Raw genomic sequence first — 56,574 nt, 5'->3', positions numbered from 1 at the left:
GTCGCCCGACCGCAACTGGCTGGTGGCGCCGCACCAGGACTTGGCCGTGCCGGTGGCCGAGCGCGTCGAGCACGTCGGGCTGAGCGGCTTGTCCGTCAAGGGCGGGCGCCAGTTCGTGCTGGCACCGGCCGCGGTGCTGGCGCAGATGGTGGCGCTTCGGCTGCATCTGGACGACGCGACCGAAGCCGATGGCGGGCTGCGCTTCGTGCCGGGTTCGCACCGGGCGGGCGTGCTGGACGACGCGGGTGTCCGGGCCTCGCGCGAGCGGCACGGCGAGGTGGCCGTCGATGCGCGCGCCGGTGACGCGCTGCTGATGCGGCCGCTGGTGCTGCACGCGTCGTCCAAGGCGACCGCGCCGACCGGGCGGCGGCGCGTGCTGCACCTGCTGTTCGGGCCGCGCGAGCTGCCGCTGGGGCTGCGCTGGCATCAGGCCGTCTGACGCGTCACAGCGTCGTGCTGCGCTTCCTCGCCATCGGCGGGTTTTTCGCAAAGTACTTCGCGATGCCGGACGCCAGCGCGTCGACCAGCTGGTCCTGGTAGTCGGGGTCGCGCAGTTTCTTCTCCTCCTCGGGGTTGGAGATGAAGGCCGTCTCGACCAGGATGCTGGGGATGTCCGGCGCCTTCAGCACCGCGAAGCCGGCCTGTTCCACGCGCGGCTTGTGCAGCTTGCCGATGCGCCCGATCTGGCCCAGCACCTCGCCGCCGAGCTTGAGGCTGTCCTTGATCTGCGCCGTGGTGCTCATGTCCAGCAGGGCGCGCAGCACGTTGGCGTCCTTGGTGGCCGCGCCGACGTTGACGCCGCCCACCATGTCGGCCGCGTTCTCCTTGTTGGCCATCCAGCGCGCGGCCGCGCTCGTGGCGGCACCGTCCGACAGGACGAACACCGACGCGCCACGCGCCTGCGGCGTGATGAAGGCATCGGCGTGGATGGAGACGAACAGGTCGGCCTGCACGCGCCGGGCCTTGCGCACCCGGTCCTGCAGCGGCACGAAGAAGTCGGCGTCGCGCGTCATCAGCACGCGGATGTTGGGATTGCTCTGGAGCCGCTCGCGCAACTTCAGCCCCACGGACAGCACGACGTCCTTCTCCTTCAGGCCGGACGGGCCGACGGCGCCGGGGTCCTCGCCGCCATGGCCGGGGTCCAGCGCGATGACGATGAGGCTGTCCACCGTGGCGGCGGCGGGAGGCTTGGGCTCGGGTATCGGCGCCGGGGCGGGCTTGGACGCCGCGGCGACGACCGGTGGCGGCGGCGCCTTGGGCGGCGGTGGTGCCGGGCGCTCGATCTTCTGGATCAGCTCCTCCAGCGCGTCGTTGACGGCGCTGGCCGCGGCCTCGGCCCGGTGCGCGGCGGCGGGCGGCTTGTCGTGCGCCTGCACCAGCGCGGCCAGCGGGTCGGCCTCCACGGTGGGGTGCAGGTCCAGCACCAGCCGGTGCTTGTAGGCGGCTACCGGCGCCAGCGTGAACACCTGCGGCGCGGCGGGCTGCTTCAGGTCCAGCACGATGCGCACGACGGTGGGCGTGTTCTGGCCTACGCGCACGCCGGCGATGTAGGGGTCGTCGGCCTTGACCTTGCCGATCAGCTCGCGCAGCCCCGGGCTCAGCGTCAGGCCGTCCACATCGATGACGAGGCGGTGCGGCGCCTCGACGAGGAAGTGCTTGGCGGCCAGCGGGCGGTCGGACTCGATGGTGACCCGCGTGTAGTCGGCCGCCGGCCACACGCGCACGGCGACGATGCTGGCCTGGCTGTCTGCCGCCAGCGTGTGCGGCGCCTGCAGCAGCAGCGCGAGGAAACCCAGCGAATCGCGGCGTTTCACGACAAGGCCTCCACCAGCCGGCGCGCACCCACCGCGCGCACGCGTCGGCTGTCGTCGGGCAGCAGCTCGATGAACAGCTGCAGGTCGGGCGGCGGCAACTGGCCGGCGGCCTTCTCGGGCCACTCGCAGACCTTCAGGCCCGGCGCGGCGAAGACGTCCCGGAAGCCGGCGTCCTCCCACTCGCGCGGGTCGCCGAAGCGGTAGAAGTCGAAGTGGCTGGCCACGCCACCGCCGGGCAGCTCATAGCTCTCCATGACGGCGTAGCTGGGGCTCTTGATGCGGCCCTGCACACCCAGCGCGCGCAGCAGCAGCCGCGTGAACGTCGTCTTGCCGGCGCCCAGCGGCCCGTGCAGTTCGATGAGCGCATTGGGGGAGGGGAGCAGCGCCGCCGCGAGTTTCTCGGCGGAGGACTGGGCCGCAGCCTCATCAGGCCAGGGCAGTTCGGTTTCTAGAATCGCAGCCAAATGCAAGAGGTCCCGTCCACTGTCGATGCCGCCGCGCTGCTGGAGCGTTTGCGCGGCTGGGCGCGTGAGCTGGGATTCTCACAGATCGCCGTGGCCGATGTGGACCTCAGCAGCGCCGAGCCGGGCCTGCAGGCCTGGCTGGACGCGGGCCACCATGGCCGCATGCACTACATGGCCGCGCACGGCATGAAGCGCGCGCGGCCGGCGGAGCTGGTGCCGGGCACGCTGCGCGTCGTCACCGCGCGCATGGACTACCTGCCGCGAAGCACCGAGCCCGGCTGGCAGGCCGTCGAATGGGCGGGCCTGGGGCGGCCGGAGCAGGCGCAGATTTCCCTCTACGCCCGTGGCCGGGACTATCACAAGGTGCTGCGCAACCGGCTGCAGAAGCTGGCCGAGAAGCTGGAGGCGGACGTCGGCCCGCTGGGCTACCGCGTGTTCACCGACTCGGCCCCCGTGCTGGAGGTGGAGCTGGCCGCGCGCTCGGGCCTGGGCTGGCGCGGCAAGCACACGTTGACGCTGCACCGCGACGCCGGCTCGATGTTCTTCCTCGGCGAGCTGTTCATCGACCTGGCGCTGCCGCTGACCGACGCCGTCACGGCGCACTGCGGCGAGTGCCGCGCCTGCCTGGACGTCTGCCCCACGGCGGCCATCACCGCGCCGTATCGCGTCGATGCGCGGCGCTGCATTTCCTACCTCACCATCGAGCACGACGGACCCATCCCGGTCGAACTGCGGCCGGCACTGGGCAACCGCGTCTACGGCTGCGACGACTGCCAGCTGGCCTGCCCGTGGAACAAGTTCGCGCAGCCGGCCGTGCTGGCCGACTTCGACGCGCGCCCGGGCCTGGCGGGCACGTCGATTGCCGAGCTGCTGGCGTGGGACGAGGCCGAGTTCCTGCGCCGCACCGAGGGCTCGGCCATCCGCCGCATCGGCTTCCAGCGCTGGCGCCGCAACCTGGCCGTGGCCGCCGGCAACGCGCTGCGCCAGTGCGACGACGCCGCGCTGCGCGCCGCCTTGCTGCGCGCAGGGCAGGGCGCCGATGCGCTGGTGGCCGAGCACCTTGGCTGGGCCTTGTCCGCCCCGGCGGCGTCCGCCGCGTTATCTTCCGCACCGCCTACCGTTGGAGCCCCTGCATGAGTTTGTCGATCCGCCGCTGTGCCGCTGTTCTCGCCCTGGCCGTGGCTGCGTCCTCACCCGCGCTGGCCGTTCGCTTTGAAGGCCAGGACTTCGCCGACACCCTGCAGCTGGGTGGCAGCACGCTGCACCTGAACGGCGTCGGCGCCAAGGTGTTCGTCATGCGCTACTCGGCCTATCTCGCCGCGCTGTACCTGCCGCAGAAGGCCACGACGCCGGAGGCGATCTTTGCGCAGAGCGGGCCGAAGCGCGTGGAGCTGCGCATCGTCATCCCGCTGGTGAAGGACGTGTCCACGCAGGAGTTCGTGAAGGCCATCAACAAGGGCGTCAACCGCAACTCCACCGATGCCGAGAAGGCCGCGGTGGACGAGCGCGTGAAGCAGTTCAATGCCGCGATCTCGGAGGTGGGCCGCGTGAAGAAGGGCGACCTGCTGGTCATCGACTACCTGCCCGCGCAGGGCGGCACGGTGCTGACCGTGAACGGCAAGGTGTGGGGCAAGCCCATCGAGGGGCAGGATTTCTACAACGCCTTCCTGAAGGTCTTCATCGGCGACCACAACAGCGATGCGAAGTTGCGCGCCGGCCTGCTGGGCCAGCCGGGCTAGCATCGCGCCACCCCAACCCGAGGAGACACCATGCAACGCCGCGCCATCCTGCAAGCCACCGCACTCACCGGCCTGGGGCCGCTGGCCCAACTGGCCTGGGCCCAGGGCTACCCGGCCAAGCCGGTCCGGCTCATCGTGCCGTTCGCGCCGGGCGGCACGACGGACATCATTGCGCGCATCGTCTCCGAGCGCATGTCCACGCTGCTGGGCCAGACCATGGTGGTGGACAACAAGGCCGGCGGCGGCGGCACGGTGGGCGCCACCGAGATCGTGCGCGCGGCGCCCGACGGTTACACGCTGGGCGTGGCCACGGTGTCCACGACGGCCGCCAACCCGGCCATCAACAAGAAGATCGCCTACAACCCGCTGACCGATTTCACGCCCATCATCAACATCGCGGCAACGCCCAACGTCATCGCGGTGCACCCCAGCTTCCCGGCCAAGGACTACAAGTCCTTCATCGCCGAGCTCAAGAAAAACCCCGGCAAGCACAGCTTCGCGACGTCCGGCACCGGCGGCATCGGCCACCTGCAGATGGAGCTGTACAAGACGCTGACCGGCACCTTCGTGTTGCACATCCCGTACCGCGGCGCCGGCCCGGCGCTGAACGACACGGTGGCGGGCCAGGTGCCCATGATCTTCGACAACCTGCCGTCGGCGCTGCCCTTCATCAAGGACGGCCGGCTGATTCCCATCATCGTCGCCGCGCCGCAGCGCGTGGCCTCGCTGCCCAACGTGCCGACGTTCAAGGAAGTCGGCCTGGACGCCGTCAACCGCATGGCCTATTACGGCATCCACGGCCCCAAGGGGCTGCCCAAGGACGTCGTCGACAAGATCAGCGCCGCCGTCAAGAAGGCGGTCGAGATCCCGGACGTGCGAAAGCGCATCGAGGACACCGGCTCGCTGATCGTGGCGAACTCGCCGGCCGAGTTCGCGGCGCAGATCGCGGCGGAGTTCGAGGTCTACAAGAAAGTTGTCGCGCAGCAGAAGTTGACGCTTGATTGATCCGGCCATCGAGTCCTTCATCGAGGCGCTCTGGCTGGAAGACGGCCTGAGCGCCAACACGCAGGCGGCGTACCGGCGCGACCTCGCGGCGCTGGCTCAATGGCTGGCGCCCGCGCCGCTGGACGCGTGCTCCGAAGTCCAGCTGTTCGCGTACGCGGTCGAGAGGCCAGCCGGCAAGACGACCAGCGCGAACCGCCGGCTGTCGGTGTTCAAGCGCTACTTCCGCTGGGCGCTGCGCGAAGGGCGCATCCAGGCGGACCCGACGCTCAAGCTCGTTGCCGCCAAGCCCGCGCAGCGCAACATCAAGACCATGAGCGAGGCGCAGGTCGGCGCGCTGCTGGCGGCGCCGGACATCGACACGCCGCTGGGCCTGCGCGACCGCGCGATGATGGAGCTGATGTACGCCAGCGGCCTGCGCGTCAGCGAGCTGGTCACGCTCAAGAGCGCCTACGTGTCGTTCAAGGACGCGGTGCTGCACATCACCGGCAAGGGCAGCAAGGCGCGCCTCGTGCCGTTCGGCGAGCATGCGGCGGACTGGATGGCGCGCTATGTGCGCGAGGCCCGTGCGGCCATCCTCGCCGGCCGCAGCAGCGATGACCTGTTCGTCACCGCGCGCGGCGCCGGCATGACGCGGCAAATGTTCTGGACGTTGATCAAGCGATATGCGCTCGTCGCCGGCATCACGGTGCCGCTGTCGCCGCACACGCTGCGGCACGCTTTTGCGACGCACCTGCTCAACCATGGTGCGGACCTGCGTGCCGTGCAGCTGCTTCTGGGGCATGCCGACCTGTCGACGACGCAGATCTACACCCATGTGGCGCGCGAGCGCCTCAAGGTGTTGCACGCCATGCACCACCCCCGGGGCTGAGCCGGCCGCGTACCACGCGGGCTTCGAAAGTTTCATTGGTTTCAATCCTGTCGGTGGGCCACAACAGCGCCCGCCGCAGCAGGCCGGCCGCGAGCAAACTCCGCCGCCACCAACAACTTCACGGAGTTCCTCATGCACGCTACCCGCCTGCTGCCGACCGCTCTTGCCGCCCTCAGCCTGTTCGGCACCACCGCTGCCCTGGCCCAGGAGGCCGCCAGCAGCCTGGAGCGCGTCACCGTCGTCGGCTCGCGCAAGACGCTGCCCGCCGCGTCCAGCACCGACACGCTGGTGCCCGTGGACATCTACGCGATGGGCAAGATCGTCGAAGGGGGCGGCCAGTTCGACCTGGCGCAGAGCCTGCAATACCTGTCGCCGTCGTTCAACTCGACGCGCCAGACCGGCGCGGACGGCGCCGACCTGATCGACTCCGCCGCGCTGCGCGGCCTGGGGTCGGACCAGACGCTGGTGCTCGTCAACGGCAAGCGCCGTCACACGGTGGCCCTGGTCAACCTGTTCGGCGCGCGCAACCGCGGCTCGACGGGCACGGACATGAACTCGCTGCCGCTGCTGGCCATCGACAACGTGCAGGTGCTGCGCGACGGCGCCGCGGCGCAGTACGGCTCCGACGCCATCGCCGGCGTGCTGAACATCCAGCTGAAGAAGAAGGCCGGCTGCGAGGCCGTGGCGGGCTTCGGCCAGTACTCGGCCGGTGACGGCAAGAACTACCTCGCGTCGGCCTACTGCGGCGTGAAGCTGGGCAACGGCACGCTGGGCATCACCGGCGAGTGGCAGGACCGCGGCCGCTCCAACCGCAACGATCCCAACGACGAGAACGTGGGCCCGCGCACCATCGGCGACACGGCCGTCAAGAACAAGACCATCTACCTGAACGGCGAGTTCCCGCTGGCCGGCGACAACAAGGTCTACCTGACGGCCGGCGCGCAGGACCGTGACGCGTCATCGGGCGCTTGGTCGCGCGGCGGCGTGGGCTCCAGCGACGTGCCCAAGCGCAACTCCGCGGCGATGTACCCCGACGGCTTCGTGCCCTTCATCAACGGCAAGATCGAGGACCGCTACTTCAGTGTCGGCTGGAAGTCGAGCTTCGCCGGCTGGGACACCGACCTGTCGCAGACCTACGGCTCCAACAAGATGCGCTACAACATCAGCAACACGCTGAACGCATCCATCGCCAACAAGGACCTGCTGGCCGGCGGCAAGGGCATCAGCCCGACGAGCTTCGACGCCGGCGGCTTCGGTTTCAGCCAGGCGACGACCAACTTCGACGTCAGCCGCTACTTCCCCGATCTGCTGGGCGGCAGCAACATCGCCTTCGGCGCCGAGTACCGCAAGGAGAAGTACGACATCGTCGCCGGTGAGCCGGGCTCCTACGTCGATGCCGACGGCCTGAACTTCGGCGGCGTCGGCGGCAGCCAGGGCTTCCCGGGTTTCCAGCCGATCGACGTGACCAACCGCAGCCGCAGCAGCCAGGCGCTTTATGCGGACTGGGAAGCCAACTTCACGCCCAGCCTGACGGTTGACGCGGCCCTGCGCGCCGAGCATTACAGCGACTTCGGCTCCGAGACCACCGCCAAGCTTGCTGCCAGCTACAAGCTCGGCAAGGCCGTGTTGCTGCGTGGCGCGGCCAGCACGGGTTTCCGCGCGCCCAGCTTGCAGCAGCTCTACTTCTCGTCCACCTTCACCGACTTCATCAGCGGCGAGCCGGTGCAGGTGAAGCTGGCCCCCAACGGCAGCGCCATCCCGCTGGCCGCGGGCGTGCCGCCGCTGAAGCAGGAGAAGTCCAAGAACCTCACGCTCGGCCTCACCGTCAAGCCGAGCACCGACACCTCGGTCACCGTCGACCTCTACCAGATCAACATCCGCGACCGCATCGTGCTGTCGGGCCGCTTCACGGCTGACAACTACCCGCCGCTGGCGTCGCTGCTGAACAGCCTGGGCGTCGAGCAGACGGCCTTCTTCGTCAACTCCATCAACACGCGCACCCGTGGCCTGGACTTGACCGCGTCCAACCGCACGAAGCTGGGTGCGGGTCAACTCAGCACCTTCCTGGCGCTGAACGTCAGCCGCACGACGGTGACCGGCCGCAATGCGCCGGCGGCGCTGCAGGGCTACGAGGACGTGCTGCTGTCCGCGCGCGAGCGCCTGTTCATCGAGGAGGCCGGCCCGCGCATGAAGGGCACGCTGGGCTTCGAGTATGCGCAGGGCGCCTGGACGGGCGAGGCCAAGATCGTCCATTTCGGCAAGCAGACCCAGGGCGGCTTCACCGAGGGCGTGCTGCTGAAGTACAAGCCCAAGACCTCGATGGACCTGGGCGCGTCGTGGCAGGCCACGCCGGCGCTCAAGCTCAGCATCGGCGGCAACAACGTGTTCAACGTGAAGCCGTCGAAGCAGGACCCGTTCGAGACCGACAACGGCTTCTACTACGACAGCGTGCAGTTCGGCCTGAACGGGGCGTCTTACTACGCGCGGGCGCATTACCGCTTCTGACACCCTCGCGGACAATCCGGGCGGATGGACCACAGTTTTCTCTCCGCCCTGATCCTGCTGCTGCTGGTGCTGGACCCGCTCGGCAGCCTGCCCGTCTTCATCCCCATCATGCGGTCGGTGCCCAAGGAGCGCCGCACGCGCGTGGCGCTGCGTGAGGTGGGCATCGCGTTCTGCGTGCTGTTCGCCTTCATGTTCCTCGGTGAAGGCTTCCTGCGCGTCATGCACCTGTCGGAGCGCTCGCTGGAGGTGGCCGGCGGCGTCATCCTGATGATCATCGCGATCCGCATGATCTTCGGCGGCTCCGGCGAGTCGGCCTACGGGCTGGAACCGGGCAAGGAGCCGCTGATCTTCCCGCTGGCCGTGCCGCTGCTGGCCGGGCCGTCGGCCATGGCCACGGTGCTGCTGCTGGCGTCGCGCCAGCCGGACCGCATCTATGAATGGATAGGCGCGCTCAGCGCAGCGCTGCTGGTGTCGGGCATCGTGCTCGTGCTGGCCGACCGCATCCGCAAGCTGCTGGGCGACTCGGTCGTGTCGGCGCTGGAGAAGCTGATGGGCCTGGTGCTGACGGCCATCGCCGTCGAGATGGTGCTGGCCGGCCTGAAGCGCTACTTCGTCGGCGGGCTCTGAGCCGCGTCGTCGGGGCCGGGGATGACGGCCGTGGCCCACGGTGAGCGCAGCCGCCAGCCCAGCGATTCGTACAGCTGGCGCCCTTCGGGCGTGGCCACCAGCACGCCTGCATGGCGGCCCTGCGCGTGGGCGCGGGCCTGCAGCGCGGCCATGACCGCGCGGCCCAGCCCGCGGCGCTGGTGGGTCGGCGCCGTGATGATGCGGTCGTAGGTGGCCCAGCCTTCGCCCAGTGCCACGAAGCCGGCCGCGGCCGGGCTGCCGTCCGGCGCGTGCACCTGCACGTTCACGACGGCGCCATCGTCCGTCACCGCCAGCGCGTAGCCCGGCGGCAGCGGCGCAGCGGCAGGGAAGGGATCGGCGCCGCAGGTCATCAGGAAGCCATCGGCCTCCATTCGCCAGTGCGGCGGCAACAGCGCGCGCAAGGCGTCGGCCGGTGCGCAGGCCTTCAGGAAGACCCAGGGCTCGTCGATGCTGCGGCCGAGTTCGGCGAGTGCCGGCGACAGCTCCGGGAACAGATAGCGCCGCGTGTGCCGCGGCTGCCGGACGTCGATGCGCAGGCCGTCCGCATGCGGCACGGGGGCGGGCGTCTGCCGATTCAGGGCCCAGCCCTGCGCCCAGGCCTGCAGCGGCCCGGGCAGCCCGGCCTGCGCGGGCGACGTCACTTGTTCTTCTTGGCTTCCTTGCCCTTCGGGATCACCGATGTCATCGGCGCCACCGGGCGGTCGCTGCCGGCAGACTTGCCCGGAGCGGTGTCCTTCTTGGGCTTCTTGGTCATCTTGTTGCCGCGTTGTTCGGTGTTGGCCATACGTCCTCCGTGCAGGGTGAGAAAAAGAAGAAGGCAGGACTATGCCTCAGCGTCGTACTTCAACCGGGCCGGGCTCGCGGCCCATTGCGCTGCGGTGATGTCGTAGCGCTTGCAGTCCATGTCATACCAGCGGCCCACGCCGGTGAGCGTCATGCCCAGCCGCTCCATGACGATGGCCGAGGGCGTGTTCTCCGGCTGGCAGACGGCGCAGACGCGCTCTGGCCGCAGCGTGGCGAACGCCCAGCCCACCATGTGGCGCGCCGCTTCGCTGGCAAAGCCCTGGCCCCAGGCGTCCTGGCGCAGCCGCCAGCCGGTCTCCAGCGGCTCGGCCGGGTTGCGGGCCAGGTGCTGGATGCAGCCGCTGCCGATCAGTTGGCCGGTGTCCTGGCGGATGAAGGCCCACCACGAATAGCCGAACTCGGCCCAGCGCGCCTTCACGCGCTCGATCATCAGCCGCGTGTCGTCCGGCGTGTCCGGCCGGCCGGTGATGTAGCGCATGACGACGGGGTCGCGGTTGAGGTCGTGCAGCCCGTCGAAGTGGTGGTCGTCCAGCGGCTCCAGCCGCAGCCTGGGTGTGATCAGCAAGCTCATGCGGCCATTCTGGAACCGGTCGCTCTCACGATTCGAAAGTCACCTTTCAGATGATGAAAAGTCAGCATGTTGCGCTGCCGCAAGATTTCTCATTATGGTGAATCGCATTTTGTGATTTGAAAAATGAAAGATAAGTTGTTGTTTTGTTTGATGAAAGTTTTTTGTCTTATATAAGACTCGGGTCTATGCGGCGGGTCGGCCGAGGACTACGCTAGAGCCATCGGTTTTGATGTTTTGCAAGGAGCTTTCCATGACCCGCCTGACCCGTGAACAACAGATCGCCGCCCTCGAAAAAGACTGGGCCGAGAACCCCCGCTGGAAGGGCATCACCCGCGGCTACACCGCCGCCGACGTCGTGCGCCTGCGCGGCTCCGTCGAGATCGAGCACACGCTGGCCAAGCGCGGCGCCGAGAAGCTGTGGGGCCTCGTCAACACCGAGCCCTTCGTCAACGCGCTGGGCGCGCTGACCGGCAACCAGGCCATGCAGCAGGTCAAGGCCGGCCTGAAGGCCATCTACCTGTCGGGCTGGCAGGTCGCCGGCGACGCCAACAGCAACGGCGAGATGTACCCCGACCAGTCGCTGTACTCGGTGGACTCGGTGCCCAAGGTCGTCAAGAAGATCAACGCCACGTTCAAGCGTGCCGACGAGATCCAGTGGAGCGAAGGCAAGGACGACATCGACTTCTTCGCCCCCATCGTGGCCGATGCGGAAGCCGGTTTCGGCGGCGTGCTGAACGCCTTCGAGCTGATGAAGTCCATGATCGAGGCTGGCGCCTCGGGCGTGCACTTCGAAGACCAGTTGGCCAGCGCCAAGAAGTGCGGCCACATGGGCGGCAAGGTGCTGGTGCCGACGCGGGAAGCCGTCGCCAAGCTCGTCGCGGCCCGCCTGGCGGCTGACACCATGGGCGTGCCCACGCTGCTGGTGGCCCGCACCGACGCCGAAGCCGGCGACCTCGTCACCGCCGACATCGACGACAACGACAAGCCCTTCTGCACCGGCGAGCGCACCGTCGAAGGCTTCTACCGCACCCGCAACGGCCTGGACCAGGCCATCAGCCGCGGCCTGGCCTACGCGCCCTATGCCGACCTGATCTGGTGCGAGACCGGCAAGCCCGACCTGGCCTTCGCCAAGGCCTTCGCCGACGCCATCCACGCCAAGTTCCCCGGCAAGCTGCTGGCCTACAACTGCTCGCCGTCGTTCAACTGGAAGAAGAACCTCGACGACGCCACCATCGCCAAGTTCCAGCGCGAGCTGGGTGCGCTGGGCTACAAGTTCCAGTTCATCACGCTGGCCGGCTTCCACAGCCTGAACTACTCGATGTTCGAACTGGCCCACGGCTACGCCCGCCACCAGATGAGCGCCTTCGTCGAACTGCAGGAGAAGGAATTCGCCGCGGCCGAGAAGGGCTTCACCGCCGTCAAGCACCAGCGCGAGGTCGGTACCGGCTATTTCGACGCCGTCACCACCACCATCGAAGCCCAGGCCTCCACCGCGGCTCTGAAGGGCTCGACCGAAGACGAACAGTTCTTCGACGCCAAGCACGGTTGAGTACACCGAGACCGTTGATCAGATCAGGGAAAGTCAACTCCCCGACGTTGGGCCCGCTTCGGCGGGCCTTTTTTTGTCCGTTGGGCGTTGTGACGCGGTTGACCAAAGTTATTTGAGATCAACGGTTTACCTGACTCATGGGCCATCGTCCGGCCAGAATTCGCTCACCGAGCCCTACCTACCTAGAACCGTGCTGAGGAGCGGCCTAACCCGTCGGTAGGACTCCCTCCGTCGAACACGAACTAGAGAACGTGGCCAAAGACAGCTTGGAGACGGTCCTCGTTCAAGCCATCAGAGCCCCGCCACCAACATGCCGGGTACGCCATGTCGACGTAGTGCTTGTCAGGCAATACGCGCTGATGGACAGGCACGAACCGCTCCCAGAAGCCGGGGTGTTCGGATGTGCCGAGGACGCCACACAGGCCCAGGATTGCGACCAACTGGCCGCGCTCGCCCTTGTTGGCCTTTAGCGTGGCGGGGAAGTGCTTGTGAAGTTGCGCGCTTGTTACCGACGGGGGCACTGAAGTCAGGACTGCAATCAAGTCGCGGAAGATGTTGACGTCTTCGGCGGTCGGTGCGGGCGGGGGCATCTCGGAGAACAGCGTCAGGTCGAGCGCTGCGTAAATGACGTCCGCGTGCCGCACGCCTCCCCACTTCAGCCTCTCGAAGTTCAGCACGTTCAAGTCATGTTCCTTGACGTGTTCGTCGTCATCTAGGCCACACACTCGGCAGTGCCGTTCCCCTGGCGTGGCGGCATGCGTAGGCATCCACCGGCTCGTGGCATAGCTGCCGAGTGCCGAGCGCCACTCAACTCTTCGCGTGGAAAGGCTGGCCAGGAAACCGTCTGCGACCTGACGTAGGTCCACCCGACCGTGTGCCCCTTGGAGGTGAGCTACCGCTTCGCCATGCGTGGGCCTGATAGGGTCGAACATGACACGCTGAGACTTGGCATAGGCGAAGTCCTCGGCGCTCAGCCGCGGCTCTCCACGGGCCCAACCGGAGGCTGACCAGTGGACGTCGAAGAGAATTTTGAGCGCTCGTTTGTCCATGAGTTCATGCGTTGAATCAGGCGTGTAGCCACATTCTCAAGCGCTGGCGTCCCGGGTTTCTGGACGCCAGCCTCCTCTCATGGACTGTTTGGGTCGTCAGCGACATAACACCCGGTCCGTTGCCGGTGGTGTTTCACCCCCGCGCCCCTGCCTGATGAAACCGCAGGCCGAGCGCCGGGCTGCCCCAAGCCGTCCCCTCGGGGGCTGAGGCCGGACACGGCAAGTCCTGCTGGCTTGCCGTGTCTGTCGAAGGGCAGCCGCTCCGTCGGCTGCGCGGTCTGCAAGACCGGCGGGGCGGCCCGCGTTCAGCGGGGCACGACCAGACGAGGGGTTCCCATGTCAGCGGCGCGCGACCTGGAAGGTCCCGACCGCGCCGTTCAGCGTCTGGGCCTGCTCGCGCAGGCTCTCGGCCGCGGCGGTGGACTCTTCCACCAGTGCCGCGTTCTGCTGCGTGACCTGGTCCAGTTGCGCGATGGCGATGTTGACCTGCGCGATGCCGTCGGACTGCTCGGCCGTGGCGGTCGTGATCTCGCCCATGATGTCCTTCACGCGCTGAACGGCGCCCACCAGCTCGTCCATCGTCTTGCCGGCCTCGGCCACCAGCCGTGAGCCCGCTTCCACGCGCTCCACGCTGCTGCCGATCAGGCTCTTGATCTCCTTGGCGGCGTCGGCCGAGCGGCCGGCCAGCGAGCGTACCTCGCCGGCGACGACCGCGAAGCCGCGGCCCTGCTCGCCGGCGCGCGCGGCTTCCACCGCCGCATTCAGCGCCAGGATGTTGGTCTGGAACGCGATGCCGTCGATGACGCCGATGATGTCGGCGATCTTGCGCGAGCTGCCGTTGATCTCGTCCATCGTGTGCACCACCTGGGCCACCACCTCGCCGCCGCGCTGCGCCACGCTGGCGGCCGATTGCGCCAGCTGATTGGCCTGGCCGGCCGACGCGGCGGACTGCTGCACAGTGCCCGTCAGCTCCTCCATCGCGCTGGCGGTTTCCTCCAGGCTGGATGCGGCCTTCTCGGTGCGCGCGCTCAGGTCCTGGTTGCCGCTGGCGATCTCGGACGACGCATTGCCGATGGACTCGGCCGTGTCGCGGATGCCGGCGATGGTGGCCGACAGCGACTCGCGCATGCGGCGCAGCGTCATCTGCAGCTGGCCGATCTCGTCGGTGCCGGCCTGCATGCCCTTGCCCGAGCGCGTCAGGTCGCCGTTGGCGACGCGCTCGGCCAGTTCGTTGGCGGCGGCCAGCGGCACCGTGATGCTGCGCGTGATGCTCCACGCCGCCGCGATGCCCAGCGCCAGCATGGCCAGGCCGAAGCCGATCAGCAGCACGCGGCTGTTGCCGTTGGCGTCGTTGATGCCGGCCGCGGTGTCGTCGATGCTCTTGCGCTGGTGGTCCAGGAACTCTTCCATGCGCTGCAGGTAGATCTTGGAGCCGGGCACGAACACCTCGGTCAGCAGCTTGTCGGCGCCCTCGGCGTCGCCGTCCTTCTTCAGCTGGGTGATCTTGTCGCGCGATGCCAGGTAGACCTTGCGTGCCTCGCCGACGGCGTCGAACAGCTTCTGCTCGTCGGGCGAGCGCACCAGCCCCTTGAGCTTCTCCTGCATCTCGCCGGAGGCCTTGGTGGACTGCGCCGCCTCTTCCCTGAACAGCTCCACCAGCGACGGGTCGGCGCTCTTGGCGATGGCCATCGTGCGGCGCACGCCGGCGTTGATGTTGCGGCTCCAGTCCGAAATGAGCCGCTCCTTGGCGAGCGGCTCGGCCATCATCTGCTGCGTGGCCGCGGCCGTGGACGCCAGCCGCCACGAGGCCACCGCGATGACGCAGGCGGCCAGCGCCAGCACCAGTGCAAAGCCCGCCGCCAACCGTTGGCCGATGGATAGCTTGATCATGAAGTCTGCCCTTTGTTCTCTTGTCATGACGCCCCCTCGTCTACGACGCGGGGCAACAGGCGATGCTAGAGCCGTCGAAGGCCGGGTGTCAGCTTCAAACCGGGACTTCGGTCACGCAGATTCCGATGCAAACGATGCCGATGGGCGCCTGCCCGCCTGGCGGTCAGCGCGACGCGGCCAGCAGCGCACGGTAGTCGTCCGGGCTGGCGAGGCGCGGGTTGGTCTTGTGGCAGTGGTCGGGCAGTGCGCGTTCGATGATGGCGTCGTCCAGCTCGGGCGTCACGCCCATCGCGGCCAGGCCGGCGGGCAGGCCCAGGCGGGCGTTCAGTGCGGTGATGGCGTCGGCCACCGCGTCGGCGTCGCGGCCGGGCAGGGCCATGGCCTGTGCGAGCCGCGCGATGCGGTCGTCGCGCCGCACGCTGTCGGCCGCGGCGTTGAAGCGGATCACGGCGGGCAGGAACACGGCGTTCAGCGTGCCGTGGTGCAGCCGCGGGTTGAGGCCGCCCAGCGCATGGCTCAGCGAGTGCACCGCGCCGAGACCCTTCTGGAAGGCCAGCGCGCCGTGCACGCTGGCGCACATCATGTCCAGCCGCGCGTCGCGGTCCTGGCCGTCGCGCGTGGCGCGCTCGATGCTTTGCCAGCCCCGGCGCAGGCCTTCCAGTGCGATGCCATCGGCCGGCGGGTTGAAGGCCGGGGCGAGGAAGGTCTCGATGCAGTGGGCGATGGCGTCCATGCCGGTCGCCGCCGTCAGGTGCGGCGGCAGCGCCAGCGTCAGCTCGGGGTCGCAGATCGCGGCCTTGGGGAGCAGCTCCCAGTTGTGGAAGCCCAGCTTGCGGCCGTCGTCGACGATGAGGATGGCGCCACGCGCCACCTCGCTGCCGGTGCCGGCCGTCGTCGGCACGGCGATGACGGGCAGCACTTTGGACGTGATGTTGACGGCGCCGCCCTCGATGGTCGCCCAGCGCTTGAGCGGCCCCTCGTGCGTGGCGGCGATGGCCACGCCCTTGGCCAGGTCGATGCTGGAGCCGCCGCCGATGGCGATGAGCCCGTCGCAGCCCGCCTCGCGCAGTTGCTCCACGGCCAGCCGCACCGCGGCCTCGGTGGGGTTGGGCGGCGTGCGGTCGAACACCGTGGGCGGCTCGGCGAACGCGGCCAGCGCCTTGTCCAGCACGCCCGCCGCGCGCACGCCGGCATCGGTGACCACCAGCGGCCGGCGCATGCCGACGCGTTCGCATTCGGCGGGCAGCAGCCGGCTGGCGCCGAACTCGAGTTCGATGCGGGTCACGTACAGCATCTGGGCCATGGCGCACTCTCCGGGGTGTCTTCGTTCATCCTAGCCCCGGCTGTCTAGACTCGACGTCATGCGCGCGACTCCGCTCCCCGCCCTGCTGCTGACCCTGGCCCTGGCCGCCTGCGGCGGTGGGGGAGGGGGCGCGCCGCCGGCCACCATGCCGCCTGTCGACGACCGCCCCGGCCTGACCGACACGACGGTCTATTCCTCGGCGCGCGACGCATCGCTGCCCGGCGCCGTGGAGGCAGCCGCGGTCAGCACGCAGACGGTCACCGCCAACGGCCAGACGCTGAGCTACACCGCCACCGCCGGCCACCTCATCGCGCGCGACGCGGCCGGTGCGGCGCAGGCGTCGGTGTTCTACGTCGCCTACACGCGGCCTGGCGCCGACGCGGCCACGCGGCCGGTGACCTTCTTCTACAACGGCGGCCCGGGCTCCGCGTCGGTGTGGCTGCAGCTGGGCAGCTTCGGGCCGAAGCGCCTGGTGACCGGCGTGCCGGACACGGCGCTGGCCCGGCCGTTCACGATGGTGGACAACGCCGAGCACCTGCTGGGCGAGAGCGACCTCGTCTTCATCAACGCCGTCGGCACCGGCTATTCGCAGGCCATCGCGCCGTTCACGAACCGCAGCTTCTGGGGTGTGGATGCCGACGCGGCGCTGTTCCGCGACTTCATCCTGCGCTACCTCGCCGCGAACAACCGCGCCGGGTCGCCCAAGTACCTGTTCGGCGAGAGCTATGGCGGCCCGCGCACGGCCGTGCTGGCGCGGCGGCTGCAGGAGGCGGGCGTCATGCTGGACGGGCTGGTGCTGCAGTCCCCGGCCATGGACTACAACAGCAACTGCGGCATCACCACCGGCCAGGGCTGCGCCGGCTACCTGCCGAGCTTCGCCGCCGTCGGCGTGTTCCACCGCCTGACGCAGCCCGTGCCCACCGACGTGAACGCCTGGACCACGCAGGCTCGCACCTATGCCGACACGGTCTATGGCCCCGCGCTGCAGGCCTGGCTGGCCGACCGCCTGCCCACGCCGGCGCTGTGGCAGCCGCTGGCCGACCTGACCGGCCTGCCGGCCGGCCGTTGGCAGACGGCGCTCAACGTGTCGGCCGACAGCTACCGCCAATGGCTCATCGCCGGCCAGCTGCTGGGGCGCTACGACGGCCGCATGAAGGCCGCGGTGGGCAGCGTGCTGGCGGCCGAGGGCGACCCGTCCAGCACCTGGATCGGCGACAGCTTCGCGCAGGGCATTGCCACCCACCTGCGCGACCAGCTCGGCTATCGCAACGCGTCCACCTACGTCGTGCTCAGCAACGCCATCAACGACTGGGACTTCAGCCACGCCGGCCGCCCGCTGCCCGACACGGTGCCCGACCTCGCCGCCGCGCTGGCGCAGAACCCGCGGCTGCGCGTGCTGGCCGTCAGCGGCTATCACGACCTGGCCACACCGTTCCACCTGACCGAGACCGACCTGGCCCGCGTGGACGCCCGCCGCGTGACGATCCGCAACTACGCCGGCGGCCACATGAGCTACCTGGACGACGCGACGCGCATCGCGCAACTGGCCGACATGAAGGCCTTCTACGCCAACACGCTGGCGCTGCGCGCGACGGCCGACCTCGGGCCCGAGCGGCGTGCGCTGGCGGCCCGGCCCGTGGTGGCCGTGGACCGTGCCGGCACGCCGCAGGCGCCGGGCAGCGTCGTGCCGGTGGAGGAGGCCGTGTTCCAGGCGCCGCTGCGCGACCCGTGGGTGCCGCCGAGAATGCGCGCTCCATGAAGCCACCCACCCAGCTCCTGACGCCGCGCATGGCCGGCGTGCTCGAACGCATCCACCGCGCCAACCGCCCGCCGTTCCACAGCCTCACGCCGCGCGACGCGCGCCTGGCCTACCGCATGGGCGCCGAGATCCTGGACCTGCCGCGCGCGCCGCTGCCCCGCGTCGATAACCTCGAAGCCGCCGGCCGCCCCGCGCGGCTGTACGCGCCCAGCCACGAGCGGCTGCCCGTGCTGCTCTACCTGCACGGCGGCGGCTTCACGATCGGCGACCTGGAGACGCACGACAGCCTGTGCCGCCAGCTGGCACTGCGCAGCGGCGCAGCCGTCATGGCACTGGACTACCGCCTCGCGCCCGAGCACCGCTTCCCCGCCGCCGTGGACGACGCCTGGGCCGCACTGGCCTGGCTGCACGAACATGCGGCATCACTCGGGCTGGACGGCTCGCGCCTGGCCGTCGGCGGCGACAGTGCCGGCGGCACGCTGGCCGCCACCACCGCCTTCTTCGCCCGCGACCGCGGCCTGCCGCTGAAGGGGCAGCTGCTCATCACGCCCGGCACCGCCAGCCAGGCCGGCACGCCGTCGCACAAGCTGTTCGCCAACGGTTTCCTGCTCGACGCCGCCAGCATCGAGTGGTTCTTCGGCCACTACCTCGACCGCGCCCAGCGCCACGACTGGCGCTTCGCGCCGCTGGAGGCGGAGGACCACAGCGGCCTGGCGCCCGCCTGCCTGGTGCTGGCCGAATGCGACCCGCTGGTGGACGAGGGCATCGCCTACGCCGACACGCTGCGAGCGGCCGGCGTGCCGGTGCAGCTGGAGCTGTACCGCGGCGTCACGCACGACTTCATCAAAATGGGGCGTCAGATCCCCGAGGCCCTCACCGCCTTGGACGCCTGCGCCACCGCCATCAGGGAGTACCTCCAACCATGAAGCGCACCGACTTCCGCCACCTCGAACCCCTGCGCGTGCGCTGGGCCGAGATCGATGCCCAGGGCATCGTCTTCAACGGGCATTACCTCACCTACCTGGACACCGCCGTCAGCGGCTACTGGCGCGCGCTGGCCATGCCCTACGCCGAGACGATGAAAGGGCTGGGCGGCGACCTCTACGTGCGCCGCGCGACGCTGGACTACCGCGGCTCGGCCCGCTACGACGACCGGCTGGACATCGGCATCCGCGTCCGCGAGTTCGGCAACAGCTCGATGAAGGTGGACGGCGCCGTCTTCCACGGCGAGCACATGCTGGTGCAGGCGGAGATGGTCTACGTCTTCGCCGACCCGGCCACGCAGTCGCCGCTGCCGGTGCCGGACGCGCTGCGCGGGCTCATCCACGACTTCGAGGCCGGTCAGCCGGTCGTCGACATCGCGCTGGGCCCGTGGTCCGAGCACGGTGCCGCCGCCACCGCCATCCGCCGCGAGGTGTTCGTGGAGGAGCAGCACATTCCCGCCGACATGGAGTGGGACAGCGCCGACGCCAGCTGCCTGCACGCGCTGGCCCGCAACCGCTTCGGCCTGCCGCTGGCCACGGGCCGGCTGCTGGAGCATGTGCCGGGTGTGGCCAAGATCGGCCGCATGGCCGTGCGGCGCTCCATGCGCGGCGGCCAGATCGGCCGGCTGGTGCTGGACGCGCTGATGGCGCACGCCCGGCAGCAGGGCTACCGCGAGGTGCTGCTGCATGCGCAGTTGTCAGCGGAGAACTTCTACCTGCGCGCCGGCTTCCAGCGCCGCGGCGAGCCGTTCGAGGAAGCCGGCATCGGCCACGTCGAAATGGTCCGGGCGATCTAAGCCTGGCGCACGCAGGCGTTGTCCTCGGTCCAGCCTCAGCCCAGCATCTCGAAGCGCTCGACGCGGCGCTCGCTCGCCAGCCACGGCGCCATCGCCGCCGCCACCTGCGGCTCGCGGTGGCCCCAGCCGGCGGGGTAGATCTCCATCCACGTCCAGCGGCCCTGGTCATCCGGCTCGGGGCGCTGTAGCAGCTCGATCGGCGCTTCGACGCGGGCCTTGCGGAAGGCGATGAGGGCGGCGTCGGCGTTGTCCGCCGCGACCTTGTAGTAGACGTAGAGCTGCATCAGTCTTGCGGCGGAATTTCGTACGGCAGAGGGCGCGGCTGCAGCATCGCGCCGCCGGCTTGCCCCAGGTGCAGGCTGCCGCCTTCCAGCGCCGCGAGCTTGATCTCGGCGGCGATGACCGTGCGGCCGTCGCGCATGCCGCTGCCGGCCACGACGCCGGCCGGCTGCTCGGGGTCGGCGCTGTGGAAGATCTCCTGGCCCACGGTGGCCGTCGCGTCCGTCTCGAACACCTGCAGCCGGCGCTTCAGCGTGCCGCGGTACTGGCTGCGCGCGACGATCTCCTGGCCCGGGTAGCAGCCCTTCTTGAAGTTCACGCCGCCCAGCACCTCGAAGTTGATCATCTGCGGCACGAAGGCCTCCACGGTGGCGCCGCGCACCCACGCCAGGCCGGCGGCGGCCTCGGCGCCGGCCCAGTCATCGGGCGTGATCTCGGCGCTCGCAGGAGCGGCGGCTGCCGCCGGCTGCACGCGCAGCGCGCGGCCTGAGCCGGGCAGTGCGATCTGCACGGCGTCACCCTCGCGCACCAGCGTCCACGCGTCGGCGGCCGGCGTGCCCTGCAGGCCGTAGACGGCGAACTCGGCGCTGGCGTCCGTCAGCTTGCACTTGGCGCGCAGCACGAACATCGACAGCCGCTTCAGCGTCGCCGCCAGCGTTTCGGCCGGCAGCGCCAGCAGGATCTCGTCGTCACCGCCACGCCAGCCCACCATCGTTGCGAGCAGCCGGCCCTTGGCGGTGCAGAAGCCGGCCAGCCGCGCGTGGTCACGGTCCAGCAGCGCAAAGTCCTGGGTCAGCTGGCCGTGAAGGAAGCTGGCGGCGTCGGCACCGAGGGCGCGGATGACGCCCCAGTCACGGAGGTGGAGTCGGGAAGTCTGGGACATGGGCGCAATTATCATCAGCCCCCTTTTGACCGGGCCGTCTCTCTGGGTATACAGGGCATGAAATGGTTGTTGCGGGCGTTGCTCGCGTTGTTGTTGATCGCGGCGCTGGCCGCCGGGGCCGCGTGGCAATGGCTGCGCAGCCCGCTGGGGCTGGCCGCGCCGTCGGTGGAGTTGTCCGTCGAGCCCGGCGCCAACCCGGCCGAGGTCGCGCGCGCCTGGGTGGCCGCCGGCGTGCAGACCGATGCCCGCTGGCTCTACCAGTGGTTCAAGTGGTCCGGCCAGGCCAAGCAGATCCGCGCCGGCAGCTACGAGGTGCACGCCGGCGTCACGCCGCGCGAGCTGCTGGACAAGATGGTGCGCGGCGACCAGATCCTGGAGCAACTGCGCCTCATCGAAGGCTGGAACTGGCGCCAGGTGCGGGCCGCGCTGGCCGCCGCCCCGTCGCTCAAGCCCAGGACCGCGGGCATGAGCGACGCCGAGCTGATGGCCGCCCTGGGCGAGCCGGGCGTGGCGCCTGAGGGCCGCTTCTTCCCCGACACCTATGCCTATAGCCGCGGCGTCAGCGACCTGACCGTGCTCAAGCGCGCCCGCGACGCGATGAAGAAGCGCCTCGCCGCAGCCTGGGACAAGCGTGCGGCCAACCTGCCGCTGAAGTCGGCCGACGAGGCGTTGATCCTCGCGTCCATCGTCGAGAAGGAAACCGGCACGCCGGCCGACCGCAGCCGCGTCGCCGCCGTGTTCGTGAACCGGCTGCGCCTGGGCATGCCGCTGCAGACCGACCCCACCGTCATCTACGGCCTGGGCGAGGCCTTCGACGGCAACCTGCGCAAGCGCGACCTGCTGGCCGACACGCCGTTCAACACCTACACGCGTGGCGGCCTGCCGCCCACGCCCATCGCGATGCCCGGCGCGGCGTCGCTGGCCGCGGCGCTGAACCCGGCGCCGGTGAAGGCGCTGTACTTCGTGGCGCGCGGCGATGGCAGCAGCGAATTCAGCGACGACCTCGCCGCGCACAATCGCGCGGTCAACAAATACCAACGCGGCGGCAAGTGATCGGTCGATTCATTTCATTCGAGGGCATCGACGGTGCCGGCAAGTCCACCCACATCCAGGCGGTGGCCGACTGGTTCCGCGCCCGCGGCGACGACGTGCAGCTCAGCCGCGAGCCCGGCGGCACGCCGCTGGCCGAGGCGCTGCGCGACATCGTGTTGAAGCAGCCGATGGGCTCGCTGACCGAGGTGTTGCTGATGTTCGCCGGCCGGCGCGACCATGTGGAGACCGTCATCAAGCCCGCGCTGGCGGCCGGCAAGACGCTGCTGTGCGACCGCTTCACGGATGCGAGCTTTGCCTACCAGGGCGGCGGCCGCGGCCTGCCGCTGGCGGTGCTGAACCCGCTGGCCGACTGGGTGCAGGAAGGCACCGAGCCCGAGCTGACGCTGTGGTTCGACCTGCCTTCCGAGCAGGCTGCCGCGCGCCGCGCCAACGCCCGCGAGGCCGACCGCATCGAGCAGCTGGACCTGGACTTCTTCGAGCGCGTGCGCGCTGGCTACGCGGCCCGCGCGGCCGCGGCGCCGCAGCGCATCGTGCGCATCGATGCCAGCGGCACCGTCGAGCAGGTCGGCGCCGCCGTGATCGCGGCGCTGGCCGCCCGGTACTCCTGATGCTGAACGCCGATCTCCCCTGGCTGCAGGGGCCGCTGACCGACGCGCTGACGCGCGCCCGCTCGCACGCGCTGCTGGTGCAGGGCCCGGCCGGCGTCGGGCAGCTGGAGCTGGCCGTCAAGCTGGCGCAGAGCTGGCTGTGCGAGGCCGCTGCGCCGGGCCAGCCGGCCTGCAACCAGTGCGCCAGCTGCAAGCTGTTCGCCAGCGGCACGCACCCGGACTTCCAGCTGTTGCTGCCCGAGGCGCTGGACGCGACCGCACGCGAGTCGCTGGGCCTGCCGTTCGAGGAAATCGACGTCAAGGCCGGCAAGGCCAAGCCCAGCAAGGAGATCAAGGTCGAGGCGGTGCGCGGCCTGCTGTCGTTCGCGCAGGCCACGTCGGCGCGCGGCAAGGCCAAGGTCGTCGTCATCTTCCCGGCCGAGGCGCTGAACGGTGTGGCCGCCAACGCGCTGCTGAAGACGCTGGAGGAGCCGTCCGGCCTGCTGCGCTTCGCGCTCGCCAGTCATGACAGCGCCAGCCTGCTGCCCACCATCCGCAGCCGCTGCCAGCCGCTGCCGCTGGCGCTTCCCGAGCGCTCGGCGGCGCTGGCCTGGCTGGCGTCCAAGGGTGTGCAGGGGGCCGAGGGCCTGCTGGACGCGACCGGCGGCCGGCCGCAGCAGGCGCTGGCCTGGTCGAAGGCCGGGCTGACGGATACCGCCTGGCAGGCCATTCCGAAGCGCGTCGCGCGCGGCGAGGTGCAGGCGCTGTCCGAGCTGCCGCCGCCACGCGCCATCGACGCGCTGCAGCGGCTGTGCCATGACCTGCTGCGCCGCAGCCACGGCCAGCCGGGGCAGTTCTTCGCGGCGGCGTCGCTGCCGTCGCCCAGGAAGGCAGCGCCGCTGCTGGCCTGGGATGCCGAGCTGAGACGCGCCGCGCGGCATGCCGATCACCCGTTGAACGCCAGCCTGTGGATCGAGGCGCTGGTGGCGCAGGCCCAGGCGGCGGTGAATGCGTCCTTGCGCTGACTACACTCGGCTTCCATGAGCGACGCGCAATCCAAGCAAGGCCCGGCCTCCCTGCAATTCCAGCCCAGCCAGCTGGGCGGTTCCCTGCCGTTGCCCACGGTGGGCGGGCAGGGCGCCAGCTCCAGCGCGCGGCCCAGCGTCATCCAGCTGGTGTTCCGCGAGAAGTCGGCGCTGTACGCGGCCTACATCCCGGCCTTCACCGAAGGCGGCCTGTTCGTGCCGACGACGCGCGACTACAAGCTCGGCGAGGATGTCTACCTGCTGCTGGCGTTGCCCGAGGACAGCCAGCGCTATCCTGTGGCCGGCAAGGTCGCGTGGCTGACGCCGGCCAACGCGTCAGGCGGCCGCACCCAGGGCGTGGGCGTGCGCTTCCCCGGCGATGAGAAGACGCGGTTGATCCGCGTGCGCATCGAGGAAATCCTGGGCACCGCGGTGTCGTCGAGCAAGCCGACCCAGACGCTGTAAGTGAAAGAGCCCGCCCGGGCTGCCGACCGATGTTCATTGATTCCCACTGCCACCTCAGCTTCCCCGAACTGAAGCAGCGGCTTCCCGACATCCTGGCCGACATGCGCAACGCGCAGGTCGATCAGGCCATCTGCATCTGCACGCAGATGGAGGAGTTCGAGGACGTCCACGCGCTGGCGATGGCGCACGACGTGCTGTGGTCCACCGTCGGCGTGCACCCCGATACCGAGGACATGCGTGAGCCCGACGTGGCCGAGCTGGTGGCTCTGGCGGCGCGGCCGCGTGTCGTCGCCATCGGCGAGACGGGGCTGGACTACTACCGCCTGAACGGCCGCAGCATCGCCGACATGGCGTGGCAGCGCGAGCGCTTCCGCACGCACATCCGCGCCGCCAAGCAGGCGGGCAAGCCGCTGGTCATCCACACCCGGGCTAGCGCCGCCGACACGCTGCGCGTGCTGGACGAGGAGGGCGGCGAGCAGGCGGGCGGCGTGTTCCATTGCTTCACCGAGACGGCCGAGGTGGCGCTGGCGGCGGTGGAGCGCGGCTACTACATCTCGTTCTCGGGCATCGTCAGCTTCAAGAACGCGCAGGATCTGCGCGACCTGCTGAAGCTGCTGCCGCTGGAGCGCGTGCTGATCGAGACCGACAGCCCGTATCTGGCACCGGTGCCGTTCCGCGGCAAGACCAACTCGCCGGCCTATGTGCCGCACGTGGCCAAGGCCGTGGCGGACGCCGTGGGCCTGGCCGTGCCGGAGCTGGCCGCCATCACGACGGCCAACACGCGCCGACTGTTCAAGCTGCCGGAGGCCGCATGAAACTGCTGATCGCCACGCTGGCCCTGGCCGCGGCCACGCTGGCCCATGCGACGCCCGTCGACGACCTCGTCATCGCCGCCGAGATGAACGACCCGCGCGTCGTGCAGGCGCTGCTGACCAAGGGCGTGGACCCCAACCTGACCGACAACCGCGGCCGCACCGCGCTGTTCACGGCCGTGCGCGAGGGCTCGCAGAAGGCGCTGGAAGCGCTGCTGGCCGTGCAGCAGACGAACGTGAACGCCGTCAACGCCGACGGCGAGACGCCGCTGATGCTGGCCGCCATCCGCGGCTCGCTGCCCGCCGTGAAGGCACTGGTCAAGCGTGGCGCCGACATCAACCGCAAGGGCTGGACGCCGCTGCACTACGCCTGCAGCGGCCCGGACAACGGCGTGGCCGAGTTCCTCATCGCGCAGGGCGCGGCGCTGAACGCGCGCTCCGACAACGGCACCACGCCGCTGATGATGGCCGCCCGCTACGGCAGCGGTGACCTGGTGCCGCTGCTGCTGAAGGCCGGCGCCGAGCCGCGCGCGGCCAACGAGCAGGAGCTGACGGCCGCCGACTTCGCCAAGCGCGGCGGCCGCGACCGCATGGCCGCCGAGCTGCGCGCCGCCGAGGCCCAGCGCCAGCGCGCGGCGTCGGCCGAGAAGTAGTGCACGCCTGGCCGGCCGTGTAGGGGAAAGTCTTACAGCGCCTAGCGCGCTGTGCCGACTGTTGCGACCCGGGGTGGCTGCCTACAGTGAGGCCATCGACTTCAACCGCAGGCCCACCATGCTGTCCACCACCCCGAATCTGGCTGACCCGTTCGCGATGCTGATCTCGCCCGCCGAGGTGATGACCGCCATCGAGCGTTCCGACCGTCTGGCCCGCCTGCAGCGCCGCGTCTACCGCCCGCTGGACCGCCCCTGGATTCCCGTCAAGGCCAGCGCCGCCTTCGACAGCGAGATCGACGCCGAGATCGACGTGCCCGACCTGTCGGACGACGCGTTGTAAAAACGAAAACGCCCGCTGATGCGGGCGTTTTGCTGGCGAGGCCGCTGGCCTCTTGCCTGGCGCTCAGACGCGCTTGCGGTACTCGTGCGTGCGGGTATCGATTTCGATCTTGTCGCCGTTCTCGACGAACGCCGGCACGGAGATCTCGAAGCCGGTGCCCTTCAGGCGGGCCGGCTTCATGACCTTGCCCGACGTGTCGCCCTTGGCGGCCGGCTCGGTCTCGATCTCGCGCACGACGCTGGTGGGCAGTTCGATGGAGATGGCCTTGCCGTCGTAGAAGGTGACTTCGGCGGCCATGCTGTCTTCCAGATAGGACAGCGCGTCGCCCATGTTCTCGGCTTCGACTTCGTACTGGTTGTACTCGGTGTCCATGAACACATACATCGGGTCGGCGAAGTAGGTGTACGTGCACTCCTTCTTGTCGAGGATGATCTGCTCCATCTTGTCGTCGGCCTTGAACACGAGTTCAGCACCGGCGCCGTTGAGCAGGTTCTTCATCTTGATGCGCACGGTGGCAGCGCCACGGCCGCCACGGCTGTATTCGGTCTTCAGCACGACCATCGGGTCCTTGCCCTGCATGATCACGTTGCCGGCGCGGATTTCTTGAGCGAGTTTCATGGTGGTCTCTCGGGATTAGTCAGGAGCTGCGCACCAGAACTCCAGCGGATTTGATCCGGTATGGCGCGGCAAAGCCCGTGATTCTATCTGGAAACCCCTAGGAAGCCCCGCAGCTGGGTCAGCAGGTCGGGCTGGGCCGCCAATTGCGCACGCCAGGCTGGCGCATGGTCGGCGGCCTCCGCCAGGCCGGCCAGCGAGCCGGGCAGGGCGCCCAGGCCGTTCCAGCCGCGCCACACCGCCTGCCAGGCCGGCGGCAGCGCCGCGCGGGCCATGAAGGCGGCCAGCTTGGCGTGGTGGGCGTTGTCCTCCGGTTGCGGGTAGATGTGCCAGACGAAGGGCTTGCCGGCCCACTGCGCACGCACGAACGAATCCTCGCCGCGGACGAAGTTCAGGTCGCAGGCCCACAGCAGCCGGTCGTAGTCGTCCTGCGGCAGGTAGGGCAGTGCGATGCTGCGCAGGCCGGGGCGAGCGGCGATCAGCGGCTGCAGCGGCCCGGGGCAGGCCAGCACCAGCGTGGGTTGTTCGGCGAGGCTCGCCAACAGGGCGGGCAGGTGCGCGTTGGCATAGGCGAACAGGCTGACGACGCGCTCGCCCTCCTCGGGCGCCCAGCCGCGCGCCGCCAGCCAGGCCGGCCCGTCGAAGGTCTCGATGCGCTCCAGCAGGCCGGTCTCGCGCAGCAGCCCGCCGGTGCGGGGCGTGAAGCCGGGGTAGAAGAAATGCTTGGTCAGGCCTGCGCCGGGGCCGTGGAACTGCGGCGAGGCCAGGCCATGGCTGCGCTCCACGTAGTCCTCCGCGCTGAGGTACTCGAGGTTGATCCAGCGCGGTGCGGTCTGCCGGGCGGCCATCCGGGCGACGAAGAAAGTCGGCAGTTCGCAGCCGAAGGCCTCGATGACCACCTCGCCCGGGGGGGCCTCCACGTCGTTCTCGGGCCAGGCGCGGATCTCGACGCCATGGCGCCGGTCCGGCCGCTCGGGCGCCATCCACGCGAGCGCCGAGGCGTCGTCAATCCACAGCCTGGCCTGATGTCCGCGAGCGACGATGTCCCGCGCCAGCCGCCAGCACACACCCAGGTCGCCATGGTTGTCGATGACGCGGCAGAAGATGTCCCAAAGCATCGGCTCTCTCATCGGCTCACTCATGGGTGGATTGTCCCAGGCCAGAATGCCGCCAATGTCCAGCACGCCACCTCCCAGCACCGACCCCGTCGAGCAGTACCAGGCCGAACGTGCCGCCATCGAAGCCGCCGAGAAGCAGCGCGCCGTCGACATGGAGGCCGCCGCCCGCGCGACGCGCGAGAAGCTGCTGGCCGAGGTGGGCGCGCTGCCGGCGCTGCCTGGCGTCTACCGCTACTTCGACGCGCGGGACGAGGTGCTTTACGTCGGCAAGGCCAAGGACCTGAAGAAGCGCGTCAGCAGCTACTTCCAGAAGAACCACGGCGGCACGCGCATCGGCATGATGGTGGCGCGCATCGCCCGCATGGAAACCACGGTGGTGCGCACCGAGGCCGAAGCGCTGCTGCTCGAGAACAACCTGATCAAGACGTTGAATCCTCGCTTCAACATCCTGTTCCGGGACGACAAGAGCTACCCCTACCTGAAGATCACGTCGCACGCGTGGCCGCGCATGGCCTACTACCGCGGCGCGGTGGACAAGCGGCACCAGTACTTCGGCCCGTTCCCCAGCGCCTGGGCGGTGAAGGAGTCCATCCAGCTGATGCAGAAGGTGTTCAAGCTGCGCACCTGCGAGGACAGCGTCTTCAACAACCGCAGCCGGCCCTGCCTGCTGCATCAGATCAAGCGCTGCTCCGGCCCCTGCGTGCCGGCCGGCCAGACCGGCGACTACGCGCGCGACGTGCAGAGCGCCGAAGCCTTCCTGCGCGGCGAGACCGACGAGGTCATGGCCTCGCTGCAGGCGCAGATGACCGCCTACGCCGAACGCTTCCAGTACGAGCTGGCGGCCGAGGTGCGCAACCAGATCCAGGCGCTGTCCAAGGTGCTGCAGCAGCAGGTCGTCGAGGAAAGCAGCGCCACCGGTCGCGACCGCGACGTGGACATCCTGGCCGTCAAGGTGCAGGGCGGCAAGGCCTGCGTGAACCTGGCGATGGTGCGCGGCGGCCGGCACCTGGGGGACCGCGCGTTCTTCCCCAAGCATGTCGACGATGCGACGGCCATGCTGCTGGACGACGAGGAGCCGCTGTCGCCCGAACGGCAGGTGCTGGAGGCCTTCATGGCGCAGCACTACCTCGCTTCGCCGGTGCCGGGCCTCGTCCTCGTCAGCGAGCCGGTCGACGCCGGCCTGGGCGAGGTGCTGGGCAGCCAGGCCGGCAGCCGGGTCACCGTGCAGGCCCAGCCGCGCGGCCAGCGCCGCATCTGGCTGGAGATGTGCGTCAAGGGCGGCGAGCTGGCGCTGGCGCGGCTGCTGGCCGAGGAGGGTTCGCAGCAGGCGCGCACGCGCGCGCTGGTGGACGCGCTGGACCTCTCCGTCACCGAGATCGACAGCTTCCGCGTCGAGTGCTTCGACATCAGCCACACCGCCGGCGAGGCGACGATGGCCAGCTGCGTTGTTTTCGAGGGCCACCAGATGCAGAGCAGCCAGTACCGGCGCTACAACATCGAGGGCATCACCGGCGGCGATGACTACGCCGCCATGCGCCAGGTGCTGACGCGCCGCTACGCCAAGATGGCCGAGGCCGCGCAGCTCGGCACCGGCCGGTTGCCGGACCTCGTGCTGGTGGACGGCGGCCGCGGCCAGGTCAGCATGGCGCGCGAGGTGTTCGAGGAGCTGGGGCTGGACCTGAGCCTCATCGCCGGCGTCGAGAAGGGCGAGGGCCGCAAGGTCGGCCTGGAAGAGCTGGTGTTCGCCGACGGCCGCGAGAAGGTCTACCTCGGCCGCGACTCGGCCGCGCTGATGCTGATCGCGCAGATCCGCGACGAGGCGCACCGCTTCGCCATCACCGGCATGCGGGCCAAGCGCGCCGCCACGCGCACCGGCGGCTCGCGTCTGGAGGACGTGCCGGGCGTCGGCCCCAAGAAACGCTCGCAGCTGCTGCAGCGCTTTGGTGGCGTGCGCGGCGTGGCTGGCGCCAGCGTCGACGAGCTGTGCAGCGTGAAAGGCATCTCGCGCGACCTGGCCGAAGAGATCTACCGCGCGCTGCACTGAGCGCAACCCGACAAGAATCGCTTCTGGAGGAGCACACCATGTCCATCGTCGAACGCTCGCGCCGCACCGCCCACTGGCTGGTCGCGCCGCTGCTGGCCGCCTGCGGCGCCGCGCCGCGCGCACCGGCCCCCGCGCCGGCACCGCCCGCCGCCCCGGCCGTGACGCCGGCCCCGGCGGCCGCACCGGCGGCGCCACAGCCCTCCGCCGCGCTGAACAAGCCCCAGGGCATGCCGGCGCCCAAGGCCGTGCGCACGCCGGAGGAACTGCGCCGCCAGGCCGCCGAGCGCATCGTCATGGCCAACCCCGAGCGCACCTTCATGACGCCGGCCCCGTCGCACCTGCTCACCGTCGTCGTGCTGGATGTGGAGCTGAAGGCCGACGGCAGCGTGCGCAAGATCAACGTGCTGCGCCCGCCGCGCTTCGGGCCCGAGACGCTGCAGATGGCCATCGACGCCGTGCACCGCGCCGCGCCCTTCGGCGACGTGCGCCGCATGCCCGAACCCTGGCGGTTCACCGAGAGCTTCCTGTTCGACGAGGACCGCCGCTTCAAGCCGCGCAGCCTGGATTGACGGGTCGCCACCACAAGCTGGGGCGTCAACGCCCCAGCCTTGGGCACAATGGCCGGATGACACGGCCCTCACGCTCACTCCGTTCGCTGCCCCCCGCGGGGGCGCTGGTGCCCTCCGGACGGACCAGCGGCCACTGACATGTTCTGGACGCTTCCCACCCTGCTGACCTGGGCCCGCATCGTGGCCATCCCGCTCATCGTCGGGGTGTTCTACCTGGACCTGGCGCCCGCGCACCAGAACCTGTTCGCGACCAGCCTGTTCATCGTCGTCGCGCTGACCGACTGGCTGGACGGCTACCTGGCCCGCAAGCTCAACCAGACCTCGTCCTTCGGCGCCTTCCTGGACCCGGTGGCCGACAAGTTCCTCGTCTGCTCGGCGCTGCTCATCCTGCTGGAACTGGGCCGCGTCAACGCCTTCGTCGCGCTGGTCATCGTCGGCCGCGAGATCGCCATCTCGGCGCTGCGCGAATGGATGGCGCAGATCGGCGCGTCACGCAGCGTGGCCGTGCACATGGTGGGCAAGCTCAAGACCACCGTGCAGATGGTGGCCATCCCGTTCCTGCTGTTCGACGGCCTGCTGTTTGGCATCATCCCGACCCGCGTGTGGGGCACCTGGCTGATCTACGCGGCCGTCGTGCTGACCATCTGGTCGATGGTGTACTACCTGCAGAAGGCGCTGCCCGAAATCCGCGCCAAGGCGCGCTGAAGACGCCATCCGGCGACGCGCGGGACACCGAGTTGTATCGGGACTTTTCCCGCCCCGCCGGGCCGGCGGGGCGCGTCTAGAATCCGCTTCCCCGCGCGAGTCCGGGCCGTCGAATTGGTGGCTCTGAAGGGCTCCCAGCTGTACGCGGGCCGCCATTCGCTAGCAGCTTTGCACCGCCGAATCGTCCAACTGGGGGCACGAGTGAACAAGTCCGAATTGATCGAGCACATCGCCAAGCAGGCCGACATCTCCAAGGCCGCCGCGGGCCGTGCGCTCGAAGCCGTGATCGGCGGCGTCAAGACGACGCTGAAGAAGAATGGGACCGTGTCGCTGGTGGGCTTCGGCACCTTCAGCATCACCAAGCGCGCCGCCCGCACCGGCCGCAACCCGCGCACCAACGAGGCGATCAAGATCAAGTCCGCCAAGGTGCCCAAATTCAAGCCTGGCAAGGCGCTCAAGGACGCCGTCAACTGACGCGCCGCCGGTCGTCTCTAGAATCCCCGGTTTTCCCGGGCGCTTAGCTCAGTTGGTAGAGCACCTCCTTTACACGGAGATTGTCGGCGGTTCGAGCCCGTCAGCGCCCACCACCCACCCCGCGGCGGCCCACGCCGTCCCGCATCTAGAATGCGGCTCCCCTCGAAGGCGAACCTCGGTTCGCCTTTGTTGCGTTTGATCCCTGAAGGCTCTCCGAGATGTTTGATTTCGTTCGCCAGCACAACCGCCTGTTCCAGTTCATCCTGCTGCTGCTGATCCTGCCGTCCTTCGCCTTCGTCGGCATGCAGGGCTACACCAGCATGATGGGGGGCGCCAACGCCGGCGTGGCCAGCGTCGACGGCCGCAAGATCACCCAGGCCGAATGGGACGTGGCGCTGCGCGACCAGGGCGACCGCATCCGCCGCCAGAACCCCAACGTCGACGCCAAGCTGCTGGACACCCCCGAGGTGAAGCAGCAGGCGCTGGAAGGTCTGGTCACCGAGCGCACGCTGCAGGCCGCGGCCACGCACCAGCACTTCACGCCCAGCGCCGAGGCCGTCAAGGCGCGCTTCTGGAACGACCCGCAGCTGGCGTTCCTGCGCAACCCCGATGGCACCGTCAACAAGGCCATCCTGGCCGCGCAGGGCATGACGCCGTCCGGCTTCCTCGAGCGCCTGCGCCAGGACTACGCGCTGCGCCAGGTCATGGCACCGGTGGAAACGTCCGCGGTGGCTGGCAACGCCAACGCCAAGCTCGCCTTCGACTCGCTGCTGCAGCAGCGCGAGGTGCAGCTGCAGCGCTTCGACGTGGCCGCCTTCGCCGCGCAGATCAACCCCAGCGACGCCGACCTGGAAGCCTTCTACAAGGAGCCGGCCAACGCCGCCAAGTTCCAGCTGCCCGAGTCGGCCCAGATCCAGTACCTGCTGCTCGATATCGAGGCGCTGAAGAAGGACGTCAGCTTCACCGAGGAAGACCTGCGCAAGTACTACGACGAGAACGCGTCGCGCTACGGCGTGCCCGAAGAGCGTCGCGCCAGCCACATCCTCATCAAGGCCGAGCGCAGCGCGCCGGCCGACGAGCGCGCCAAGGCCAAGGCCAAGGCGGAGGAGCTGCTGGCCCAGGTGCGCAAGAACCCGGCCTCGTTCGCCGAGGTCGCCAAGAAGAGCTCGCAGGACGAGGGCTCGGCCGTCAATGGCGGCGACCTGGACTTCTTCGGCCGTGGCGCCATGGTCAAGGAGTTCGACGCGGCCGTCTACGCGATGAAGGCCGGCGAGATCAGCAACCTCGTCGAGACCGACTTCGGCTTCCACATCATCCAGCTGACCGGCACCCGTGGCGGCGAGAAGAAGCCGTTCGAGGCCGTGCGCGGCGAGGTCGAGACCGAAGTGCGCAAGCAACTGGCCCAGCGCCGCTACGCCGAGGCCGCCGAGCAGTTCGGCAACCTCGTCTACGAACAGTCCGACAGCCTGCAGCCCGCCGCCGACAAGCTCAAGCTGCAAGTCCAGACCGCCACCGTCGCGCGCCAGCCGCAGGCCGGCGCCGCGGGCCCGCTGGCCTCGGCCAAGCTGCTGGACGCTGTGTTCGGCGCCGATGCGCTTCGCAACAAGCGCAACACCGAGGCCGTCGAGACCGGCCCAAGCCAGCTCGTGTCCGCCCGCGTCGTGCAGCACAACCCGGCCCGCGTGCCGCCGCTGGCCGACGTGAAGGACAAGGTCCGCGCACAGCTCGTGCAAAAGCTCGCCAGCGCCGAAGCCCGCAAGGCCGGCGAGGCGCGCCTGGCAGTGCTGAAGGCCAACCCGGCCGACACCGGCGGCCTGGAGGCGGCCGTGACCGTGTCGCGCGCCAAGCCCGAGAAGCTGACCCGTGCCCAGCTCGAAGCCGTGCTGGGTGCCGACGCCGCCAAGCTGCCGGCCGCGGTGGGCGTGGCGGCCGAGGACGGCGGCTACGTCGTCGTGCGCATCAACCAGCTGCAGCCGCGCGACGCCAGCGTCATCGACGACAAGCGCGCCAGCCAGCAATACGCCGCTGCCTGGGCCCGCGCCGAAGGCCAGGCCTACCTTGCCGCGCTGAAGTCGCAGTACAAGGCGGTCATCAAAGTTGCATCTCCTGCCTCTGCCGCTAGCGCGCCCTGATTTTTAGGTTATACTTTTTGGCTCAGCGGTGGTTGTAGCTCAGTTGGTAGAGTCCAGGATTGTGATTCCTGTTGTCGTGGGTTCGAGTCCCATCAGCCACCCCAAAATTTCCGCCTGAATCAACGGCCCAGCGAATCAACCCGCTGGGCCGTTGTGCTTTTGGGGTGACGTTTGCGCGAGTCCACTCGCCGGCGCTCCTGAGCCGGCCACTACATGGGCCGAAAGAGGTGGCTGAACGCGCGGCTGACCTTCAGCGGCCGTTCCAGGCCGCGCAGGTTCAGGCTGTACTGGCCGTTCTCCTCGCGCGTCGCGCTCAGGATGGCGTGGGTGTTGACGAGGACGCTGCGGTGCACCTGCATGAAGTCGGTCGAGTCGATGCTGGCCATCAGCTCGCGCAGGCTCATGCGCACCAGCGCCTCGCCGCCGGCCGTGACCACGTTGACGTATTTCTCGGTGGCCTCGAAGCAGATCACATCGGTGACGGGAATCATGCGCACCGTGTTGCCCACGCCCGCGCGGATCACCTTGATGCGCTCCCGCGGCAGCTGCGGGGCCTCGCCCATGGACTGCATGCGCTGCATCACCTGGGCCATGTCGCCCGCACCGGGCTGCCGCGCACGCTGGCCCAGCCGGGCCTTCAGCCGGTCGACCGTCTGCGCCAGCCGCTCCGGTGTCGCGGGCTTGAGGATGTAGTCCACCGCGGCGCGCTCGAAGGCCGACACCGCGTAGGCGTCGTAGGCCGTGACGAACACGAACAGCGGCTCCGCCGCCTGTTCCGGCCACTCGTCCGCGATGGCCTCGGCCGCCTCCAGGCCGTTGCGGCCGGGCATCTTGATGTCCAGGAACATGATGTCCGGCGCATGGGCCAGCGCCAGCTCCGTGGCCTGCAGGCCGTCCTCCGCCATCGCGAGGATCTGCAGCTCGGGCCAGGCCTGCTCCAGCAGGCGGCGCAGCGTGCGCGCGAGGACGGGTTCGTCTTCGGCGAGGACGGCGGTCGGGCCGGTGCGCTCGTGCATGTCGGTCTCCAGAGAAGTTCTGTTCAGCAGGGAAGGTGGATGACGGCGCTGACGCCCGCGGGCGTGCGCCGCTCCAGGCGCAGGCTGGCGGCGTCGCCGTAGGCGGCGCGCAGCCGGTCGCGGACGTGCTGCAGCCCGTAGCGGGTGCTGGCCGGCGTGCCCTGGGCGTCCAGCCCGCCGTCCGCCGGCAGGCCCAGGCCGCTGTCGGACACGCGCAGTTCGATGAAGGCGTCGTGCAGCGTCGCCTCCACATCGATGCGGCCTGCGCCGACCTTGGGCTCCAGCCCGTGCTTGATGGCGTTCTCTACCAGCGGCTGCAGCAGCATCGGCGGCACCAGCGTGTCTTCGAGCGTGGGCGGCAGGCTCAGCCGGTAGCTCAGCCGCGGGCCCATGCGCAGGGCCATGATGTCCAGGTAGGCGCGCAGCTGCGCGAACTCCCGGCTCAACGCCACGGCCTCCGTCTGCGATGCGACCAGCGCGCTGCGCAGGTAGACGATGAGCTGGTCGATCATGGTCTCGGCGCGGTCGACGTCCTCGCGCACCAGCGAGCGCACGTTGGCCAGCGTGTTGAACAGCATGTGCGGCTCCAGCTGCGTGCGCAGCAGGCGCAGCTGCGATTCGACGGCGAGCCGCTGCGCCTCGGCGCGCTGGGCGGCCTCGGCGGCCAGTTGCTCGCGCGTGGCGTAGTAGTGCAGGCCGAAGCCGCCGACAAGCAGCGTGAAGACGATGGGGATGAAGCTGATGGCCCGGTGGCCCACCATCTGCATCGACTCGCCCAGCAGGATGAACGCGATCTGGTGGCCGATGAAGTAGCCGCCGGGCAGGGCCACCAGCGCGATGAGCAGCCAGCGGGCCGTGGGAGAGAAGCGCGCGAACTGCCGGGTGCGGCGCAGGAACACGACGATGGCGACCATCGTCAGCCCGACGCACTCCGAGAACAGCAGCACGCGGGGAAAGGTCTCGATGCCGGGCACGACGAAGAAGAGCAGCACCGCCGCCACCGCCCACAGGCAGGCGGCGATCAGCAGGGTTTGCAGGAAGCCGCGCAGCGGGTCGGTTCGGGGCAGGGGTGTCATGAGGCGGGCTGGTGCGTGGCTGGGTGTCTGGCGGGCCGCGGACGACTCTAGGGCCCGCCGCACGATCCGCCAACCGGGCAGGCGCCGGCGGCAGCCTGCCGCCGGCAGTTCGGGGTCAGGGCTTGCTGCAGGCGCAGGCCGGGCCGCAGGCGCATTGCGGGCCGCAGGCGCAGGCCGGTTGCGGCGGCGGGGTCTGGCAGCCGCAGGGGCAAGCCGCGCCGGGGCAGGGGTTGCAGCGGCAGGCGGTGGTGGTCGGGGTGTCGTTCATGAGGTTTCTCCTGGGGTGGATCGCCGACGGGATGTCGTCGATGGACGGACTGTCGCCAGGCCGCCGGGCTGCGGGCAGCGGTTTGCGACGAGTGGGGCCGGGCGGTGCGGGAACGCGCGGCGGCGTCGACCCGGCGGTGGCTGGCAGTGGCTGCGGTGCCGTGCGTGGCGGTGGGCTGCCCGCCATCCGTTTGGTCGCCGCGGCAGACCGCTGCCGGACGGATTCGTGCCGCCGGTCGCGCGCCGCTGTCGCCCTGGTCTGCTGCTGCCCAGAGTCCGGCCTCGGCATCCCAGCCACCTGGCCGCCCTCCGGGGTCTCTCCACCTCTTCATCCCGTCAACATCATGTCTGTCCGCACCTTCCTCGCCCCCGCTCTCGCCGCCGCGGCGCTGTGCCTGTCCGCCTGCGGCACGCCGCCCGCCGACCTCGACTACACGCTCCGGCATCCCGCCGCTCAAGGCCGTTTCGTCGTCGAGCTGCAGCCTCCCGCGCAGGGCCCCGCCATCGGCCAGCTGCACAGCTGGACGGTGAAGGTGGCTGGCATCGACGGCTCGCCGGTCACCCGCGCGCGCGTCACCGTCGACGGCGGCATGCCGCAGCACGGCCACGGCCTGCCAACGCAGCCGCGCGTCACCCGCGAACTGGCGCCGGGTACCTATCTCGTCGAGGGCATGAAATTCAGCATGACCGGCTGGTGGGACCTGCGTCTGGACATCGAGGCCGCAGGCGTGCGCGACCAGGCCGTGTTCAACCTGGTGATGGCCCACGACGGCCTGAAGCGCTGAATGAAGGCGCTGATCCCTGGGCGCCGCCGGACGATGCTGGCCGTGGCCGCGCTGCTGCCGGCGCTGGCCGGTTTCGGCTGGAGCCGCGAGCGCGACGACGTCTGGTCGGCCGCGGAGCGGGCCGTGCTGGCCTCGATGCACCTGGACCGGCTGGGCGCGCTGCCGCCCGACCCCGGCAACGCCGTGGCCGAGCGCCCGGACGCCGCCGCGCTGGGGCGGACGCTGTTTTTCGACACCCGGCTGTCGCGCAACGGCCAGGTGGCGTGCGCCAACTGCCACGACCCCGCGCGGCAGTTCCAGGACGGCCGGCCGGTGGGCCGCGGCCTGGCCGACGGCGCGCGGCGCACCATGCCCCTCGCCGACGCCGCACGCAGCCCCTGGCTGTTCTGGGACGGCCGCAAGGACAGCCTCTGGTCCCAGGCACTGGGCCCGCTGGAGGACGACGCCGAGCATGGCAGCAACCGCACCCGCATCGCCCAGCAGCTGCACGCGCATCACCGCCAGCGCTACGAGCAGGTGTTCGGCGCCTTCCCGCCGCTGGCCGGCTTGCCGGCCGATGCAGGCCCGCTGGGCTCGCCAGTGCAGCGCGAGGCGTGGGCGCGCATGAGCGACGCCCAGCGCGACGCGGTGAACCGCGTGTTTGCGAACCTGGGCAAGGCCATCGCCGCCTACGAGCGCACGCTGCGCACCATGCCATCACGCGTCGACCGCTATGTGCGGGCGGTCGAGACAGGCGATGCCGCCGGCCGGCAGATCCTGACGCCCGACGAGGTGCGCGGCCTGCGGCTGTTCATCGGCAAGGGCCGGTGTGTGACCTGCCACGCCGGGCCGCTGCTGACCGACCAGCATTTCCACAACACGGGTGTGCCGCCGCGCACGCCCGGCCGGCCGGACCCGGGGCGCGCCGCGGCCGTGGCCGGGGTGCAGGCGGACGAATTCAACTGCCTCGGCCGCTACAGCGATGCCGACGCGGCCGCCTGCGGCGAGCTGAGCTTCATCGCCCAGTCGCCGGGCCTGCTGGGCGCCTTCAAGACGCCAGGGCTGCGCAACGTCGCGCTGCGGCCGCCCTACATGCACGCCGGGCAGCTGGCAACGCTGGAGGACGTGGTGGTGCACTACCGGCAATCGCCCGCGGCTGCGCTCGGCAGCAGCGAGCTGGCGCCCGCCGGTCGCGCGCAGGCCGGGCGCCAGGCCATCCGGCTGGACGACGAGGAGGCACGGCAGATCGTGGCCTTTCTGTGCGCGCTGTCCAGCCCGGTCGACGACCGCCTGGAGGCTGGGGCAGCGCCGTGAGCCCGGCGCCTGCGCTGGCAGGCCAGGCCTTGGAACGACGCTGGCATGCGCCGCTAGGCGCGGATGGGTGCCCCGATGAAGCCCAGGGGCGTGTTCTTCTGACCGAGCGGGGCGCCGTAGGGCGGGGCGGCAAAAAACCTGCTGGCCGCGGTCGGGGCGGGCGCCACCACGCCGGGCCTGGCGCAGAAGGCCGCGGCCAGCCGGGCGGCGAAACCCGGGCCGGCGTGGATCGCCATCAGCACCTGGCCTCGCGCGTCGCGCGCGCTGATCTGGCACAGGGCGTCGTCCCGGGCCCAGCGGCTCACCGGCAGCGGTTCGTGACGGTCGTAGAAATCTTGCATGGTGGTCTTTCGTGACGATGTGTCGACTGTCGAGGGTGCGTGCGTCAGGCCTCGCGCCCGCTGAAGCCCGCGACCGTGTCCTGCCAGGCGTTGCGCTCGGCGTCCTTGTCCTTCGGCGGCGGCGCCGGCTGGAAGGCCTGCTCGAACCGCTGCGCCTGCACCTCGCGCCGCTGGCGGGCGCGCTTCTCGACGGCCTTGGCCTGCTTCCTGAACGAGCGCGGCATGCGCTCCAGCAGCGCGGCAAAGCCGACCGGGCAGGGCTTCTTCACAGCACGGTCCGGCGCACGTCGATCTCGGTGCCCTCCCAGGCCTGCTCGTCGGGCAGCGGCTGGGTGACGCGGTGGCGGGCGGCCTCCGCTTCCCAGGTGCGCAGCTGCTGCAGCGTGATACGCAGCAGTTCGTCGGTGGTCCAGCGCAGGGCGGCGTCGGGCGGATGGGGCGTGGCTTGCGTGGGCATGAGGGCTCCTGTGGCTATGGAGCCAGTCTCGGCAGTGGCCGCGCCGGGGGATATCGCCCTGAATGGGGAATGCGGGGGGATGCCGCCGGGCGTATCCCCCATCGTCTCCCCCTAAAGGGGGATGGACGCGCCGCTGTCAGCCGACATAGCCCAGCGGCAGCGCGGTCGTCAGCTTGAGCTCTTCCATCGCGAAGCTGGAGCTGACGTCGTGCAGCTGCGTGCCGGCGATGAGGCGCTTGTAGACCTTGTCGTAGGCGGCGATGTCCGGCACGACGACGCGCAGCAGGTAGTCCACGTCGCCGCTCATGCGGTAGAACTCGACGACCTCGGGGATGGCCTGCACGGTGGCCTTGAAGGTCTCGAACCAGGCTTCGGTGTGCACGCTGGTGCGCACCGACACGAACACCGTCACGCCGACGTTGACCTTGCGCGGGTCCACCAGCGCCACCTGGCGCGTGATGACGCCGGCTTCCTTCAGCCGCTGGATGCGCCGCCAGCAGGGCGTCGTCGACAGGCCCACGGCTTCGGCGATCTGCGCGACCTGTTGCTCGGCATCCTGCTGAAGAATGTCCAGGATTCGAACGTCGATGGCATCCAGTTTCATTTGCTGGATGTTAGTTGGAATGAAATTTCCTTCTTGACCATTGTCGAGCGATGAAAGGCAAGCCATTGCTCCGGCCGGCTTCGCAGAATCTGCGCATGGAAATCTATCTCGACGCGAACGCCACCACCCCCGTGCTGCCGCAGGCCCGCGAGGCCGCGCTGGCGGCGATGGCGGAGGACTTCGGCAACCCCAGCAGCATCCACAGCACCGGCCTGAAGGCGAGGGCGCTGATGGACGGCGTGCGCGCCCGCGCGCGGCGCGTGCTGGGGGCGGGCAGCGGCCGGCTGCTGTTCGTCAGCGGCGCGACCGAGGGCATCCAGACGGCCGTGCTGTCGAGCTTGAGCGCGCTGCGCGACCGCCCGGGCCGGCCCGAGCTGCTGCTGTACGGCGCGACCGAGCACAAGGCCGTGCCCGAGGCGATCCGGCACTGGAACGCGCTGCTGGGGCTGAACCTGCCGGTGCTGGCCATCCCCGTTGGCCGCGACGGACGGCACGACCTGGCCTGGCTGCGCGAGCACGCGCCGCGCGCCGGGCTGGTCTGCACGATGGCGGCGAACAACGAGACCGGTGTCGTCAGCGACCTGGATGGCATCGCGGCCGCACTGGCCGGCAGCCCGGCGCTGTGGCTGGTGGACGGCGTGCAGGCGCTGGGCAAGCTGCCGCTCAGGCTCGCCGAGCGCCGCATCGACTACGCACCGTTCTCCGGCCACAAGCTCTACGCGCCCAAAGGCATCGGCCTGCTGTACGTGCGCGACGGCGCGCCGTTCACGCCGCTGCTGGCCGGCGGCGGCCAGGAGGGTGCGCTGCGGGCGGGCACGGAGAACATGTCCGGCATCGCCGGTTTAGGTGCCGTGCTGGCAGCGCTGGAGGACGGCGGTACCTTCCGGGACGCCGCCACCCTCGGCGCCTTCCGCGACCGCCTGGCGGATGTGCTGCAGCAGGCCTTCCCCGGCCTCGTCTTCAACGCGCCGCCGGACCTGTGCCTGCCGACGACGCTGAACTTCGCGGTGCCGGGCGTCAGTGCCAAGCTGCTGCTCGACTTGTTCGACGCCGCCGAGCTGCGCGTCAGCGGCGGCTCGGCCTGCAGCGCGGCCAAGGCGGCGCCGAGCTACGTGCTCGAAGCCATGGGCCTGCCGGCCTGGCAGAGCGCGTCGGCCGTGCGGCTGTCGTTCGGGCCGGTCGCCGACGCTGCGTTCATCGACGAGGCCTGCGCACGCATCCGCGTCTGCGGCGAATCGCTGCGCGACAGCTGCCTGAGCCCCGGCGCCGCGGGCCAGGCGCTGCCGGCCGAGGGGCTGACGCGCTTCGTCGTCGACGGTGCCTGCTGCTACCTGCTGGCCGACGCCGCCAGCCGCCGGGCCGTCGTCGTCGACCCGCTGCCCGAGCTGACCGGGCGCCTCGCCCAGTGGCTGCGCTGCCAGGGCTACGCGCTGGCCGCCGTGCTGGACACGCACAGCCATGGCGACCACGCGTCGTCCGCCCCCGAGCTGTGGGCCGCCGCGGGCCAGCATGCCGGTGATGTCGACGGCCTGGGCTGGCCGCACGACGCCGAGGCGCTGACGCTGGGCGCGCTGACGCTGACACGGCTGCCGGTGCCCGGCCACACGCAGGACTCCACCGCCTACCTGCTGCACGACGCCAGCGGCCTGCGCCAGGTGTTCATCGGCGACACCGTGATGCCCGGCGCACTGGGCCGCAGCGACTTCGCGCAGAGCGCGCCGCAGCAGTACGCCGCGTCGCTCGCACGGCTGGCGCAGGCCGCTGGCCCACACACGCTGCTGCTGCCTGGCCACGACTACGACGACCGCTTCGCGACGACGCTGGCCGTCGAGTGCGACGCGCAGCCGCTGCTGGCCGACGTGCTGGCCGGCCGCCTCGACGCCGCCGGCTTCGCTGCCGCCAAGGCGCGGCTGGAGCAGGGCCTGGCCCTGACCGAGTACCAGACCGTCGCCTGTGGCGCGCGTGTGGACAGCGGCTGCCCGCTGGCCTCCAGCGAACTGGCCGTCGACGCGCTGCGCGGGCTGCTGGGCCGGCAGCCGGCGCTGCTGCTGGTGGACGTGCGCGAGCCCTACGAGCAGCGGCTGGGCCAGGCGCCCGAGCTGGGCCCGGCCGTGCGCCGCGAGGCCGTCGCGCTGAGCGGCCTGCCCGATGCGCTGGCACGCTGGTTGGCGCTGCCGGCCGACACGCCCATCGTCTTCTTCTGCCGCAGCGGCAACCGCAGCGCGCAGGCCGCGCAGGCGCTGCGTCGGCTGGGCCACGCGCAGGCGTGGAGCCTGGCTGGCGGCCTGGCGCTGTGGCCGCGTGCGCAGGCCGACGCGGCGCTGGCGATCTGATCGAGCGAACTGTGCCGGCATGACCGGCCAGTTCACCGCATCGCCCCCCGCTTTATGTCCGCCGCGACACAGAGCGGCTACGGGCGGCTTACCTGGGCTCCCAAGAATGGCTTCACCCCTCAACCCCAAGGAGTAGCCATGACGACGATCAGCGGCCTGGGCGGTGCAGACCGCTCCTGGCAGACCGCGCAGAGCGGCCAGAACCGCAAGGCCGAGCACGAGGCCCGCCTGTTCGCCAAGGTGGACAGCGACGGCAGCGGCGGCGTCGACGCCACCGAGCTGGCGTCCATGCTGGAGCACACCGGCCAGTCCGGCGACAGCGCCGAGCTGCTGAAGCAGATGGACGGCAACGGCGACGGCAGCCTGTCCCAGGACGAACTCGGCCAGGGCCTGCGCGACCTGATGCCGCCGCCGGCATCGACGCTGGACTTCGCGCAGTCGCGCGGCGCGGCCAACGACGAAGTGGACGTGTTCGCCGAGCTGGACGCCGACGGCGACGGCTCGCTGACGCGTGCCGAGTTCGAGGCCGGCCGGCCCGCGCCGCCACCGGGCGGCATGCCACCGCCGCAGGCCGCGAGCAGCGGCAGCACCAGCGCCACATCTACCGACTACGACCCGTTGGACGTCAACCAGGACGGCACGGTGTCGCAGATCGAGCGCCTGGCCGGCCAGTTGAAGGAGCTGGCCAAGGCCGGCTCGGACGATGCGGCCCAGGGCTCGGCCACGTCCGAGATCGCCCAGCTGGCGCAGAAGCTGTACGACCAGATCGCGAAGAACTGGCTGCAGCCGTCCGCGACGACAGCCACGCAGGTCAGCACGACAGCCTGAACAGGCCCCTCGTCCAAGGCGTACCTTGGCCGGGACCGCTCTGCGGCCTGCGGCCGCAGAGCTTCGGCAGGCACGACAAGTCCACAGGACTTGTCGTGTCCGGCCTCAGCCCCCGAGGGGGCGGCGATGCTTGCCGGATCGACCGGCAAGCACATCGCCATGACGGGCCGGCTTGGGAGCGGCCCGAATGCTCAGAGCCGCGCGGTGACTTCCTCGGCCAGTGCGAGGCAGGCCGTCAGCCCCGGCGACTCGATGCCGAACAGTTGCACGAGGCCGGGTGTGTCGGTGTCGATGCGGAAGTCCGCCGCCGCGTCACCCGGGCCGCTCAGCTTGGGCCGGATGCCGCTGTACGCCGGCTGCAGCGCGCCCGCCGGCAGGCCTGGCCAGTAGCCCCGCACCTCCGCCTCGAAGGCCGACCCCAGCGTCGGGTCCACGGCGTAGTCCAGCGCGGCGGGGTCGGTGTCGGGCAGCCACTGCACATCGGGCCCGAAGCGGGCCTGGCCGCCCAGGTCCAGCGTCAGGTGCACGCCCAGCCCGCCGTCCACCGGCAGCGGGTAGATCAGCCGCGAGAACGGCGCCCGCCCGGCCAGCGAGAAATAGTGGCCGCGCGCAAAGCGCAGTCGCGGCGTCGGCGCGCCCAGCGAAGCCGCCACCTGCGCCGCGAACAAGCCGGCCGCGTTGATGACCTGGCGCGCGCCCAGCTCGAAGTCGTCGCCCACGCACAGCCGCCAGCGGTCGCCGTCACGCTCGCCGCCCGTCACCGGGCTCGCCAGCGCCAGCGTCGCCCCGGCGGCCTCGGCGTCGCCCAGCAGCGCCGTCATCAGCCCGTGGCTGTCGACGATGCCGCTGGACGGCGACAGCAGCGCGCCGGCCGCCTGCAGCGCCGGCTCCAGCGCCAGCGCCTCGGTGCGGCCCAGCAGGCGCAGGTCGTCCACGCCGTTGGCCGTGCCGCTGGCGGCGAGGGCTTCCAGCCGCGCGACGTCCTGCGGCCGCGTCGCCACCACCAGCTTGCCGCAGCGCCGGTGCGCGATGCCGCGCGCCGCGCAGTAGTCGTACAGCAGCGCCTTGCCGCGCACGCACAGCCGCGCCTTCAGGCTGCCGGCCGGGTAGTACAGGCCGGCGTGCACGACCTCGCTGTTGCGCGACGAGATGCCCGTGCCGATGGCGCCGGCGGCCTCGATGACGACGACCTCCCGGCCCCGCTGCGCCAGTTCGCGCGCAATGGCCAGCCCCACCACACCGGCGCCGATGACGGCAACGTCCACTTGATCCATGGCCGCCAGCCTAGGCCATGCCGCGCGCCGGCAACGGCAATTGCCGGCGATCGGTGTCAAGGGTTTTTACGCATGGAGACGGGGCGGCTCCCACGGCGCTACGGCGCGCGCCCCCCGGCTGAGGGGTGATGTCGCCGCTACGGGTGACGGGCCCCACGCGTGAATTTCTCACGCGGCGCAGAAGATCTGAGCTCAGGCATCCGCCCGGTTGCGGCGTGCGCGTGTGCGCGCGCCCCGGCGGGATGACCGACGTGAGCGGAGACGGCACATGGGCAAGCGCAAGAATTTCTGGCAGAAGCTTCAGCACTCCCTGCGCAAGCGCGCAGACGCGGCCGCCGTGGCGACGCCTCCCAAGCCCGACACGCCCGCCCCGGTGCGCGAGAAGCTGGTGTTCGAGCACCTCGAGCCGCGGCTGCTGCTGTCCGACACGCCCATCCCGCTGGCCACCTTCGCGCCCGCCGGCACGCTGACCATCAACGTCCACTCGGGCGACCTCAAGGTCGAGACGGTCTACAGCGGCGGCACGCCGCAGATCCGCGTGTGGGACAACACGCTCGGCACTTCGCTGGGCCAGGTGGCGCTGACGCAGAACGTCAAGATCAGTATCAACGGCCTGCCCGGCATCAGCGACAAGGTGCTGGTGGACCTGGGCTACGACGACGGCGCCGCCGGCACCAACGCCACCAGCCCGTTCGCCGTCATGGTGGAGCTGGACGGCGGCACCGACATCCCGCTCGTCAGCGACGACACGCTGACCTTCCAGAGCAGCGGCCCCGACTTCTACAACCCCACCGCGCTGTTTCTGAAGAGCACCGACGACATCGTCTTTGCCAGCAGTTTCACGAGCACCGGCACTTTGAACGTCGACTCGCAGGAAGCCATCACCGCCAACGGCGTGACGCTGCAGGCCAGCGACGTCTACCTGGGCGTCACCAAGGCCGTCACCGATGGCGTGACGCTGCTGGACGGCTTCAACCTGCTGGGCAACGCCAGCGGCGCCATCAACCTGACCAACGCGAATGTGACCGCCGGCGATATCGGCCTCATCGTCACGACCAGCGTCAACGTCAGCACCACCGATTCCAGCTACGCGAGCAACCTCATCAAGGTCGCCTTCGTGCAGACCAGTTCGAACGCGCAGATCACGCTGGGCGGCGCCACCAACCTGAGCGCCACCGCCGGCAAGCTGACGCTGGCGTCCAGCTCCACCGTCACCGCCAAGGCGACGACGCAGCCCGACGCCGGCAGCACGGCGGCCGACAAGGATGCGTCCATCGCCTCCGTCATCGCCAGCAGCGCGGCGGGCGTGACCGTGGGCGGCGGCGCGTCGCTGACCGCCAGCGGCGCGCTGATCCTGACGGCCACCAACACCGCCAACGTCGAGGCGATTGCCGATGGCACGGCCGGTGCCAGTGCCAGCGGCGCCAAGGGCGGCACGGTCGCCGTCACGCAACTGGGCGGCGACACGTCCGTCAACGTGACGGACAACGCCGCGCTGTCCGGCAGCGCCATCACCGCGTCGGCGACGACGAACCGCACCGTGCACACGTCGGCCAAGTCGACTGCCGGTGGCGCCACGCAGCCCGCCAGCGGCGGCACGCCCACGCAGGGCCAGCAGCAGCTCGCCAACAACAACGCACAGACCGGCGACGGCCAGCTGAACTTTGCGGCCGCGGTGGCCGTCACGCACGTGGGTGGCGACACGACGGCGCGCCTGGCTGGCTCCGGCGTGACGAGCGCCGGCGCCGTCAGCGTGTCGGCCACGTCGTCCACCGCCACCGTGGCCGGCGCTGCCGCCAGCACCGAAGCCGACGGCAGCGCCGCCACCGGCAGCCCCGGCGTGGGCGTGGCCGCCGCCTTGAGCTTCATCGACGGCACGACGCGCGCATCGCTGGGCGATGGCGCGGCCCTCACGGCGCCCAGCGCCACGTTCTCGGCCAGCACGACGACCGATGCCAACTTCGGCGCCATCGCCACGTCCGGCGCCGGCAGCACCAGCGGCGTCGCCGTGGCCGGCTCGCTGGCGCTGCACGTCGGCGTGCTGACGACCGAGGCCGTGCAGGAAGCCGGCAGCACCGCCACGTCCACCGGCGGCGTCACGTTCAACGCCACCAGCAACACACACCACCAGGCGCGCGCGCTGCCCAAGGTCAACGGCGCCACGGGTGAGAGCACGGGCGTCGGTGCGTCCGTCGCCATCAACGTCGTCGACGAGACGACGCGCGCGCAGGTCGATGCCAACGCCAAGTTCACCGGCAGCAGCCTGGCGCAGAACGTCAACGCGGCCAGCGACGTCGACACCGAGGCCAAGGGCGGCGCCAGCGGCGGCACGGCCGTGGCGCCGGTCGTCGCGGTGACCGTCGTCAACACCGATGCCAAGGTCGGTGCCCTGGGCGGCAGCGACATCACGCTGATCAACGGCCTGACGAGCGACGCCAGGAGCGCTGTCGACGTGCTGGCCAAGGGCCACGGCGATGCGGCCGGCAAGACCAACGCCGCCGTCGGTGCGTCCGTCGTCGTCACGCATGTGGCGCCGCTCGTCGAGCTGGCGCTGGACGGCAAGCTGCAGGCCGGCGCCGCCGTGCTGATGACCGGCCGCAACACCGGCATGACGCGCAGCGAGGCCAAGGCCGCCGCGCGCGGCGCGCAGGACAACGGCAACAACGCCAGCCAGCAGGGCAGCGCGGCACAGGGCGCCGGCAACACGGCGGCCGGCAACAACGGCGCGCGCGGTGCGTCGGGCACCACGCCGCAGGCCAACAGCGGCGAGGGCCCGGTCACCGTGGCCGCCGCCATCGCCATCCATCACCTGGGCGGCCAGAGCACGGCCCGCGTCGGCGGCGCGGCGGATATCACCACCGCCGGCCTGCTGTCCCTGAAGAACGAGACCGACCTGGATGCGCAGGCCGACGCCAGCGGCGTCGCCAGCCAGGGCAGCACCAACGTCGGCGCGGCCGTGGCCATCAACGTGGCCGAGGTGGGCAGCAGTGCGCGCGTCAGCAGCGGCAGCGTCAGCAGCAACGGCCTGGCGCTGGGCGCCACGACCGTGGCCGGCCAGCGCAGCGAGGCGACGACGACCGCCACCTCCGGCGCCGCCACCGGCAACACCGGCGTGGCCGGCTCGCTGGCCATCGGCGTGGGCATCAGCAAGTTCGAGGCGAGCCTGGCGCCGACCGCCGTCGTCAATGCCCACGCGGGCGCCGTCACGCTGGACGCCGACTCGACGACCGGCGACACCGTGAAGGCCCTGCCCGACGGCGGCGGCGCCGTGGCGGAGAACACCGGCGTCGGCGCGTCCGTCGCCATCAACGTGGCCGACCACCTGGGCCGCACCGAGATCGAGAACGGCGCCACGCTGACGCCGGCCGGCTCGGTGACGCTGAATGCCAAGACCGACTCGGCCATCGCGACGACGGCCGAGGGCGGCGCCAAGGGCGGCACGGCCGTCGCGCCGGTCGTGGCCGTCACGGTGGCCAACCAGGATGCCGTGGCCCGCATCGGCACCGGCGGCCTCGTCGACGCCAGCGGCGCCATCGGCATCAACAGCACGCTGGCCAGCACCAACACGACGAAGGCCGAAGGCAAGGCCGAGGGCGCCAAGGACGCCGCCGTCGGCGCGGCCATTGCCGTCAACGTCGAGAACGACAAGAGCCTGGCCAGCACGGCGCGCAGCCTCAAGAGCACGGGCGCCATCGGCATCTCGGCCACCAGCAGCGCGGCCAGCACGGCGTCGTCCAAGGCCAGCGCCGTCGGCGGCAAGGAGGACGACAGCAGCTCCGCCAGCGACGACGCGGCCGTCGACCAGCAGAACGCCGCCGCCCGCAACAGCGGCAACTCGGCTGCCAACGCGGCCGGCGCGCGCAACTCGTCCACGTCGCAGGCCACGCCCAGCGCGCAGGGCACCGGCGGCGGCACCGTCAGCGTGGCGGCGGCCGTCGCGGTGAACGTGGCCCAGGCCACCAGCCGCGCCACGGCCGGCGGCGGCACGTTGACGGCCGGTGGCGCGGTCAGCGTGGACAGCAAGACCGACACCGATGCCAAGGCCGTGGCCGACGGCAGCACGCGCGCCAAGGACGCCGGCAACCCCAATGACACCGGCGTGGGCGTCGGTGTGGCCGTCAACGTCGGCATCAACACCAACGAAGCGAAGCTGCTGGGCGACGCCGTCGTCGCCAGCCAGGGTGCCAACGTGCGCGCCGGCATGACCGGCGCCGGCACGCACACCAACGCCGCCGAGGCCAAGAGCGGCGCGGGCGGCGCCAAGACCGGCATCGCCGGTGCGCTGGCCGTCAACGTCGCCGTGGACCGCACGACGGCCGAGATCGCCGCCGGTGCCAACGTGAATGCCGGCGCGGGTGCCAGCACCGTCAGCGCCGCCACCCAGCACGCCGATTCGGCCAGTGCCACGCCCACCGACTCCGGCGTGCAGGCCGACGCCAAGGACACCGGCGTCGGCGCCTCCGTCGCCGTCAACGTGCCCGACGTCATCGCCCGCGGCGAGATCGCCGATGGCGCCGTCGTGAGCAGCAGCGGCGCGCTGACCGTCAGCGGCGCGTTGGAGAACGCGATCACGACGACGGCCGAGGGCGGCGCCAAGGGTGGCACCGCCGTGGCGCCCGTCGTGGCCGTCACCGTCGCCAACCAGGACGCCATCGCGCGCATCGGCACCGGCGCGTCCACGACCACGTCCGGCAACCTGGCCGTCGGCAGCAGCCTCAAGTCCACCAACACGACCAAGGCCGAGGGCAAGGCCGAAGGCGCCAAGGATGCTGCCGTCGGCGCCGCCGTGGCCGTCAACGTCGAGCTGGACCGCAGCACCGCCAGCCTGAACCGCAGCGTCAACACCACCGGCACGGTGGGTATCACGTCCGCCAGCCAGACGGCCAGCACGGCCAGCGCCAAGGCCAGCGTCGTGGGCGGCAAGGAAGACGACAGCAGCTCCAGCAGCGACGACCACGCCGTCGACGACCAGAACAACGCCGCCCGCGGCACCGGCGACACCGCGGCCGCGGCCGGCGGCGCGCGCAACTCCTCGTCCAGCACGGCCACGCCGTCGGCGCAGGGCACCGGCGGCGGCACCGTCAGCGTCGCCGCGGCGGCGGCCGTGAACATCGCGTCCAGCACCGCCGCGGCGACGCTGGGCGGCGGCACGGTCACGGCCAGCGGCGCCATCAACGTCGGCAGCAGCAGCGACGCCGATGCCCAGGCCGCGGCCGACGGCAGCACGCGCGCCAAGGACGCGAGCAACCCCAACGACACCGGCGTCGGTGTCGGCGTGGCCGTCAATGTGGGCCTCAACACCAACACGGCCACCGTGCTGGGTACGAGCGTCGTCAACAGCCAGGGTCTGAACGTGACGGCCGGCATGGCCGCCGGCGGTGATGGCAAGCACACGACCGCCGCCACGGCCAAGAGCGGCGCGGGCGGCGCCAAGACCGGCATCGCCGGCGCGCTGGCCGTCAACGTGGCCGTGGACCGCACGACGGCCGAGGTCGCCACCGGCGCCAACGTCAACGCTGGCAGCGGTGCCAGCAGCGTCACGGCCAAGACCGTGCATGCCGACACGGCCAGCGCCACGCCCACCGACTCCGGCGTGCAGGCCGATGCGAAGAACACCGGCGTCGGCGCCTCCGTGGCCGTCAACGTGCCCGATCTCATCGCCCGCGCCGAGATCGCCGATGGCGCCGTCGTGAGCAGCAGCGGCGCGCTGGCGGTCAGCGGCACGCTGGAGAACACCATCACGACGACGGCCGAGGGCGGCGCCAAGGGCGAGACCGCCGTGGCGCCCGTCGTGGCGGTCACCGTGGCCAACCAGGACGCCATCGCCCGCATCGGCACCGGCGCCAGCGCGGTCAACGCGACCGGCGCCGTCACCGTCGCCAGCAGCCTCAAATCCACCAACACCACCAAGGCCGAGGGCAAGGCCGAAGGCAGCAAGGACGCCGCCGTCGGCGCCGCCGTGGCCGTCAACGTCGAGCTGGACCACAGCCGCGCCAGCGTCAACCGCAACCTCACCGGCACCACCGGCGTCGCCATCACCGCGGCCAGCGAGACCGACACGACGGCCAGCGCCAAGGCCAGCGCGGTGGGTGGCAAGGAGGACGACAGCAGCTCGTCCAGCGACGACCATGCCGTCGACGACCAGAACACCGCCGTGCGCGGCCTGGGCGACTCGGCCGCCGGCAGCGGCGGCGCGCGCAACTCCTCGTCCAGCACCGCCACGCCGTCGGCCGAGGGCACCGGCGGCGGCACGGTCAGTGTGGCGGCCGCCGTGGCGGTCAACATCGCCGACGCGATGGCCAGCGCCACCGTGGCCGGTGCGTCCATCGCGTCCAGCGGCGCCGTCACCTTGGCCAGCACGGCCGACAACGACGCCAAGGCACAAGCCGACGGCAGCACCCGCGCCAAGGACGAGGACAACCCCAACGACACCGGCGTCGGCGTCGCCGTGGCCGTCAACGTCGGCCTCAGCACCAACGAGGCGCGCGTGCTGGCCGGCAGCAGCATCAACAGCCAGGGGCTGAACATCACGGCCGGCATGGCCGGCGCGTCGGGCGATGGCGCGACGCACATGACGGCGGCGGAGTCCAAGAGCGGCGCCGGCGGCGCCAAGACCGGCGTGGCGGGCTCGCTGTCCGTCAACGTGGCGGTGGACCGCACGACGGCCGAGCTGGCCGGCAGCGCACAGGCCGGCGCGGGCGCCAGCAGCGTCACCGCCAGGACGACCCATGACGACTCGGCCAAGGCCACGCCCACCGACTCCGGCGTGCAGGTCGATGCGCAGAACACCGGCGTCGGCGCGTCCATCGCCGTCAACGTGGCCGACCACATTGCTCGCGCCGAGGTGCTCAACGGCGCCGGCCTGGCCAGCGCCGGTGCGCTGACGATCTCGTCCGCGCTGCAGAACACGATCACGACGCAGGCCGAGGGCGGCGCCAAGGGCGGCACGGCCGTCGCACCCGTCGTCGCCGTCACGGTGGCCAACCAGGACAGCATCGCGCGCCTGGGCACCGGCGGCACGCTGAACAGCCCGGGTGACCTGGCCATCACGGCCGACCTGCGCGCCACGAACAACACCACCGCCAAGGGCAAGGCCGAGGGCAAGGAAGACGCCGCCATCGGCGCGGCCGTGGCCGTCAACGTGGAGCTGGACCGCGCCAATGCCGAGCTGGCCCGGTCGGTGACGAGCACCGGCGCCGTCAGCGTGGCCGGCACCAGCCAGGTCGCCACCACCGCCAAGGCCGAGGCCAGCGCCGTGGGCGGCGAGCAGGACGACAGCAGCAGCTCGGCCGACGACGACGGCGTCAACCAGAAGACCGCGGCCGGCCGCAACCTCGGCAACTCCGCCGCCAATTCGGGCGGCGCGCGCGATGCCAGCAGCAGCGCCGCCACGCCATCGGCCGGCGTCGCCAGCACCGACACCACCAGCGGCGACAGCGGCAGCAGCGAGACCGTCAGCGTCGCGGCCGCGGTGGGCGTCAACATCACCGACACCACCAGCCGCGCGCAGATCAGCGCCGGCACGATCAGCACGCCGACGAAGAACGTCTCGGTGCAGTCCAGCGCCAACACCGACGTGCAGGCCATTGCCGACGGCAGCGCGACAACCAGCGACGGTGGCACCGGCGTGGGTGCCGCGGTGGCGGTGAACTACGCGGCGGCCACCAACGAGGCGCTGGTGGGCAGCGGCGTGGCCATCACGGCCGACGGCCTGCAGCTCGGCGCGACGATGACCAACGTCGGCGGCGACACGACGCACACGACGCTGGCCAGCGCCAAGAGCGGCGCCGGCGGCGGCGACATCGGCGTGGCCGGCTCGGTCGCCATCAACATCGTCAACGAAGACACCAAGGCGCAGTTCAGCGGCAGTGCCACCTTGGCTGGCGCCGACTCCGGCGGCGCACTGCAGGCCATCACGGTCTCCACCGCCAGCGACACCGCCAAGGCGCTGCCCGAGAACGAGGGCGCACAGGCCGACGGCAGCGACGTGGGCGTCGGTGCGTCCGTCGCCGTCAACGTGGTCGACCGCAACCTCGACGCGACGCTGGCCGACGGCGCGCAGATCGCCGGCAACGTCGCGTCCATGACCGTCTCGTCGACGGCGCAGGACACCATCACCACCGAGACCGAGAACGGCGCCAAGGGCGACACCGGCGTCGGCGTGGCCGCGGCCGTCACGGTCGACACCAGCGACACCCGGGCCTACGCCGGCACGGCCAGCGGCACGCTGACGGTGGGCGGCGATGCAGCCGTGCGCGCCTTCCGGCTCGACCAGGTCACCGGCAGCGCCAAGGCCGAGGCCGCCGGCAAGGACACGGCCGTGGGCGCGTCCGTCGTCGTCACGGTCATCGACGGCGATGTCAGCGCGCGGCTGGCCCGCAGCGTGGCGGCGGGCGGCGCGGCCGAGGTGTCGTCCGGCAACACGGTGCTGGCCACGGGTACGGCCAAGGCCAGCGCGTCCGGCAACAGCAGCGGCGGCCGCAGCTCCGACAAGGAAGCCGACAACCAGGTCAACAACAACCCCAACAACGGCGGCGACCGCACGCTGCCCAAGAGCAACGACCAGGTCGACTCCGCCAACACCCAGACCAGCGGCGAGACCGGCGGGCAGGGCTCGTCCGGCACCGGCGTGGCGGCAGCGGTCGTCGTTCAGGTACTGGTGACCGACAACACCGCGAGTGTGGCCGACGGCGTGAAGCTGACGGCCGGCGGCGCGCTGAGCGTCGACGCGCAGGCTGACTACAACGTCATCACGCAGGCCATGGGTGACGCCATCGACCTGAGCAAGGACACCAACGTCGGCGCCGCCGTGGGCCTGAGCGTGACCGACGCCAGCAACGTGGCCAGCGTCGGCGCGAACGCGGACCTGCGCGGCGGCTCGGTGCTGGTGCGCGCGGACCGCCCGGGCGACAGCGGGGACCACGAGTTCCGCAGCATGGGCATCGCCGCCGCCGGCGGCAAGGACACCTCGGTGGCCGGCAGCGTCGCCATCAACATCGTCACGCTGGACACGGCCGCCACCGTGGGCGCCGGCGCGCAGATCCGCGCCAGCGCCGGCAAGCTGGACGTCGTGGCCGACCAGAGCACGCAGGTGCAGGCCATCGCCGGCGCCGCGGCCCTCAGCACCGGCGGCACGGGCGTCGGTGCGTCCGTCGGCTTGAACATCGTCGTCGAGCACACCAGCGCGACCGTGGGCGCCGGCGCCCAGCTCGCCGCGCGCGACGCCACCACCGTCAGCGCCAGCGGCCAGGTCATCCCGGCCGTGCTGGACCTGCCCGACCCGCTGCCCGACCTGCCGCTCAGCAACCTCGCCATCTCCGGCGGCATCTCCACCGACGGCGCCGCCGGCGCCGGCTCGGCCGCCGTCAACATCTACACGCTGGACACCGTCGCGCGGCTGGACAACGGCGTCAAGGTCAACGATGCGGCCATGGGTGTGGCCGCCGGCGCGGCACAGGACGTGACCGTTGCTGCCAGGAGCCGCACCGACATCGAAGGCGGCGCCGGCGCGGGCGGCATCTCCATCGGCAATGCCGGCGTCGGCATCGGCCTGGACGTGACCGTCCTCGTCGAGAACACCCAGGCCCAGCTCGGCACCGGCGTCGCGCTGAAGGCCGGCCGCGACATCGCCGTGCGCGCGAACAGCGACCAGGACATCACCAGCGTCGCCGCGACCGCGGGCGTCGCGACCGATGGCACCGGTGTCGGCGGTAGCGTGTCCGTCTACGTCGTCACCAACACCACCGAGGCCACGACGACCGGTGGTGCCGGCTCGGCGCTGCAGGCCGGCGGCGCGCTGGCCGTGACGGCCGATGCGCCGTTCGACATCACCCAGGTGGCCGGTGCGCTGGCCTACGGCAACTCGGCCGGCGTCGGTATCTCCAGCACCGTGCTGGTCCACACCGACACCGTGCAGGCCCTCGTCGGCCCCGGCACGGCGCTGGCAGCCGGATCGACCGGTGGTGTCGACGTGGCCGCCACGTCGCACGAGAACCTCGTCACCATCGCCGTGGGCGGCGGCGCGTCCAGCAGCGCGGCCGTTGCCGGCTCGGTGGTCGTCAACGTGCTGAACGAGACGACCCGGGCGCGCATCGACGACAGCGCCACGTTCACCGTCGGCACCGCGTCGGGTGCGACGCAGGCCGACATGAAGGTGCGCGCCAGCGACGAGACCGACATCGTGTCGGTCGCCGGCTCCATCGCCGCGTCCAGCAGCGTGGGCGTGGGCCTGGGGGCGGTCGTCAACACCGTCAACAAGACCACCGAGGCCCGGCTGGGCTCGGCCGCTACCGGCACGGTGGATGGCGACCTGCTCGTCACGTCGCATTCCGACGAAGACATCTCCACCGTCGCCGCCGGCGTGGCGGCCAGCTCCAGCGTGGGCGTGGCGGCCGACGCCAACGTGCAGGTGCTGAACATCACGACGCGCGCCATCCTCGGCGACGACCCGACCGACGCCAAGGCCGGCGCCGGCGCGGGCGACGCGCACGCCCAGGGCAGCATCGTCGTCGCGGCGGACGAGAACAGCGAGATCGACCTCATCACCGGCTCCGTCGGCGCGTCCGGCTCGGCCGGCGTGGGCGCCGCCGTGGGCGTCGTCACGGCCAACAAGAACACCGTCGCGCTGGTGGGCGAGGGCGCCAAGGTCACGGCCGACGGCCTGCGGGCCGGCCTGGCCGTGCAGGACGGTGGCATCGGCGTCGGTTACGCCGCGGCCACGCCGCAGAGCACCTCCGGCCTGCCCAACGCCGCCGCCGGCCAGAAGGGCAGCGCCGCCGCGTTCGAAGTCGGTACGCCGACCTTCAACGCCGCCAGCGGCAGCGGCCAGACCAGCGACGACCCGAGCTTCACGAAGAACCGCGTCGCCACGCCCAGCGTGCGCAGCGGCTTCACCGGCCTGGCCGTCACGGCCACCAATCGCGACGACATCGAGACCTTCGCCGTCGCCCTGGGCGCGGGCACGGCCGGCATCGGCGTCGGCTCGGCCACCAATGTCGTCAACACGGCGACGACGGCCGGCATCGCCGCCAGCGCCAACGTCAATGCCGACACCAGCACCGGCGGCGCGGGCCAGAGCGTGCTCGTCGGCGCGGGCGACGACTTCTCGCATGTGGCCCTCGCGGGCGCGCTCGGCTTCGGCACCGTCGGCGTGGCGCCGGGCGTGGACGTGACCGTGCTGACGCACGACACCAACGCCAGCATCGGCGGCAACGCCAGCGTCAAGGCCAAGGACGACGTCGTCGTGCAGGCGAACAACGAGGACCACCTCGTGCTGCTGTCCGCCGGCATCGCCGCCGGCACGGTGGGCGTGGGTGGCGCGGTCAACGTGCTGGTCGTCAACAACCACACGACGGCCACCGTCGGCGCGGCGTCCAGCGTGCAGGCCGGCGGCGACTTCGGCGTGCTGGCCAAGGACGCGACCGACGTGACGATGATCGCCGGCGCGCTGGGCGCGGGCACCGTGGGCGTGGGTGCGTCCGTGGGTGTCATGAGCATCACCAAGCACACCGACGCCGGCGTGCTGACCGGCGCGGCCGTCGACGCCAAGGGCGCCGGCACCGGCCTGCTCGGCATGCTGGACGGCAGCGTGGGCGCCGCCGGCCTGGGTACGGCGGAGCGCCACGGCGTCATCGTGCAGGCCGACAGCCGCGAGGACTTCTTCCACCTCGACGTCGCGGCCGGCGCCGGCTACGTGGGCGTCGGCGGCGGCGTGGGCGTCACGCTGCTGGACTCCGACACGACAGCCATCATCGGGGCCAACACCCGGATCAACCGCAACGGCGGCAACGCCGGCGCGGACGGCGACCAGGGCGTCTACGTGACCGCGGCCAACAGCGCCAGCGGCACGCACTTCACCGGCGCGGTGGCGGGCGGCTTCGCCGGCGTGGGCGGCGCGGTGCAGGTGGGCAGCCTGCGCAACGACACGGCGGCGCGCATCCTCGGCAATGCCGACGTCGCCGCCGCGGCGGACGTGGCCGTCAACGGCCTGTCGCGCATCGACCTCGACTCGCTGACCATCTCCGGCGCCGGCGGCTTCGTCGGCGCGGCGGGCGCGGTGACGGTGTGGTCCATCGGCACGCCGCTGGAGCGCAGCTACCAGAACGACCAGGGCACACCTGACGACAGCCTCAGCAAGACCAAGGGCACCGAAGGCGACCACAGCAAGGACTCGGGAGACAACGACTCAGCCCGCCAGGCCACCTTGGCCAAGGGCCAGGTTGGCAGCGTGCTGGGCGGCTTTGCCGGCGGCACGGCCGGCAGCGGCCAGCAGCGCGTGAAGGACCGCGCCGGCGCGGCCGGCACGCTGGTCAGCGGCTCCGGTCCGTCGCAGGCCGAGTGGCTGGCTGCCATCAACGCCAGCAATCCGGCGCAGGGCACCGAGGCCACCGTTGCCGGCGGCACGGTCGTCACGGCCGGCAATGCGATCACGGTCAATGCCCGCCAGTGGGCGGACGTGGACTTCCTCGTCGGCGCCATCGGCGGCGGCGCGGGCGGCATCGGCGCCGGCATTGGCGTGTTCTCGACCGCGTTCAACACGAACGCCAACGCGGGCGGCACGTACACGGCCGGCGGCGTGTTCTCGGTCAGCTCGCGGCTGGACAGCACCGTCGACGCGACGGCCTTCGCCGGCGGTGCCGGCTTCATCGGCCTGGGCGCCGCCGTGTCCGTGCTCAGCGACCACAGCAACAACCAGGCCGGCCTGGGCGACGGCGCCCGCGTGAAGAGCGCGTCCAGCGTGGACGTGACGGCCACGTCCAACCGCGCCATCCACCTGGCCACCGGCCAGGGCACGGCCGG

The 56,574-nt window shown here is 71.0% G+C and carries 48 protein-coding genes and 2 tRNA genes (2 of these 50 running past the window's edge); 30 read left to right on the top strand and 20 right to left on the bottom strand.

Annotated features, from left to right (window positions below; translation table 11 throughout):
• Window positions 1-439, top strand: partial view of a phytanoyl-CoA dioxygenase family protein gene (locus AC1Q7O_RS16660; protein ID WP_492658691.1) — the 3' portion only. The gene continues 245 nt to the left of window position 1, outside the view; 439 of the gene's 684 nt are visible here — the last part of the coding sequence; the start codon falls outside the window, past its left edge; the stop codon is at window positions 437-439.
• 4 nt (window positions 440-443) lie between these two features.
• Here the strand turns inward: AC1Q7O_RS16660 and AC1Q7O_RS16655 are convergent, their stop codons facing one another.
• Window positions 444-1,814, bottom strand: a complete 1,371-nt coding sequence (locus AC1Q7O_RS16655; RefSeq protein ID WP_492658692.1) for an N-acetylmuramoyl-L-alanine amidase — start codon at window positions 1,812-1,814, stop codon at window positions 444-446.
• The gene (gene tsaE / locus AC1Q7O_RS16650; protein ID WP_492658693.1) at window positions 1,811-2,284 is read right to left on the bottom strand and encodes a tRNA (adenosine(37)-N6)-threonylcarbamoyltransferase complex ATPase subunit type 1 TsaE; all 474 of its coding nucleotides are present in this window, start codon (window positions 2,282-2,284) and stop codon (window positions 1,811-1,813) included. Before tsaE ends, AC1Q7O_RS16655 begins: the two co-directional genes overlap by 4 nt.
• On the opposite strand from tsaE, the gene queG reads away from it, so the two are divergent.
• The 6 genes from queG to AC1Q7O_RS16620 all read left to right on the top strand — a co-directional run bounded on the left by queG (window position 2,279) and on the right by AC1Q7O_RS16620 (window position 9,022).
• Entirely contained in the window at window positions 2,279-3,415 is a 1,137-nt protein-coding gene (gene queG, locus AC1Q7O_RS16645) for a tRNA epoxyqueuosine(34) reductase QueG (protein ID WP_492658694.1), read from the top strand. The genes tsaE and queG overlap by 6 nt on opposite strands.
• A complete protein-coding gene (locus tag AC1Q7O_RS16640; protein WP_492658695.1) occupies window positions 3,412-4,017 on the top strand; it encodes a chalcone isomerase family protein in 606 nt (201 codons plus the stop codon). The genes queG and AC1Q7O_RS16640 overlap by 4 nt, the downstream gene beginning before the upstream one ends.
• Before the next feature lie 30 nt (window positions 4,018-4,047).
• Window positions 4,048-5,022, top strand: a complete 975-nt coding sequence (locus AC1Q7O_RS16635; RefSeq protein WP_492658696.1) for a tripartite tricarboxylate transporter substrate binding protein BugE — start codon at window positions 4,048-4,050, stop codon at window positions 5,020-5,022.
• Entirely contained in the window at window positions 5,015-5,890 is an 876-nt protein-coding gene (xerD, locus tag AC1Q7O_RS16630) for a site-specific tyrosine recombinase XerD (RefSeq protein ID WP_492658697.1), read from the top strand. Before AC1Q7O_RS16635 ends, xerD begins: the two co-directional genes overlap by 8 nt.
• Window positions 5,891-6,022: 132 nt before the next feature.
• Window positions 6,023-8,395, top strand: coding sequence for a TonB-dependent receptor plug domain-containing protein (locus AC1Q7O_RS16625; protein ID WP_492658698.1), 2,373 nt, complete (start codon window positions 6,023-6,025; stop codon window positions 8,393-8,395).
• Between the two features lie 24 nt (window positions 8,396-8,419).
• A complete protein-coding gene (locus AC1Q7O_RS16620) occupies window positions 8,420-9,022 on the top strand; it encodes a MarC family protein (RefSeq protein ID WP_394509707.1) in 603 nt (200 codons plus the stop codon).
• On the opposite strand, the gene AC1Q7O_RS16615 is transcribed toward AC1Q7O_RS16620, so the two are convergent.
• Genes AC1Q7O_RS16615 through AC1Q7O_RS16605 form a run of 3 tightly spaced genes read right to left on the bottom strand, consistent with a single transcriptional unit; the run spans window position 9,001 to window position 10,418 of the window.
• Window positions 9,001-9,684 carry a GNAT family N-acetyltransferase gene (locus AC1Q7O_RS16615; protein WP_492658699.1) on the bottom strand — a complete coding sequence of 228 codons (684 nt, stop codon included), beginning with the start codon at window positions 9,682-9,684 and terminating at the stop codon, window positions 9,001-9,003. The two genes, AC1Q7O_RS16620 and AC1Q7O_RS16615, sit on opposite strands and share 22 nt — an antisense overlap.
• Window positions 9,681-9,827, bottom strand: coding sequence for a hypothetical protein (locus tag AC1Q7O_RS16610; protein ID WP_492658700.1), 147 nt, complete (start codon window positions 9,825-9,827; stop codon window positions 9,681-9,683). Before AC1Q7O_RS16610 ends, AC1Q7O_RS16615 begins: the two co-directional genes overlap by 4 nt.
• A 39-nt stretch (window positions 9,828-9,866) precedes the next feature.
• Window positions 9,867-10,418, bottom strand: coding sequence for a GNAT family N-acetyltransferase (locus AC1Q7O_RS16605; RefSeq protein ID WP_492658701.1), 552 nt, complete (start codon window positions 10,416-10,418; stop codon window positions 9,867-9,869).
• Between the two features lie 250 nt (window positions 10,419-10,668).
• Between AC1Q7O_RS16605 and aceA the strand changes: the two genes are divergently transcribed.
• On the top strand, window positions 10,669-11,967 hold the full coding sequence (gene aceA / locus AC1Q7O_RS16600; RefSeq protein WP_492658702.1) for an isocitrate lyase: 1,299 nt from the start codon (window positions 10,669-10,671) through the stop codon (window positions 11,965-11,967).
• A gap of 242 nt (window positions 11,968-12,209) precedes the next feature.
• On the opposite strand, the gene AC1Q7O_RS16595 is transcribed toward aceA, so the two are convergent.
• The 3 genes from AC1Q7O_RS16595 to gbd form a co-directional block, all read right to left on the bottom strand.
• Window positions 12,210-12,650 carry a hypothetical protein gene (locus AC1Q7O_RS16595; protein ID WP_492658703.1) on the bottom strand — a complete coding sequence of 147 codons (441 nt, stop codon included), beginning with the start codon at window positions 12,648-12,650 and terminating at the stop codon, window positions 12,210-12,212.
• A gap of 705 nt (window positions 12,651-13,355) precedes the next feature.
• Window positions 13,356-14,906 carry a methyl-accepting chemotaxis protein gene (locus AC1Q7O_RS16590; protein WP_492658704.1) on the bottom strand — a complete coding sequence of 517 codons (1,551 nt, stop codon included), beginning with the start codon at window positions 14,904-14,906 and terminating at the stop codon, window positions 13,356-13,358.
• Between the two features lie 163 nt (window positions 14,907-15,069).
• On the bottom strand, window positions 15,070-16,209 hold the full coding sequence (gene gbd, locus AC1Q7O_RS16585; protein WP_492658705.1) for a 4-hydroxybutyrate dehydrogenase: 1,140 nt from the start codon (window positions 16,207-16,209) through the stop codon (window positions 15,070-15,072).
• Window positions 16,210-16,267: 58 nt separating this feature from the next.
• Here gbd and AC1Q7O_RS16580 point away from each other — a divergent pair, with 58 nt between their 5' ends.
• From AC1Q7O_RS16580 to AC1Q7O_RS16570, 3 genes are read left to right on the top strand one after another with little or no spacing between them, the layout of a single operon-like run.
• Window positions 16,268-17,968: a S10 family peptidase gene (locus AC1Q7O_RS16580; RefSeq protein ID WP_492658706.1), complete on the top strand. Its 1,701-nt coding sequence runs from the start codon at window positions 16,268-16,270 to the stop codon at window positions 17,966-17,968.
• 29 nt (window positions 17,969-17,997) lie between these two features.
• Window positions 17,998-18,894, top strand: coding sequence for an alpha/beta hydrolase (locus tag AC1Q7O_RS16575; protein ID WP_492658872.1), 897 nt, complete (start codon window positions 17,998-18,000; stop codon window positions 18,892-18,894).
• Window positions 18,891-19,748: a YbgC/FadM family acyl-CoA thioesterase gene (locus AC1Q7O_RS16570; protein ID WP_492658707.1), complete on the top strand. Its 858-nt coding sequence runs from the start codon at window positions 18,891-18,893 to the stop codon at window positions 19,746-19,748. Before AC1Q7O_RS16575 ends, AC1Q7O_RS16570 begins: the two co-directional genes overlap by 4 nt.
• A 35-nt stretch (window positions 19,749-19,783) precedes the next feature.
• Here AC1Q7O_RS16570 and AC1Q7O_RS16565 read toward each other — a convergent pair whose 3' ends face one another.
• Window positions 19,784-20,032 (bottom strand): DUF4936 family protein, encoded by a 249-nt coding sequence (locus AC1Q7O_RS16565; protein WP_492658708.1) that lies wholly within the window; start codon window positions 20,030-20,032, stop codon window positions 19,784-19,786.
• Window positions 20,032-20,910 carry a CAF17-like 4Fe-4S cluster assembly/insertion protein YgfZ gene (gene ygfZ / locus AC1Q7O_RS16560; protein WP_492658709.1) on the bottom strand — a complete coding sequence of 293 codons (879 nt, stop codon included), beginning with the start codon at window positions 20,908-20,910 and terminating at the stop codon, window positions 20,032-20,034. The genes AC1Q7O_RS16565 and ygfZ overlap by 1 nt, the downstream gene beginning before the upstream one ends.
• 57 nt (window positions 20,911-20,967) lie before the next feature.
• On the opposite strand from ygfZ, the gene mltG reads away from it, so the two are divergent.
• From mltG to AC1Q7O_RS16525, 7 genes are all read left to right on the top strand, one after another.
• Complete coding sequence (gene mltG / locus AC1Q7O_RS16555) at window positions 20,968-21,963, top strand: endolytic transglycosylase MltG (RefSeq protein ID WP_492658710.1); 996 nt, start codon at window positions 20,968-20,970, stop codon at window positions 21,961-21,963.
• Window positions 21,942-22,571: a dTMP kinase gene (gene tmk, locus AC1Q7O_RS16550; protein ID WP_492658873.1), complete on the top strand. Its 630-nt coding sequence runs from the start codon at window positions 21,942-21,944 to the stop codon at window positions 22,569-22,571. The genes mltG and tmk overlap by 22 nt, the downstream gene beginning before the upstream one ends.
• Window positions 22,571-23,575 (top strand): DNA polymerase III delta subunit-related protein, encoded by a 1,005-nt coding sequence (locus tag AC1Q7O_RS16545; RefSeq protein WP_492658711.1) that lies wholly within the window; start codon window positions 22,571-22,573, stop codon window positions 23,573-23,575. Before tmk ends, AC1Q7O_RS16545 begins: the two co-directional genes overlap by 1 nt.
• Window positions 23,576-23,590: 15 nt before the next feature.
• Entirely contained in the window at window positions 23,591-24,040 is a 450-nt protein-coding gene (locus tag AC1Q7O_RS16540; RefSeq protein WP_492658712.1) for a PilZ domain-containing protein, read from the top strand.
• A 29-nt stretch (window positions 24,041-24,069) separates the two neighbouring features.
• Window positions 24,070-24,855, top strand: coding sequence for a TatD family hydrolase (locus AC1Q7O_RS16535; RefSeq protein WP_492658713.1), 786 nt, complete (start codon window positions 24,070-24,072; stop codon window positions 24,853-24,855).
• Window positions 24,852-25,505 (top strand): ankyrin repeat domain-containing protein, encoded by a 654-nt coding sequence (locus tag AC1Q7O_RS16530; protein ID WP_492658714.1) that lies wholly within the window; start codon window positions 24,852-24,854, stop codon window positions 25,503-25,505. The genes AC1Q7O_RS16535 and AC1Q7O_RS16530 overlap by 4 nt, the downstream gene beginning before the upstream one ends.
• Before the next feature lie 118 nt (window positions 25,506-25,623).
• The gene (locus AC1Q7O_RS16525; RefSeq protein WP_492662728.1) at window positions 25,624-25,845 is read left to right on the top strand and encodes a hypothetical protein; all 222 of its coding nucleotides are present in this window, start codon (window positions 25,624-25,626) and stop codon (window positions 25,843-25,845) included.
• 63 nt (window positions 25,846-25,908) lie between these two features.
• On the opposite strand, the gene efp is transcribed toward AC1Q7O_RS16525, so the two are convergent.
• Window positions 25,909-26,463, bottom strand: a complete 555-nt coding sequence (gene efp, locus AC1Q7O_RS16520) for an elongation factor P (protein WP_492658716.1) — start codon at window positions 26,461-26,463, stop codon at window positions 25,909-25,911.
• An 83-nt stretch (window positions 26,464-26,546) separates the two neighbouring features.
• Complete coding sequence (earP, locus tag AC1Q7O_RS16515; RefSeq protein WP_492658717.1) at window positions 26,547-27,578, bottom strand: elongation factor P maturation arginine rhamnosyltransferase EarP; 1,032 nt, start codon at window positions 27,576-27,578, stop codon at window positions 26,547-26,549.
• 55 nt (window positions 27,579-27,633) lie between these two features.
• On the opposite strand from earP, the gene uvrC reads away from it, so the two are divergent.
• The 7 genes from uvrC to AC1Q7O_RS16480 all read left to right on the top strand — a co-directional run bounded on the left by uvrC (window position 27,634) and on the right by AC1Q7O_RS16480 (window position 33,606).
• Window positions 27,634-29,622, top strand: a complete 1,989-nt coding sequence (gene uvrC / locus AC1Q7O_RS16510) for an excinuclease ABC subunit UvrC (RefSeq protein WP_492658718.1) — start codon at window positions 27,634-27,636, stop codon at window positions 29,620-29,622.
• A 38-nt stretch (window positions 29,623-29,660) separates the two neighbouring features.
• Entirely contained in the window at window positions 29,661-30,191 is a 531-nt protein-coding gene (locus AC1Q7O_RS16505) for a hypothetical protein (protein WP_492658719.1), read from the top strand.
• Window positions 30,192-30,329: 138 nt separating this feature from the next.
• On the top strand, window positions 30,330-30,896 hold the full coding sequence (pgsA, locus tag AC1Q7O_RS16500; protein ID WP_492658720.1) for a CDP-diacylglycerol--glycerol-3-phosphate 3-phosphatidyltransferase: 567 nt from the start codon (window positions 30,330-30,332) through the stop codon (window positions 30,894-30,896).
• Window positions 30,897-31,076: 180 nt separating this feature from the next.
• Window positions 31,077-31,370 carry an HU family DNA-binding protein gene (locus tag AC1Q7O_RS16495; protein WP_492658874.1) on the top strand — a complete coding sequence of 98 codons (294 nt, stop codon included), beginning with the start codon at window positions 31,077-31,079 and terminating at the stop codon, window positions 31,368-31,370.
• Window positions 31,371-31,407: 37 nt separating this feature from the next.
• Window positions 31,408-31,483 (top strand) — tRNA-Val (locus AC1Q7O_RS16490).
• Window positions 31,484-31,588: 105 nt separating this feature from the next.
• Window positions 31,589-33,502 carry a SurA N-terminal domain-containing protein gene (locus tag AC1Q7O_RS16485; protein ID WP_492658721.1) on the top strand — a complete coding sequence of 638 codons (1,914 nt, stop codon included), beginning with the start codon at window positions 31,589-31,591 and terminating at the stop codon, window positions 33,500-33,502.
• A 28-nt stretch (window positions 33,503-33,530) separates the two neighbouring features.
• A tRNA-His gene (locus AC1Q7O_RS16480) sits at window positions 33,531-33,606 on the top strand.
• 105 nt (window positions 33,607-33,711) lie between these two features.
• Here AC1Q7O_RS16480 and AC1Q7O_RS16475 read toward each other — a convergent pair.
• The 3 genes from AC1Q7O_RS16475 to AC1Q7O_RS16465 all read right to left on the bottom strand — a co-directional run bounded on the left by AC1Q7O_RS16475 (window position 33,712) and on the right by AC1Q7O_RS16465 (window position 35,862).
• A complete protein-coding gene (locus AC1Q7O_RS16475) occupies window positions 33,712-34,518 on the bottom strand; it encodes a LytR/AlgR family response regulator transcription factor (protein ID WP_492658722.1) in 807 nt (268 codons plus the stop codon).
• 23 nt (window positions 34,519-34,541) lie between these two features.
• A complete protein-coding gene (locus AC1Q7O_RS16470) occupies window positions 34,542-35,594 on the bottom strand; it encodes a sensor histidine kinase (protein WP_492658723.1) in 1,053 nt (350 codons plus the stop codon).
• Between the two features lie 115 nt (window positions 35,595-35,709).
• Window positions 35,710-35,862, bottom strand: coding sequence for a hypothetical protein (locus tag AC1Q7O_RS16465; RefSeq protein WP_492658724.1), 153 nt, complete (start codon window positions 35,860-35,862; stop codon window positions 35,710-35,712).
• A gap of 343 nt (window positions 35,863-36,205) precedes the next feature.
• Here AC1Q7O_RS16465 and AC1Q7O_RS16460 point away from each other — a divergent pair, with 343 nt between their 5' ends.
• The gene (locus AC1Q7O_RS16460) at window positions 36,206-36,646 is read left to right on the top strand and encodes a FixH family protein (protein ID WP_492658725.1); all 441 of its coding nucleotides are present in this window, start codon (window positions 36,206-36,208) and stop codon (window positions 36,644-36,646) included.
• Entirely contained in the window at window positions 36,647-37,939 is a 1,293-nt protein-coding gene (locus tag AC1Q7O_RS16455) for a cytochrome-c peroxidase (RefSeq protein WP_492658726.1), read from the top strand. It abuts the gene before it with no gap.
• Window positions 37,940-37,992: 53 nt separating this feature from the next.
• Here AC1Q7O_RS16455 and AC1Q7O_RS16450 read toward each other — a convergent pair whose 3' ends face one another.
• From AC1Q7O_RS16450 to AC1Q7O_RS16435, 4 genes are all read right to left on the bottom strand, one after another.
• Window positions 37,993-38,280, bottom strand: coding sequence for a hypothetical protein (locus AC1Q7O_RS16450; protein ID WP_492658727.1), 288 nt, complete (start codon window positions 38,278-38,280; stop codon window positions 37,993-37,995).
• Window positions 38,281-38,324: 44 nt separating this feature from the next.
• Complete coding sequence (locus tag AC1Q7O_RS16445) at window positions 38,325-38,549, bottom strand: hypothetical protein (RefSeq protein WP_492658728.1); 225 nt, start codon at window positions 38,547-38,549, stop codon at window positions 38,325-38,327.
• Window positions 38,546-38,737, bottom strand: coding sequence for a hypothetical protein (locus AC1Q7O_RS16440; RefSeq protein ID WP_492658729.1), 192 nt, complete (start codon window positions 38,735-38,737; stop codon window positions 38,546-38,548). The genes AC1Q7O_RS16445 and AC1Q7O_RS16440 overlap by 4 nt, the downstream gene beginning before the upstream one ends.
• Window positions 38,738-38,873: 136 nt before the next feature.
• Window positions 38,874-39,341, bottom strand: coding sequence for an Lrp/AsnC family transcriptional regulator (locus AC1Q7O_RS16435; RefSeq protein ID WP_394509749.1), 468 nt, complete (start codon window positions 39,339-39,341; stop codon window positions 38,874-38,876).
• Between the two features lie 95 nt (window positions 39,342-39,436).
• Between AC1Q7O_RS16435 and AC1Q7O_RS16430 the strand changes: the two genes are divergently transcribed.
• Both AC1Q7O_RS16430 and xopAW read left to right on the top strand, forming a co-directional pair.
• On the top strand, window positions 39,437-41,674 hold the full coding sequence (locus AC1Q7O_RS16430) for an aminotransferase class V-fold PLP-dependent enzyme (RefSeq protein ID WP_492658730.1): 2,238 nt from the start codon (window positions 39,437-39,439) through the stop codon (window positions 41,672-41,674).
• 138 nt (window positions 41,675-41,812) lie between these two features.
• Complete coding sequence (xopAW, locus tag AC1Q7O_RS16425) at window positions 41,813-42,502, top strand: XopAW family type III secretion system calcium-binding effector (RefSeq protein ID WP_492658731.1); 690 nt, start codon at window positions 41,813-41,815, stop codon at window positions 42,500-42,502.
• A 191-nt stretch (window positions 42,503-42,693) separates the two neighbouring features.
• Here xopAW and AC1Q7O_RS16420 read toward each other — a convergent pair whose 3' ends face one another.
• The gene (locus AC1Q7O_RS16420; RefSeq protein ID WP_492658732.1) at window positions 42,694-43,776 is read right to left on the bottom strand and encodes an NAD(P)/FAD-dependent oxidoreductase; all 1,083 of its coding nucleotides are present in this window, start codon (window positions 43,774-43,776) and stop codon (window positions 42,694-42,696) included.
• A gap of 268 nt (window positions 43,777-44,044) precedes the next feature.
• Here AC1Q7O_RS16420 and AC1Q7O_RS16415 point away from each other — a divergent pair, with 268 nt between their 5' ends.
• A protein-coding gene (locus tag AC1Q7O_RS16415; protein ID WP_492658733.1) for an Ig-like domain-containing protein crosses the window boundary here: on the top strand, window positions 44,045-56,574 show its start. Its footprint extends 33,106 nt past the window's final position; only the first 12,530 of its 45,636 coding nucleotides appear in the window; the start codon lies at window positions 44,045-44,047; the stop codon falls past the right edge of the window.

It is taken from the genome of Roseateles sp. GW823-FHT07B05 (assembly GCF_058794515.1).
Note: the sequence above shows the minus strand (reverse complement) of the source record. Positions and strands in the feature narration are given on the sequence as shown.

Excerpts from the sequence above, each read along its gene's own strand:
- AC1Q7O_RS16525 (WP_492662728.1), top strand. The coding sequence starts at position 25,624 with ATGCTGTCCACCACCCCGAATCTGGCTGACCCGTTCGCGATGCTGATC.
- AC1Q7O_RS16470 (WP_492658723.1), bottom strand. The coding sequence starts at position 35,594 with ATGACACCCCTGCCCCGAACCGACCCGCTGCGCGGCTTCCTGCAAACC.
- AC1Q7O_RS16535 (WP_492658713.1), top strand. The coding sequence starts at position 24,070 with ATGTTCATTGATTCCCACTGCCACCTCAGCTTCCCCGAACTGAAGCAG.
- AC1Q7O_RS16540 (WP_492658712.1), top strand. The coding sequence starts at position 23,591 with ATGAGCGACGCGCAATCCAAGCAAGGCCCGGCCTCCCTGCAATTCCAG.
- aceA (WP_492658702.1), top strand. The coding sequence starts at position 10,669 with ATGACCCGCCTGACCCGTGAACAACAGATCGCCGCCCTCGAAAAAGAC.
- AC1Q7O_RS16605 (WP_492658701.1), bottom strand. The coding sequence starts at position 10,418 with ATGAGCTTGCTGATCACACCCAGGCTGCGGCTGGAGCCGCTGGACGAC.
- AC1Q7O_RS16635 (WP_492658696.1), top strand. The coding sequence starts at position 4,048 with ATGCAACGCCGCGCCATCCTGCAAGCCACCGCACTCACCGGCCTGGGG.
- AC1Q7O_RS16450 (WP_492658727.1), bottom strand. The coding sequence starts at position 38,280 with ATGCAAGATTTCTACGACCGTCACGAACCGCTGCCGGTGAGCCGCTGG.
- AC1Q7O_RS16565 (WP_492658708.1), bottom strand. The coding sequence starts at position 20,032 with ATGCAGCTCTACGTCTACTACAAGGTCGCGGCGGACAACGCCGACGCC.
- AC1Q7O_RS16545 (WP_492658711.1), top strand. The coding sequence starts at position 22,571 with ATGCTGAACGCCGATCTCCCCTGGCTGCAGGGGCCGCTGACCGACGCG.
- AC1Q7O_RS16590 (WP_492658704.1), bottom strand. The coding sequence starts at position 14,906 with ATGATCAAGCTATCCATCGGCCAACGGTTGGCGGCGGGCTTTGCACTG.
- ygfZ (WP_492658709.1), bottom strand. The coding sequence starts at position 20,910 with ATGTCCCAGACTTCCCGACTCCACCTCCGTGACTGGGGCGTCATCCGC.
- AC1Q7O_RS16620 (WP_394509707.1), top strand. The coding sequence starts at position 8,420 with ATGGACCACAGTTTTCTCTCCGCCCTGATCCTGCTGCTGCTGGTGCTG.
- AC1Q7O_RS16580 (WP_492658706.1), top strand. The coding sequence starts at position 16,268 with ATGCGCGCGACTCCGCTCCCCGCCCTGCTGCTGACCCTGGCCCTGGCC.
- AC1Q7O_RS16460 (WP_492658725.1), top strand. The coding sequence starts at position 36,206 with ATGTCTGTCCGCACCTTCCTCGCCCCCGCTCTCGCCGCCGCGGCGCTG.
- AC1Q7O_RS16485 (WP_492658721.1), top strand. The coding sequence starts at position 31,589 with ATGTTTGATTTCGTTCGCCAGCACAACCGCCTGTTCCAGTTCATCCTG.
- earP (WP_492658717.1), bottom strand. The coding sequence starts at position 27,578 with ATGCTTTGGGACATCTTCTGCCGCGTCATCGACAACCATGGCGACCTG.
- AC1Q7O_RS16475 (WP_492658722.1), bottom strand. The coding sequence starts at position 34,518 with ATGCACGAGCGCACCGGCCCGACCGCCGTCCTCGCCGAAGACGAACCC.
- AC1Q7O_RS16610 (WP_492658700.1), bottom strand. The coding sequence starts at position 9,827 with ATGGCCAACACCGAACAACGCGGCAACAAGATGACCAAGAAGCCCAAG.
- AC1Q7O_RS16455 (WP_492658726.1), top strand. The coding sequence starts at position 36,647 with ATGAAGGCGCTGATCCCTGGGCGCCGCCGGACGATGCTGGCCGTGGCC.
- AC1Q7O_RS16625 (WP_492658698.1), top strand. The coding sequence starts at position 6,023 with ATGCACGCTACCCGCCTGCTGCCGACCGCTCTTGCCGCCCTCAGCCTG.
- AC1Q7O_RS16440 (WP_492658729.1), bottom strand. The coding sequence starts at position 38,737 with ATGCCCACGCAAGCCACGCCCCATCCGCCCGACGCCGCCCTGCGCTGG.
- queG (WP_492658694.1), top strand. The coding sequence starts at position 2,279 with ATGCAAGAGGTCCCGTCCACTGTCGATGCCGCCGCGCTGCTGGAGCGT.
- uvrC (WP_492658718.1), top strand. The coding sequence starts at position 27,634 with ATGTCCAGCACGCCACCTCCCAGCACCGACCCCGTCGAGCAGTACCAG.
- AC1Q7O_RS16530 (WP_492658714.1), top strand. The coding sequence starts at position 24,852 with ATGAAACTGCTGATCGCCACGCTGGCCCTGGCCGCGGCCACGCTGGCC.
- AC1Q7O_RS16430 (WP_492658730.1), top strand. The coding sequence starts at position 39,437 with ATGGAAATCTATCTCGACGCGAACGCCACCACCCCCGTGCTGCCGCAG.
- AC1Q7O_RS16575 (WP_492658872.1), top strand. The coding sequence starts at position 17,998 with ATGGCCGGCGTGCTCGAACGCATCCACCGCGCCAACCGCCCGCCGTTC.
- AC1Q7O_RS16465 (WP_492658724.1), bottom strand. The coding sequence starts at position 35,862 with ATGAACGACACCCCGACCACCACCGCCTGCCGCTGCAACCCCTGCCCC.
- mltG (WP_492658710.1), top strand. The coding sequence starts at position 20,968 with ATGAAATGGTTGTTGCGGGCGTTGCTCGCGTTGTTGTTGATCGCGGCG.
- AC1Q7O_RS16570 (WP_492658707.1), top strand. The coding sequence starts at position 18,891 with ATGAAGCGCACCGACTTCCGCCACCTCGAACCCCTGCGCGTGCGCTGG.
- AC1Q7O_RS16640 (WP_492658695.1), top strand. The coding sequence starts at position 3,412 with ATGAGTTTGTCGATCCGCCGCTGTGCCGCTGTTCTCGCCCTGGCCGTG.
- AC1Q7O_RS16435 (WP_394509749.1), bottom strand. The coding sequence starts at position 39,341 with ATGAAACTGGATGCCATCGACGTTCGAATCCTGGACATTCTTCAGCAG.
- pgsA (WP_492658720.1), top strand. The coding sequence starts at position 30,330 with ATGTTCTGGACGCTTCCCACCCTGCTGACCTGGGCCCGCATCGTGGCC.
- xopAW (WP_492658731.1), top strand. The coding sequence starts at position 41,813 with ATGACGACGATCAGCGGCCTGGGCGGTGCAGACCGCTCCTGGCAGACC.
- AC1Q7O_RS16420 (WP_492658732.1), bottom strand. The coding sequence starts at position 43,776 with ATGGATCAAGTGGACGTTGCCGTCATCGGCGCCGGTGTGGTGGGGCTG.
- efp (WP_492658716.1), bottom strand. The coding sequence starts at position 26,463 with ATGAAACTCGCTCAAGAAATCCGCGCCGGCAACGTGATCATGCAGGGC.
- AC1Q7O_RS16505 (WP_492658719.1), top strand. The coding sequence starts at position 29,661 with ATGTCCATCGTCGAACGCTCGCGCCGCACCGCCCACTGGCTGGTCGCG.
- gbd (WP_492658705.1), bottom strand. The coding sequence starts at position 16,209 with ATGGCCCAGATGCTGTACGTGACCCGCATCGAACTCGAGTTCGGCGCC.